General features: G+C 63.1%; 50 protein-coding genes and 1 tRNA gene (1 of these 51 running past the window's edge). 17 read left to right on the top strand and 34 right to left on the bottom strand.

Annotation, left to right across the window (positions count from 1 at the left end):
- A protein-coding gene (locus tag BG60_RS10965; RefSeq protein WP_034471465.1) for an MFS transporter crosses the window boundary here: on the top strand, positions 1-420 show its end. It extends 978 nt beyond the left edge of the window; only the last 420 of its 1,398 coding nucleotides appear in the window; the start codon falls outside the window, past its left edge; its stop codon occupies positions 418-420.
- A gap of 818 nt (positions 421-1,238) precedes the next feature.
- On the opposite strand, the gene BG60_RS10960 is transcribed toward BG60_RS10965, so the two are convergent.
- From BG60_RS10960 to BG60_RS10945, 4 genes are all read right to left on the bottom strand, one after another.
- Positions 1,239-4,241: a ribonucleoside-diphosphate reductase subunit alpha gene (locus BG60_RS10960; protein WP_008342928.1), complete on the bottom strand. Its 3,003-nt coding sequence runs from the start codon at positions 4,239-4,241 to the stop codon at positions 1,239-1,241.
- A gap of 574 nt (positions 4,242-4,815) precedes the next feature.
- A complete protein-coding gene (gene ampD / locus BG60_RS10955) occupies positions 4,816-5,418 on the bottom strand; it encodes a 1,6-anhydro-N-acetylmuramyl-L-alanine amidase AmpD (protein WP_051996471.1) in 603 nt (200 codons plus the stop codon).
- Complete coding sequence (locus tag BG60_RS10950) at positions 5,415-5,753, bottom strand: PP0621 family protein (RefSeq protein WP_034471463.1); 339 nt, start codon at positions 5,751-5,753, stop codon at positions 5,415-5,417. Before BG60_RS10950 ends, ampD begins: the two co-directional genes overlap by 4 nt.
- Positions 5,754-5,780: 27 nt before the next feature.
- The gene (locus tag BG60_RS10945; protein ID WP_008342934.1) at positions 5,781-6,689 is read right to left on the bottom strand and encodes a cytochrome C assembly family protein; all 909 of its coding nucleotides are present in this window, start codon (positions 6,687-6,689) and stop codon (positions 5,781-5,783) included.
- A 110-nt stretch (positions 6,690-6,799) separates the two neighbouring features.
- Here BG60_RS10945 and ffh point away from each other — a divergent pair, with 110 nt between their 5' ends.
- A complete protein-coding gene (gene ffh, locus BG60_RS10940) occupies positions 6,800-8,167 on the top strand; it encodes a signal recognition particle protein (protein ID WP_008342937.1) in 1,368 nt (455 codons plus the stop codon).
- A 124-nt stretch (positions 8,168-8,291) separates the two neighbouring features.
- Positions 8,292-8,843 (top strand): hypoxanthine-guanine phosphoribosyltransferase, encoded by a 552-nt coding sequence (locus BG60_RS10935; RefSeq protein ID WP_008342939.1) that lies wholly within the window; start codon positions 8,292-8,294, stop codon positions 8,841-8,843.
- Positions 8,844-8,888: 45 nt separating this feature from the next.
- Here the strand turns inward: BG60_RS10935 and BG60_RS10930 are convergent, their stop codons facing one another.
- Positions 8,889-9,488 carry a MarC family protein gene (locus BG60_RS10930; protein WP_008342940.1) on the bottom strand — a complete coding sequence of 200 codons (600 nt, stop codon included), beginning with the start codon at positions 9,486-9,488 and terminating at the stop codon, positions 8,889-8,891.
- Complete coding sequence (locus BG60_RS10925) at positions 9,488-11,224, bottom strand: proline--tRNA ligase (RefSeq protein WP_008342941.1); 1,737 nt, start codon at positions 11,222-11,224, stop codon at positions 9,488-9,490. The genes BG60_RS10930 and BG60_RS10925 overlap by 1 nt, the downstream gene beginning before the upstream one ends.
- A gap of 221 nt (positions 11,225-11,445) precedes the next feature.
- Between BG60_RS10925 and BG60_RS10920 the strand changes: the two genes are divergently transcribed.
- Both BG60_RS10920 and BG60_RS10915 read left to right on the top strand, forming a co-directional pair.
- On the top strand, positions 11,446-12,090 hold the full coding sequence (locus BG60_RS10920; protein ID WP_008342943.1) for an RNA pyrophosphohydrolase: 645 nt from the start codon (positions 11,446-11,448) through the stop codon (positions 12,088-12,090).
- A gap of 149 nt (positions 12,091-12,239) precedes the next feature.
- Entirely contained in the window at positions 12,240-12,803 is a 564-nt protein-coding gene (locus BG60_RS10915) for a CNP1-like family protein (RefSeq protein WP_033537265.1), read from the top strand.
- 61 nt (positions 12,804-12,864) lie between these two features.
- On the opposite strand, the gene proB is transcribed toward BG60_RS10915, so the two are convergent.
- The 4 genes from proB to rplU form a co-directional block, all read right to left on the bottom strand.
- On the bottom strand, positions 12,865-13,983 hold the full coding sequence (gene proB, locus BG60_RS10910) for a glutamate 5-kinase (RefSeq protein WP_008342948.1): 1,119 nt from the start codon (positions 13,981-13,983) through the stop codon (positions 12,865-12,867).
- A 25-nt stretch (positions 13,984-14,008) separates the two neighbouring features.
- Positions 14,009-15,094, bottom strand: a complete 1,086-nt coding sequence (gene cgtA, locus BG60_RS10905; protein WP_008342949.1) for an Obg family GTPase CgtA — start codon at positions 15,092-15,094, stop codon at positions 14,009-14,011.
- 146 nt (positions 15,095-15,240) lie between these two features.
- Positions 15,241-15,501 (bottom strand): 50S ribosomal protein L27, encoded by a 261-nt coding sequence (rpmA, locus tag BG60_RS10900; RefSeq protein ID WP_008342952.1) that lies wholly within the window; start codon positions 15,499-15,501, stop codon positions 15,241-15,243.
- Between the two features lie 25 nt (positions 15,502-15,526).
- Complete coding sequence (gene rplU / locus BG60_RS10895) at positions 15,527-15,838, bottom strand: 50S ribosomal protein L21 (RefSeq protein ID WP_008342953.1); 312 nt, start codon at positions 15,836-15,838, stop codon at positions 15,527-15,529.
- Positions 15,839-16,095: 257 nt separating this feature from the next.
- On the opposite strand from rplU, the gene BG60_RS10890 reads away from it, so the two are divergent.
- The 9 genes from BG60_RS10890 (at position 16,096) to yacG (ending at position 23,845) form a co-directional block, all read left to right on the top strand.
- Positions 16,096-17,088 (top strand): polyprenyl synthetase family protein, encoded by a 993-nt coding sequence (locus BG60_RS10890; protein WP_008342955.1) that lies wholly within the window; start codon positions 16,096-16,098, stop codon positions 17,086-17,088.
- A 40-nt stretch (positions 17,089-17,128) separates the two neighbouring features.
- Positions 17,129-17,205 (top strand) — tRNA-Pro (locus BG60_RS10885).
- A gap of 143 nt (positions 17,206-17,348) precedes the next feature.
- The gene (locus tag BG60_RS10880; protein ID WP_034471461.1) at positions 17,349-18,638 is read left to right on the top strand and encodes an HlyC/CorC family transporter; all 1,290 of its coding nucleotides are present in this window, start codon (positions 17,349-17,351) and stop codon (positions 18,636-18,638) included.
- Positions 18,639-18,709: 71 nt separating this feature from the next.
- Entirely contained in the window at positions 18,710-19,879 is a 1,170-nt protein-coding gene (locus BG60_RS10875) for a GspE/PulE family protein (protein WP_034471459.1), read from the top strand.
- Complete coding sequence (locus BG60_RS10870) at positions 19,876-21,081, top strand: type II secretion system F family protein (RefSeq protein WP_034471457.1); 1,206 nt, start codon at positions 19,876-19,878, stop codon at positions 21,079-21,081. Before BG60_RS10875 ends, BG60_RS10870 begins: the two co-directional genes overlap by 4 nt.
- 31 nt (positions 21,082-21,112) lie before the next feature.
- Positions 21,113-22,036 carry a prepilin peptidase gene (locus tag BG60_RS10865; protein ID WP_034471455.1) on the top strand — a complete coding sequence of 308 codons (924 nt, stop codon included), beginning with the start codon at positions 21,113-21,115 and terminating at the stop codon, positions 22,034-22,036.
- 21 nt (positions 22,037-22,057) lie between these two features.
- The gene (gene coaE / locus BG60_RS10860) at positions 22,058-22,663 is read left to right on the top strand and encodes a dephospho-CoA kinase (protein ID WP_034471453.1); all 606 of its coding nucleotides are present in this window, start codon (positions 22,058-22,060) and stop codon (positions 22,661-22,663) included.
- A gap of 171 nt (positions 22,664-22,834) precedes the next feature.
- Positions 22,835-23,590 (top strand): cell division protein ZapD, encoded by a 756-nt coding sequence (gene zapD, locus BG60_RS10855; protein WP_008342965.1) that lies wholly within the window; start codon positions 22,835-22,837, stop codon positions 23,588-23,590.
- Positions 23,591-23,653: 63 nt separating this feature from the next.
- The gene (gene yacG, locus BG60_RS10850) at positions 23,654-23,845 is read left to right on the top strand and encodes a DNA gyrase inhibitor YacG (protein ID WP_008342966.1); all 192 of its coding nucleotides are present in this window, start codon (positions 23,654-23,656) and stop codon (positions 23,843-23,845) included.
- A gap of 6 nt (positions 23,846-23,851) precedes the next feature.
- On the opposite strand, the gene BG60_RS10845 is transcribed toward yacG, so the two are convergent.
- The 4 genes from BG60_RS10845 to secA form a co-directional block, all read right to left on the bottom strand.
- Entirely contained in the window at positions 23,852-24,283 is a 432-nt protein-coding gene (locus BG60_RS10845) for an NUDIX domain-containing protein (RefSeq protein WP_008342968.1), read from the bottom strand.
- Positions 24,280-25,143, bottom strand: a complete 864-nt coding sequence (locus BG60_RS10840) for an ATP-binding protein (protein WP_008342970.1) — start codon at positions 25,141-25,143, stop codon at positions 24,280-24,282. The genes BG60_RS10845 and BG60_RS10840 overlap by 4 nt, the downstream gene beginning before the upstream one ends.
- Before the next feature lie 14 nt (positions 25,144-25,157).
- Positions 25,158-26,399 (bottom strand): bifunctional glutamate N-acetyltransferase/amino-acid acetyltransferase ArgJ, encoded by a 1,242-nt coding sequence (argJ, locus tag BG60_RS10835; RefSeq protein ID WP_034471451.1) that lies wholly within the window; start codon positions 26,397-26,399, stop codon positions 25,158-25,160.
- 160 nt (positions 26,400-26,559) lie between these two features.
- Positions 26,560-29,373 carry a preprotein translocase subunit SecA gene (gene secA, locus BG60_RS10830; protein ID WP_034471684.1) on the bottom strand — a complete coding sequence of 938 codons (2,814 nt, stop codon included), beginning with the start codon at positions 29,371-29,373 and terminating at the stop codon, positions 26,560-26,562.
- A gap of 276 nt (positions 29,374-29,649) precedes the next feature.
- Here secA and BG60_RS10825 point away from each other — a divergent pair, with 276 nt between their 5' ends.
- On the top strand, positions 29,650-30,135 hold the full coding sequence (locus BG60_RS10825; protein ID WP_034471449.1) for a DciA family protein: 486 nt from the start codon (positions 29,650-29,652) through the stop codon (positions 30,133-30,135).
- A 45-nt stretch (positions 30,136-30,180) separates the two neighbouring features.
- On the opposite strand, the gene lpxC is transcribed toward BG60_RS10825, so the two are convergent.
- The 18 genes from lpxC to coq7 form a co-directional block, all read right to left on the bottom strand.
- A complete protein-coding gene (gene lpxC, locus BG60_RS10820) occupies positions 30,181-31,098 on the bottom strand; it encodes a UDP-3-O-acyl-N-acetylglucosamine deacetylase (protein WP_008342975.1) in 918 nt (305 codons plus the stop codon).
- 264 nt (positions 31,099-31,362) lie between these two features.
- A complete protein-coding gene (locus BG60_RS10815; RefSeq protein ID WP_034471682.1) occupies positions 31,363-31,866 on the bottom strand; it encodes a peroxiredoxin in 504 nt (167 codons plus the stop codon).
- Positions 31,867-32,151: 285 nt separating this feature from the next.
- The gene (gene ftsZ / locus BG60_RS10810) at positions 32,152-33,363 is read right to left on the bottom strand and encodes a cell division protein FtsZ (RefSeq protein ID WP_008342979.1); all 1,212 of its coding nucleotides are present in this window, start codon (positions 33,361-33,363) and stop codon (positions 32,152-32,154) included.
- A gap of 117 nt (positions 33,364-33,480) precedes the next feature.
- Positions 33,481-34,713: a cell division protein FtsA gene (ftsA, locus tag BG60_RS10805; protein WP_008342980.1), complete on the bottom strand. Its 1,233-nt coding sequence runs from the start codon at positions 34,711-34,713 to the stop codon at positions 33,481-33,483.
- 26 nt (positions 34,714-34,739) lie between these two features.
- Positions 34,740-35,492: a cell division protein FtsQ/DivIB gene (locus BG60_RS10800; protein WP_008342982.1), complete on the bottom strand. Its 753-nt coding sequence runs from the start codon at positions 35,490-35,492 to the stop codon at positions 34,740-34,742.
- A 34-nt stretch (positions 35,493-35,526) separates the two neighbouring features.
- On the bottom strand, positions 35,527-36,468 hold the full coding sequence (locus BG60_RS10795) for a D-alanine--D-alanine ligase (RefSeq protein WP_008342984.1): 942 nt from the start codon (positions 36,466-36,468) through the stop codon (positions 35,527-35,529).
- Positions 36,469-36,490: 22 nt separating this feature from the next.
- Complete coding sequence (gene murC / locus BG60_RS10790; RefSeq protein WP_034471448.1) at positions 36,491-37,885, bottom strand: UDP-N-acetylmuramate--L-alanine ligase; 1,395 nt, start codon at positions 37,883-37,885, stop codon at positions 36,491-36,493.
- Complete coding sequence (murG, locus tag BG60_RS10785) at positions 37,886-39,004, bottom strand: undecaprenyldiphospho-muramoylpentapeptide beta-N-acetylglucosaminyltransferase (RefSeq protein WP_034471446.1); 1,119 nt, start codon at positions 39,002-39,004, stop codon at positions 37,886-37,888.
- Complete coding sequence (gene ftsW / locus BG60_RS10780; RefSeq protein ID WP_008342990.1) at positions 39,001-40,278, bottom strand: putative lipid II flippase FtsW; 1,278 nt, start codon at positions 40,276-40,278, stop codon at positions 39,001-39,003. Before ftsW ends, murG begins: the two co-directional genes overlap by 4 nt.
- On the bottom strand, positions 40,275-41,786 hold the full coding sequence (gene murD / locus BG60_RS10775; protein WP_034471444.1) for a UDP-N-acetylmuramoyl-L-alanine--D-glutamate ligase: 1,512 nt from the start codon (positions 41,784-41,786) through the stop codon (positions 40,275-40,277). The genes ftsW and murD overlap by 4 nt, the downstream gene beginning before the upstream one ends.
- Positions 41,787-41,816: 30 nt before the next feature.
- On the bottom strand, positions 41,817-42,986 hold the full coding sequence (mraY, locus tag BG60_RS10770) for a phospho-N-acetylmuramoyl-pentapeptide-transferase (protein WP_008342993.1): 1,170 nt from the start codon (positions 42,984-42,986) through the stop codon (positions 41,817-41,819).
- Positions 42,987-43,008: 22 nt separating this feature from the next.
- Complete coding sequence (locus BG60_RS10765) at positions 43,009-44,439, bottom strand: UDP-N-acetylmuramoyl-tripeptide--D-alanyl-D-alanine ligase (RefSeq protein ID WP_034471441.1); 1,431 nt, start codon at positions 44,437-44,439, stop codon at positions 43,009-43,011.
- Positions 44,436-45,980, bottom strand: coding sequence for a UDP-N-acetylmuramoyl-L-alanyl-D-glutamate--2,6-diaminopimelate ligase (locus BG60_RS10760; RefSeq protein ID WP_034471439.1), 1,545 nt, complete (start codon positions 45,978-45,980; stop codon positions 44,436-44,438). Before BG60_RS10760 ends, BG60_RS10765 begins: the two co-directional genes overlap by 4 nt.
- Positions 45,977-47,833, bottom strand: coding sequence for a peptidoglycan D,D-transpeptidase FtsI family protein (locus BG60_RS10755; RefSeq protein WP_034471437.1), 1,857 nt, complete (start codon positions 47,831-47,833; stop codon positions 45,977-45,979). Before BG60_RS10755 ends, BG60_RS10760 begins: the two co-directional genes overlap by 4 nt.
- Positions 47,830-48,174, bottom strand: coding sequence for a cell division protein FtsL (gene ftsL / locus BG60_RS10750; RefSeq protein WP_008342999.1), 345 nt, complete (start codon positions 48,172-48,174; stop codon positions 47,830-47,832). Before ftsL ends, BG60_RS10755 begins: the two co-directional genes overlap by 4 nt.
- A complete protein-coding gene (rsmH, locus tag BG60_RS10745) occupies positions 48,171-49,112 on the bottom strand; it encodes a 16S rRNA (cytosine(1402)-N(4))-methyltransferase RsmH (RefSeq protein ID WP_008343001.1) in 942 nt (313 codons plus the stop codon). Before rsmH ends, ftsL begins: the two co-directional genes overlap by 4 nt.
- A 28-nt stretch (positions 49,113-49,140) precedes the next feature.
- A complete protein-coding gene (mraZ, locus tag BG60_RS10740; protein WP_008343002.1) occupies positions 49,141-49,569 on the bottom strand; it encodes a division/cell wall cluster transcriptional repressor MraZ in 429 nt (142 codons plus the stop codon).
- A gap of 391 nt (positions 49,570-49,960) precedes the next feature.
- A complete protein-coding gene (coq7, locus tag BG60_RS10735; protein ID WP_034471434.1) occupies positions 49,961-50,617 on the bottom strand; it encodes a 2-polyprenyl-3-methyl-6-methoxy-1,4-benzoquinone monooxygenase in 657 nt (218 codons plus the stop codon).
- A 462-nt stretch (positions 50,618-51,079) separates the two neighbouring features.
- Between coq7 and BG60_RS10730 the strand changes: the two genes are divergently transcribed.
- Positions 51,080-52,255, top strand: a complete 1,176-nt coding sequence (locus BG60_RS10730; protein WP_008343007.1) for a porin — start codon at positions 51,080-51,082, stop codon at positions 52,253-52,255.
- 128 nt (positions 52,256-52,383) lie between these two features.
- Here BG60_RS10730 and BG60_RS10725 read toward each other — a convergent pair whose 3' ends face one another.
- Both BG60_RS10725 and BG60_RS10720 read right to left on the bottom strand, forming a co-directional pair.
- Positions 52,384-54,057, bottom strand: coding sequence for a long-chain fatty acid--CoA ligase (locus BG60_RS10725; RefSeq protein ID WP_034471432.1), 1,674 nt, complete (start codon positions 54,055-54,057; stop codon positions 52,384-52,386).
- Between the two features lie 128 nt (positions 54,058-54,185).
- A complete protein-coding gene (locus BG60_RS10720) occupies positions 54,186-56,267 on the bottom strand; it encodes a molybdopterin-containing oxidoreductase family protein (protein ID WP_034471430.1) in 2,082 nt (693 codons plus the stop codon).
- Between the two features lie 160 nt (positions 56,268-56,427).
- On the opposite strand from BG60_RS10720, the gene BG60_RS10715 reads away from it, so the two are divergent.
- Complete coding sequence (locus BG60_RS10715) at positions 56,428-57,618, top strand: M20 aminoacylase family protein (RefSeq protein WP_008343012.1); 1,191 nt, start codon at positions 56,428-56,430, stop codon at positions 57,616-57,618.
- Positions 57,619-57,671: the final 53 nt, after the last annotated feature.

Raw genomic sequence — 57,671 nt, 5'->3', positions numbered from 1 at the left:
CGTCAGACGCTGTTCTACAACGCGGCGTTGTCGGGTATCGCGATCGCGGCGTGCGGCGCGTTCTTTCCCGGCACGCCGGCCTGGGTGATCTGGGCCGTCGTGCTGCTCGGCGGCTTCTTCCCTGCGTTGCAGTTCACGAGCCTCAACTCGCTTGCTTACGCTGAGATCGAAACACGCGATGTGGGCCGCGCGACGAGCCTTGCTAGCTTCGTGCAGCAGGTTTCGCTCGGGCTTGGCGTGACGATCGCGGGGATCACGCTCGAGCTCTCGCAATATCTGAACGGTCATGCGAGTGTGCAATGGTCGGATTTCTGGCCGGCGTTTGTCGTCGTCGGGCTGTTCTCTTTTCTTTCGATGCCGATTACGGCGCGGCTTTCGCATGATGCGGGGACGGAGATTTCTCGCGGTACGCGGGGGTGAGTTCGCTGTTTTGCGTTTTTGTTTCGCCGGATCCCGTGATCGTGTCGGCTCGGTGTTTCGCCGGATCCCGTGATCGTGTCGGTCTATTAGCACTGCCCCTGTGCGGGGCGGCACTCACTTTCTTTGCTGCTGCAAAGAAAGTAAGCAAAGAAAGCAGCTACTGATACGCCCGCGGTCACACGCAATTTGGGTAGTCCTCTCGTCCATCGTGGGCTGCCTAAAGAGTGCCCTCATCGGTCCCATCGGGCTTGGCTCGCGCACGGTCCGTCTCATCGCACCACACACCAAACGGGTTCAGCACCAAATAGCTCCGGCCCGCTTCGCGGCCGAACGGTCAATCGGGGATGCATGTGCTTCTCCACTAGCGCCTCCATCTCACTGCAATCGTCGCCCGTTGGTTTCCCTTGCAGACCCAGCGGCAGCGCGTAGCGCTGTGCCGAAGCCATCTCGTGCTGAACCAATGTCCTCAACGTCTTCGGGCGGCGGACCGTGCGCGATCCAAGCCCGATTAGGTGTTTGAGGGCACTCTTTAGGCGAGTGCCGCCTGGGACGAGAGTACTACCCAACGTGCGTGTGACCGCGGGCCTGAAAAGCTGCTTTCTTTGCTTACTTTCTTTGCAGCAGCAAAGAAAGTGAGTGCCGCCCCGCACAGGGGCAACGCTAATAGACCGACACGAAAGCGGGATCCGGCGAAACCGAAACCAAAACGCAAAGCAAAATGCAAAAAGCAAAAAGCAAAAACGGACCGGCACCGACCGCTTCCATAAGCAGGAAGCACCCAGCACCGGTCCGCAGAGACCGACTCTCAGCTCAAAAACTTACTGACAAGCCTCACACTCATCGAAGCCCGGATCGCCGGGGCGCATCATACAGACGGGACCATCGGCTTCCTGAGCCGCCTCCACCGCCGGCGCGCTCGCGGCAGCAGCATTGAAGCCACCATTCCCGGCAGCCGACGCCGCACCGCCACCAAACCCGCCAGCCGCACCCGCCCCACCGTCACCGGAAGAAGAAGGCACCGCATTCAACGCACCGTGCGCCACGGTCGACTTCTCGACGTGCGTCGCCGCCATCGTGCGGAGGTAGTACGTCGTCTTGAGACCGCGAATCCAAGCGAGCTTGTAGACCTCGTCGAGCTTCTTGCCCGACGCGCCCGCCATGTAGATGTTCAGCGACTGCGCCTGATCAATCCACTTCTGACGGCGCGACGCCGCTTCCACGAGCCACTTCGGGTCGACTTCGAACGCGGTCGCGTAGATCGCGCGCAGATCGGCCGGAATGCGGTCGATGCGCGAAAGCGTGCCGTCGAAATACTTCAGATCGGACACCATCACTTCGTCCCACAGGCCGCGCGCCTTCAGATCACGCACGAGGTAGTCGTTGACCACCGTGAATTCGCCCGACAGATTCGACTTCACATACAGGTTCTGGAACGTCGGCTCGATACACGCCGACACGCCGATGATGTTCGAAATCGTCGCCGTCGGCGCGATCGCCACGCAGTTCGAGTTGCGCATGCCGTACGTCGAGATGCGCGAGCGCAGTTGCGCCCAGTCCATCGTCTCCGAGGTATCCACTTCGACATAACCGCCGCGCGCCTCGGCCAGGAGCTTCAGCGAATCCTGCGGAAGAATGCCGCGATCCCACAGCGAGCCGCGATACGTCGCGTAACGACCGCGCTCTTCCGCGAGTTCCGTCGACGCGTAGTACGCGTAGTAGCAGACGGCTTCCATCGAACGATCCGCGAACTCGACCGCCTCGCCCGACGCATAAGGCGTGCGCAGCAGATGCAGGCAGTCCTGGAAGCCCATGATGCCCATGCCGACCGGACGATGCTTCAGGTTCGAGTTGCGCGCCTTCGGCACCGCGTAGTAGTTGATGTCGATGACGTTGTCGAGCATGCGCATCGCGACGCTGATCGTGCGCTTGAGCTTCGCGTGATCCAGCGCGTAGCTGCCATCGGCCTGCTTCACCATGTGCGCGACGAGGTTCACCGAGCCCAGATTGCAGACGGCGATTTCCGTCTCGCTCGTGTTCAGCGTGATTTCGGTGCACAGGTTCGACGAGTGCACGACGCCGACGTGCTGCTGCGGCGAACGCACATTGCACGGATCCTTGAACGTGATCCACGGATGGCCCGTCTCGAACAGCATGCCAAGCATCTTGCGCCACAGTTGCGCCGCCGGCAGCTTCTTGAACAGCTTGATTTCGCCGCGCGCGGCTTTCTCTTCGTAAGCGACGTACGCCTTTTCGAAGTCGGCGCCGAACAGATCGTGCAGGTCCGGGCAGGTCGACGGCGAGAACAGCGTCCAGTCGCCGCCTTCGACGACGCGCTTCATGAACAGATCGGGAATCCAGTTCGCCGTGTTCATGTCGTGCGTGCGGCGACGGTCATCGCCGGTGTTCTTGCGCAGCTCGAGGAATTCCTCGATGTCGAGGTGCCACGATTCCAGGTACGCGCACACCGCGCCCTTGCGCTTGCCGCCCTGGTTCACCGCGACGGCCGTGTCGTTCACGACCTTCAGGAACGGCACGACGCCCTGCGACTTGCCGTTCGTGCCCTTGATGTGCGAGCCGAGCGCACGCACGCGCGTCCAGTCGTTGCCGAGGCCGCCCGCGAACTTCGAGAGCAGCGCGTTTTCCTTCAGCGCTTCGTAGATGCCGTCGAGATCGTCGGCGACCGTCGTCAGATAGCACGACGACAATTGCGAGCGATGCGTGCCCGAATTGAAGAGCGTCGGCGTCGACGACATGAAGTCGAACGACGACAGCACGTTGTAGAACTCGATCGCGCGCGCTTCACGGTCGATCTCGTTCAGCGACAGGCCCATCGCCACGCGCATGAAGAATGCCTGCGGCAACTCGATGCGCGTGCCGTCGACGTGCAGGAAGTAGCGGTCGTACAGCGTCTGCAGGCCGAGATAGCCGAACTGCAGATCGCGATTCTGATCGAGCGCGGCGCCGAGGCGCTTGAGGTCGAACTGTTGCAGCTTGTCATCCAGCAGGCCGGCTTCGACGCCGCGCTTGATGAACTGCGGGAAGTATTCGGCGTAACGCTCGCCCATTTCGGCTTGCGTCACTTCCTCTTCGAGAATTTCGCGGCGGATCGTGTGCAGCAGGATGCGCGCCGTGACCTGACTGTACGCCGGATCCTTCTCGATCATCGTGCGCGCGGCGAGAATGGCCGAATCGTAGACCTGCGACATCGGCACGCCGTCGTACAGGTTCTTCACCGTCTCCGCGACGATCGGCTCGGCGGACACCGCATCGCCCAGATTCGCGCACGCGGAGACGATCAGCGCCTTCAGCGCTTCGAGATCGAGCGGACGCGTGACGCCGTTGTCCGTCACGTTGATCGCGCCTTCGTGCGACTGCGCGTTTTGCGCGGCCGAGCGCTCTTGCGAACGCTGCTGCGTGCGCTTCTCGCGATACAGCACGTACGCGCGCGCGACGTTGTGCTCGCCGCCGCGCATCAGCGCGAGCTCGACCTGATCCTGAATGTCTTCGATGTGGAAAGTCCCGCCGTGCGGACGGCTGCGCACGAGCGCGCGCACGACGGCTTGCGTCAGTTGCTCGACTTGCTCGCGCACACGCGCCGAAGCTGCGCCCTGACCGCCGTTCACCGCGATGAATGCCTTCGTCACGGCGATCGCGATTTTCGTCGGCTCGAACGACACCACGCTTCCGTTGCGACGGATGACCTTGTAGTCGGCAAACGTCGTGTTCGGCGCGAGCGCCTGAGCGCCCACGCCCTGCGCACCGCTCATCGGCTGTGCGGATGCGCCTTCGAATGAAGTCGTGGCGTTTTCGGTGGTTTGCATGTGCAAAACTCCTGGTGTTCGATTGGTGCGGATGGTCCGCGGATTTATCACTTATGCCGCGCGCGTCACGAACTCGTCGTGAAAGTCGCGCGGTGTTTTGGCGGTCAAGCCGGGCTGTGAATGCAGCAGGCTGAAAACACGAATCGCGGCGCTTACGGCCCGCATTGTCATTGGCGTCTCATGCGGTGCCCGCGTTGGCGCGCGGTGTCGGTCGACGCAATTCGCGCTTGCTTGCATGCCTTCTTCACGGTGCTGCTCGCTGGCGCCCGACGCGCCCGACGCCTCTCTCCTCGCAAAGAGAAACCGTCTCGCGCATCGCCCCGGGCCAGCCAAACTTCTTCTACGCCGGAAAGCCGACGGCGCCGGCTCACTGGAGCGGGCGCCGCGTCAACAACACAAGATCTAGTGCAAAGTACGTCTGTCGGCACCAAGTATAGTGGACAACATTGCAGTCTCAAAAAGTTTTATTTGCCCTGAGTCTGCGGCAGCGGGGTTGACTTTTGCTATCGCAAAGCGCGACAAGGCCTCGCGCGCGACGCTGCTGCGCCGCAACGAGAAAGACCTTACGCAGCGCTCAGATGTTGGATTGAAACGGAAAGAACGACGGCGGCAGCGCGCTGCCGTGACGCAGACGCGACCACTCGAAATGCGGGCCCGGATCGGTCTTGCGGCCGGGCGCGATGTCCGAGTGACCCGCGACTGCATCGATCGGATAGCGCTTCACCACGACTCGCACGAGCGCGGCGAGCGCGTCGTACTGCGCGTCTTCGAAGGGCACGCGATCGCTGCCTTCGAGCTCAATGCCGATCGAAAAGTCGTTACAGCGCTCGCGCCCGCAGAACGACGAGACGCCCGCGTGCCACGCGCGTTCGTCGCAGGAGACGAACTGCTCGATCGCGCCGCCGCGACGGATCACGAAGTGCGCCGACACGCGCATGCCGCGCAGATGATCGAAGTACGGATGCGCGTCGTGATCGAGCTTGTTGAGGAAGAAATCGGCGATGGCGTTCGTCGTGAAATCGTCGGGCGGCAGGCTGATGTTGTGCACGACGATGAGCGTCGGCACCGCGTCGCCCGGACGCGCCTCGAAGTTCGGCGACGGCAGGCGCGTCGCGTGCGTGAACCAGCCTTGCGCGTCGATATGCGGATCGCGCTGTCTGACGACGTTGGTGTTCATCGTGCGTCGCGTCCGGTCGGACGGGCCGCGTAATGGCGCGCGTGATCGCTGCAGCAGAAGCGCTCGCCCGCGACGATGATCGATTCGCTGCGCGGCGTGTGCACGCCACACTGCGCGCAACGGATGAGCGGATCGGCGAGTTGCGGCGCGCTCGCGGCCGCGCCGTTGCCATGACCGTTGCCGCTGCGGGCGCGGCGTGCGTCATGCGCTCCGCCCGCGGTCGCGCCGCCGGCTGGCGCGTCGCCCTGCTGCGCGCGCTCGTTCGCGCGGCGCAGCTTCTTCAGAAGCCACTGGCACAGAAAAAAGAGGACGATCAGAAAGAAGAAATTTCGCATCGATTCAATGCCGATAGATTCAGACGCTCAGACGACCGCGCGATGCAGCAGCACTTCGAACACGAAGCGGCTGCCGACGTACGCGAGCAGCAGCGCGGCGAACGACGCCAGCACCCAGCGCAACGCGGCGCGTCCGCGCCATCCGGAGAGGCGGCGCGCGGTGAGCAATGCGCCGAACATCAGCCAGGAGACGAACGCGAACACGGTCTTGTGATCGAAGCGCAGCGCGCGATCGACCAGTTGCTCGTTGAACGCGATGCCCGACACGAGCGTGAGCGTGAGCAGCACGAAGCCCGCCGCGATCAGGCGGAACAGCAGCTTTTCAAGAGTCAGAAGCGGCGGCAGCGTGTCGAGCCAGCTCGCGAGCCAGCCATTGCCGGTATGACGCGTCGCGAGGCCGCGCATGCGCTGCAGGCGGCGTTCGAGCATCAGCATGAGCACGGCGTGCAGCGCGGCGATCGCGAAGAGTCCGTACGCGATGTTCGCGATCAGGAAATGCAGCTTGAACATCGGCGCGGCGGAATACGACAGCACGCGCACGCCGCCGAAGACGAGCGGCAACAGCGACGCGATGCACGCGAGCGGCAATACGAGCAGGCGCAGGCCGTCGAGCGGAAAGAAGAAGCTCTCGATCCAGTAGATGCCCGCGCCGAGCCAGAACATCGCGGAGAGCGCGAACGCGAAGCCGAAGATCATCGCGTTCTGGGGAAAGATGGTCGTGTGCAGCAGGAGGCCGTGCACGAGCAACGCTACTAATAATAGAGCGCGGCCCAATCCGCCCATGTCCGGCGATTTTTTGGCCGCCGCCGGCGATGCGATGCCCGGAGGCACGCCGGCCAGCGCCGGCTCCACGGCCGTGTGGCGATGCGCGCGCCAGCCCGCTACGGCGAGTCCGCCATAGAGAAGCGCAGTGAGGGCATACAGTACAATATCCATGTTCGAAGTTTACACTAGGCCCTTGAATCACGACGTTTTCTCCCTTGCGGCAACGCGGGGCGATTACGTCGTTTTGCGCTGAAAAAGGGCCGCATTCACTACCGTTTCCCATGCTCGATAACCTGACTCAACGGATGGCCCGCGTCGTCAAGACGCTGCGCGGCGAAGCCCGGCTCACCGAGGCCAACACGCAAGAGATGTTGCGGGAAGTGCGTCTCGCGCTGCTCGAGGCCGACGTCGCGCTGCCGGTCGTGCGCGAGTTCATCGCGAAGGTGAAGGAAAAGGCGCTCGGCGAGGAAGTGCTGTCGAGCCTGTCGCCGGGTCAGGCGCTCGTCGGCGTCGTCCAGAAGGAACTGACGGCCGTGATCGGCGGCGATTACGAAGGCAAGGCAGCCGAGCTGAATCTGGCGGTCGCGCCGCCCGCCGTGATCCTGATGGCCGGTCTGCAGGGTGCGGGCAAAACCACCACGACCGGCAAGCTCGCCAAGCTGCTGCGCGAAAAGAGCAAGAAGAAGGTCCTCACCGTTTCCGTCGACGTGTATCGCCCCGCCGCTATCCGTCAGTTGCAGACGGTGACGGAACAGGTCGGCGCCGACTTCTTCCCGTCGGAAGCGAATCAGAAGCCCGCGGATATCGCGCGCGCGGCGATCGACTGGGCGAAGCGGCACTATCACGACGTGGTGATCGTCGATACGGCCGGCCGTCTCGGTATCGACGAAGCGATGATGAAGGAAATCAGCGAGCTGCACGCGCTGCTCAAGCCCGCTGAAACGCTCTTCGTCGTCGACGCCATGTTGGGGCAGGACGCGGTCAACACCGCGAAGGCGTTCAACGACGCGCTGCCGCTCACCGGCGTCGTGCTCACCAAGCTCGACGGCGATTCGCGCGGCGGCGCGGCGCTTTCGGTGCGCAACGTCACCGGCAAGCCGATCAAGTTCGTCGGCGTCGCGGAAAAGCTCGACGGCCTCGAAGTCTTCCATCCGGATCGCATGGCGAACCGGATTCTCGGCATGGGCGACATTCTCGCGCTCGTCGAGGAAGCGCAACGCGGCGTCGACAGCCAGGCCGCGCAGAAGCTCGCCGACAAGGTCAAGAAAGGCGGCGACTTCGATCTGAACGACTTCAAGGCGCAGCTCTCGCAAATGAAGAAGATGGGCGGCCTTTCGTCACTCATGGACAAACTGCCCGCGCAGTTTCAGCAGGCCGCGCAAGGCGCGGACATGAACAACGCGGAAAAGCAGATGCGCCGCATGGAAGGCATCATCAATTCGATGACGCTGCAGGAACGCGCGAAGCCGGAGCTCATCAAGGCGGCGCGCAAACGCCGTATCGCCGCGGGCGCGGGCGTGCACGTTCAGGAGGTGAACCGCATGCTCAACCAGTACGAGCAGATGCGCGGCATGATGAAGAAGCTGAAAGGCGGCAACCTGCAAAAGATGATGCGCGGCATGAAGGGCATGCTGCCCGGCATGCGCTGACCCGCACTTTTATTGAACCCGCGTTCTCTTCGGGCGTCCGACTCGAAAGAAACGCGGGTTTATCATATGGCGCACGCCGCCGTTTTTTTCCACACTTAGAAGTCAGCCTTTCCCGCTTCCCCTTATGAATCGCGAAGAAGCCCTCCATATTTTCAGCCACTCAGAAGAGATCGTGACGGCTGACGAAGTCAACGCATCGATCGGCAAGATGGCCACGGCCATCAAGGCTGCGACGAAAGACGACTTCCCGCTCGTGCTCTCGGTCATGGGGGGCGCGGCCGTGTTCACCGGCATGCTGCTGCCGCATCTCGACTTCCCGCTCGAGTTCGATTACATCCACCTGACGCGCTATCGCAACGCCATCAAGGGCGGCAGCGAGATGCAGTGGCGCGTCGCACCGGCGGAATCGGTGAAGGATCGCGTGGTGCTCGTGCTCGACGATATTCTCGACGAAGGCGAAACGATGGCCGCGATCCGCGATCGCATCATGGCGATGGGCGCGAAGACGTTTCTGTCCGCGGTGCTGTGCGAGAAGATCATCCCGAAGGCGAAGCCGCTGCGTCCGGATTTTTGCGGATTCGAAGTGCCGGATCGTTACGTGTTCGGCTGCGGGATGGACGCGAAGGGTTACTGGCGTAATCTGCCGACGATCCGGGCGTTGACGGAAGGGGCGTGATCGCCGCCCGTATCCAAAAGAAAAGCGGCCCGCGGGCCGCTTTTTTCATAGCTGATGCACGAAAGTGCGTATGCCCGTGAGCATCATCTCGACGGAAATCGCGACAAGGACAAGCCCCATCAAACGCTCGAAAGCCGTCACCACGCGCTCGCCGAGCCATTGCTGAATCTTCTCGGCGAGAATCAGCACGATCGCGCAGACGATCATCGTCACCGTGAGCGCGCCGATCCATTCGAACATTTTGCCGGGCGCCTGCGACGTCAGCAGCATCACCGTCGCGAGCGCCGATGGCCCCGCCAGCGCCGGAATCGCGAGCGGCACGATCAGCGGCTCGCCGCCGCGCGAATCGCCGCCCATCGCGCCGTCCGGATGCGGAAAGATCATGCGCAGCGCGATCAGAAACAGCACGATGCCGCCCGCGATGCGCAACGAGACATCGGTGAGGTTCATCGCGCGCAGGAAGCGATCGCCCGCCAGCATGAACACCAGCAGAATGACGAACGCGATCGCCACTTCGCGCAGCACGACCACGCGGCGCCGCTCTTTGGCGACGCCGCGCAGCGCGTTGATGAAGATCGGGATATTGCCGAGCGGATCGGTGATCAGCAGCAGCAGGATCGTCGCCGACAGGAAGTTGTACTGCATTACTTCGCGAGCGCGGCCCGCACTTTCCCGACGACGACATCGGCGGCTTCATCGACCGGCAGCAGCGTGGCTTCCGCGTCGCGGCGGCCCTGATATTCCAGCTTGCCTTCCTTCAGCCCGCGATCGCCGATCACGATGCGATGCGGCACGCCGATCAATTCCCAGTCCGCGAACATCACACCCGGACGCTCGCCGCGATCGTCGAGAATCACGTCGATGCCGGCCTGCTGCAGCGTCGCGTACAGCTTGTCGGCCTGCTCGCGCACCGCGTCGCTGCGGTCGTAGCCCATCGGGCAGATCACGACTTCGAACGGCGCAATGGCTTCCGGCCAGATGATGCCCTTGTCGTCGAAATTCTGTTCGATTGCCGCGCCCAGCACGCGCGTCACGCCGATGCCGTAGCAGCCCATCTGCATCGGCGCGGGCTTGCCGTTTTCGTCGAGGAAGGTCGCGCCCATCGAATCGGAATACTTCGTGCCGAGCTGGAACACGTGACCCACTTCGATGCCGCGGCAGATTTCGAGCGTGCCCTTGCCGTCCGGCGACGGATCGCCCGCGACGACATTGCGAATGTCCGCGACTTCCGGCTCGGGCAGATCGCGGCCCCAGTTCACGCCGGTCGTGTGGTAATCGACCTCGTTCGTGCCGACGACGAAGTCGCTCATGTTCGCGACCGTGCGGTCCGCGATCACGCGCACCGGCTTCTTCGTGTTGAGCGGACCGAGGTAGCCCGGCGGCGTGCCGAACCATTCGACGATCTCGGCTTCCGTCGCGAAGCGATAACCCTTCAGGCCCGGCAGCTTGCCCGTCTTGATGTCGTTGAGCGAGTGATCGCCGCGCAGCATCAGCAACCAGATGGTCGGTTCGGCGCCTTCGTTGTCGGTCGCGAGAACGATCGACTTGATCGTGCGTTCCAGCGGAATGTTCAGAAGCTGCGCGACCGCCTCGCACTTCGCGGCGCCGGGCGTGGGCGTCTTCTTCAGTTCTTCGGTCGGCGCGGCGCGTTGCGCGATGAGCGGCAGCGCATCGGCGGCTTCGACGTTCGCCGCGAAGTCCGAGCTCGGGCAATACGCGATGTCATCCTCGCCCGTATCGGCGATCACGTGGAATTCATGCGAACCGCTGCCGCCGATCGAACCGTTGTCCGCCGCGACCGCGCGGAACTCCAGCCCGATGCGCGTGAAGATGCGCACGTAGGCTTCGTACATCTTGCGATACGACTCTGCGAGGCCGTCGAGGTCTTTATCGAAGGAATAGGCGTCCTTCATGATGAATTCGCGGCCGCGCATCACGCCGAAGCGCGGACGGATTTCGTCGCGGAACTTCGTTTGAATCTGATAGAAGTTCACCGGCAACTGGCGATAGCTCTTGATCTCGCGGCGCGCGATGTCCGTCACGACTTCCTCGTGCGTCGGGCCCATGACGAAATCGCGCTCGTGGCGATCCTTGAAACGCAACAGTTCCGGGCCGTATTGCTCCCAGCGGCCCGACTCCTGCCACAGTTCGGCGGGCTGCACGGCGGGCATCAGCAATTCGAGCGCGCCCGCGCGGTTCATCTCTTCACGCACGATGGCCTCGACCTTGCGCACCGAGCGCAGACCGATCGGCATGTAATCGTAGATGCCGCCCGCGACGCGGCGGATCATGCCTGCACGCATCATCAGCTTGTGGCTGACGATCTCGGCGTCGGCGGGAGCTTCCTTCAGGGTGCCGATGAAGAAACGGGATGCTTTCATTCAAATTTTCCAAATGCGGCGCGCTTCGGAGCGGATAGCGCCGAAGCAGGCGGATCAAGGTGAACGACGGAACGACCGGCGAGAAAAGAAGATTTTGCCGCCTGCCGGATGCTCTGGCAAAGACATTCACACGGATGCCCCGAATTGGGGTTCGTGCCAGTGCGTCGAGGCCAATAACTGTTTATAATCAAAGCAATTTTAAAGGATTTGAAGGTGGCTGTATGCTGGATCGTGAAGGCTTTCGCCCGAACGTCGGCATCATCCTCTTGAACGCGCGCAACGAAGTGTTTTGGGGCAAGCGGCTGCGTGAACATTCCTGGCAGTTTCCGCAAGGGGGCATCAAATACGGTGAGACCCCTGTGCAAGCGATGTATCGGGAGTTACACGAAGAAACCGGCCTGCTACCGGAGCATGTAAAAGTTGTCGGTCGCACGCGCGACTGGCTGCGTTATGAGGTGCCGGACAAGTTCATCAAGCGCGAGGTGCGCGGACATTATCGCGGTCAGAAACAGATCTGGTTTCTGCTGCGCATGGTGGGCCGCGATTGCGACATCTGCCTGCGCGCGACGGACCATCCGGAATTCGATGCCTGGCGCTGGAACGAGTATTGGGTACCGCTGGATGCGGTCATCGAGTTCAAGCGCGACGTTTATCAAATGGCTCTATCCGAGCTGTCCCGCTTTCTGCGGCGTACCAACTCCCGCGGTGAGCGCGGCGAGCGAGCCGCGCATCACGGACCGCGCTATCCACGCGTCGTCCAGACGATGACGATCGAAGCTCCTGCCGTTACTGCCTCCGGCGCGGCAGTTCAGGCAGAATGCACGGTCAGCGAAGAAGTGCATGTGATCGTGCAGCGCTCATCGTGAATCCGGGCACTGCAACGCTTCGAGCACTTTGACACTCAACGCGATTGCGATCGATGGCACGGCGAACTTCTCGCCGTGCCATCTCGCTTTGTTCCGCCGGGCGGGCGCATGAAGCCCGCGCGCATGTTTCCGGGAAGACCCAATTGAAAGTGAATGCCTCACTCGCGGTAATCGCGGCATCCGCGGCAGCGCTCGCCGTGCTCGCCGGCTGTTCCAGCAACAAGGCGCCGTCCACGCAGGACGACGGCGTGTTCACCTATCTGCTCGACCGCAAGCCGAACTGGACCGAAGAAAAAATCGACACGATGCCACCGCTGCCGCAGGCATCGAATCTGGTCGCGTTCAACGTGTCGCAGAACACGCCGCTCACGTTCGCCGTCGACAAGACCACGCTCACGGTCGGCAAGGATGGCGTCATTCGTTACGTGATCGTCGCGACGAGTCCGGCGGGCGCGCGCAACGTCAACTATGAAGGCATTCGTTGCGACACCTACGAATGGCGTCGCTACGCGAGCATCAACGACGATCAGAACGGCTGGGATCAAGGTTCCGCATTCGACTTCAAGCGCATCGAAAACGGCGAGCTGAACGCGTATCAGGCGGCGCTCTATCAGGATTATTTCTGCACGAGCAAGCTGCCCGTCGGCACCGCGAAACAGATCGTCAACAACATGGAATACAAGCGCACGCAAAGCGTGATCAATCTGCGCTGATTGCGCCGCGCGTCGGCGTGACGATGTGAAAACGCCCGCTGATTCAGCGGGCGTTTTCGTTTCAGACGAGCACGAGATTGTCGCGATGGATCAGTTCCGGCTCCAGCATGTAGCCGAGCACCGATTCGATCTCGCCGCTCGGCCGGCGATGAATCAGCCGCGCCTCCGAACTGCTGTAGTTCGTGATGCCGCGCGCGACTTCCTGCCCTTGATCGTCGACGCACGCGATTACTTCGCCGCGATCGAAGGCGCCTTTCACGTCGATAACGCCGATCGGCAAAAGGCTCTTGCCGTCGGCGGTGAGCTTGTTGACCGCGCCCTTGTCGATGACGACATGCCCGCGCACCTGCAAGTGATCCGCCATCCACTGCTTGCGCGCCGCCATGCGTGCGGTGCGCGCGATGAGTTGCGTGCCGATCATCTCGCCCGATGCGAGGCGCGTGAGCACATCGGCTTCGCGGCCGCTCGCGATGACCGTGTTCGCGCCGCTGTGCGCGGCACGCTTCGCCGCGAGAATCTTGGTCAGCATGCCGCCGCGTCCTAGGCTCGAACCCGCGCCGCCCGCCATCTGCTCGAGTTCGGGCGTGCCGGCGTCGGCTTGCTCGACGAGCGTCGCGTTCGGGTCCTTGCGCGGATCGGCGGTGAAGAGGCCACGCTGATCGGTGAGAATGACGAGCGCATCGCCTTCGATCAGATTCGCGACGAGCGCGCCGAGCGTGTCGTTGTCGCCGAACTTGATTTCGTCGGTGATGACGGTGTCGTTCTCGTTGATGATCGGCACGGCGCCCAGGCGCAGCAGCGTGAGCAGCGTCGAGCGCGCGTTCAGATAGCGTTCGCGATCGGCGAGATCGGCGTGCGTGAGCAGAATCTGCGCGGTGCGGATGCCGTGCGCGCCGAAGCTGCTTTCGTAGACTTGCGCGAGACCCATCTGGCCGACCGCGGCCGCCGCCTGCAATTCGTCGATTTCGCGCGGTCGCTTTGTCCAGCCGAGCCGGTGAATGCCTTCCGCGATCGCGCCCGAACTCACGAGCACGACTTCCTTGCCCTGTTCGCGCAGCGCCGCGATTTGCGACGCCCAGCGCGAGATTGCCGCATGATCGAGCCCGCGACCGTCATTGGTGACGAGGCTCGACCCTACTTTCACTACGATTCGCTTCGCAGCGGCGATGACCGAACGCATCGTGCGCTTTCTCCTCGTGGTTGCTTTATTCCTTCGTTTCGTCGTCGCGGAAGCGCACGTCGGCGGCGAGATCTTCCGCTTCAGCCGCGCGCGATGCGTCCGAATGCTGCGAGATGTAATCGTAGATCGCGTAGGTGAGCGCCTCGCAGCCCTGACCGGTCAACGCCGAAATCTCGTAGACCGGACCGTCCCATTCGAAGCGCTCGACGAAATCGGCGATGCGCGCCTCGCGTTCGTCTTCCGGCACCATGTCGAGCTTGTTCAGCACGAGCCAGCGCGGCTTTTCGTAAAGCTGCTCGTCGTACTTGCGCAGTTCGTTGACGATCGCCTTCGCTTCCGCGACCGGATCGACGTTTTCATCGAACGGGGCCATGTCGACGAGATGCAGCAGCACGCCCGTGCGCTGCAAGTGCCGCAGGAAACGATGCCCGAGGCCCGCGCCTTCCGCCGCGCCTTCGATGAGACCCGGAATGTCCGCGATCACGAAGCTCTTGCTCGGCCCGACGCGCACCACGCCGAGATTCGGCGCGAGCGTCGTGAACGGATAATCCGCGATCTTCGGCCGCGCGTTCGACACCGACGAGATGAAAGTGGACTTGCCCGCGTTCGGCATGCCGAGCAGACCGACATCCGCGAGCACTTTCAGCTCGAGTTTGAGCATGCGGCGCTCGCCCGGCTTGCCGTCGGTTTTCTGACGCGGCGCGCGGTTCGTGCTCGACTTGAAATGCAGGTTGCCGAGGCCGCCCGCACCGCCCTTCGCGATCAAGACCTGCTGATTGTGCTCGGTCAGATCGGCGATGATCTCGCCCGTTTCCTGATCCGAAATGATCGTGCCGACCGGCATGCGCAGCGTGATGTCGTCGCCGCCCTTGCCGTAGCAATCCGCGCCGCGGCCGTTTTCGCCGTTGCGCGCCTGATGCTTCTTGGAGAACCGGTAGTCGATCAGCGTGTTGATGTTGCGGTCGCCGACCGCGTAGACGCTGCCGCCGCGCCCGCCGTCGCCGCCGTCCGGTCCGCCGAACGGGACGAACTTTTCGCGGCGCATCGACGCGCTGCCATCTCCTCCGTCGCCGGCGATGACTTCGATCCTCGCTTCGTCAATGAACTTCATGCGTTGCTCCGTCCCGTGTATTCGCTCTATTTTGCCGTGACCGACCTGGCCGGTCACTCATAACCAATTTTTGACCGCACCAAATAAAAATGGCCCCGCGAACTTCGCGGGGCCATTTCTTCGGTCCTGAAGCCCGTGCGTAAAACTTACGCTGCCGGGACGACGACGACCGTGTGCTTCTTCGCAGCGCCCTTGGTCACGAACTTGACGTGACCGTCGGCCAGCGCGAACAGCGTGTGATCCTTGCCGATGCCGACATTCTCACCCGGGTGCATGCGCGTGCCGCGCTGGCGAACGATGATGCCGCCTGCGTTGATTGCCTGGCCGCCGTACACCTTCACGCCGAGGCGTTTGCTCTCGGAGTCGCGGCCGTTGCGGGAAGACCCGCCTGCTTTTTTGTGTGCCATTTGCTTAGCTCCTTAACCGATGCGCTTACGCGTTGATCGCGTCGATGCGCAGTTCGGTGTAGTTCTGGCGATGGCCAGCGTGCTTTTGGTAGTGCTTCCGGCGGCGCATCTTGAAGATGGTCACTTTCTTGTGACGACCTTGGGACACGACGGTAGCCTTGACGGAAGCCCCACTGACCAGCGGCGTACCGAACTGAATCGATTCGCCTTCGCCTACTGCGAGAACCTGGTCGAGCGTGATTTCAGCGTCAATGTCTGCCGGTATCTGTTCTACTTTAAGTTTTTCGCCAACGGCAACTTTGTACTGCTTGCCGCCGGTTTTTATGACCGCGTACATTGAGAACCTCACTCAGAATTCTTTTTCCACGCACCACGCGGGGAAAACACGCGATTATACATAGAGTTACGCTCGACGTCAAAGCGCCGTGACGATGCCCGCGCGGGCGGCGCAACGCGCGATCCGGCTCCGAACCTCGGCGAAAACGAAGCGAATCGCAGCCGAAATTCGCCGACATTGCGCGAGTCGGAACACCGGACCACCCGGCGTCTGTCGGATTCGCCTTATAATCCGCCGGATTACCCTTTTTGCCGATCATGTCGTCCACCGCCACTTCCTCTCCCAACGCCGCCGCGCTGCTCGCCCCGATCGCCGAGGACATGCAGCAGGTCAATCGCGTCATCCGGCAGCGCCTGGCATCAGAAGTGATGCTGATCAACCAGATTTCGGAGTACATCATCGGCGCGGGCGGCAAGCGGCTGCGGCCGGCGCTGCTGCTCCTCGTCTCGGGCGCGCTGGGCGACACGACCGGGCATCGTCACGAATTGGCGGCGGTGGTTGAGTTCATCCACACGGCGACGCTGCTGCACGACGACGTCGTCGACGAATCGGATTTGCGCCGCGGCCGCAAGACCGCGAACGCGCTGTTTGGCAATGCGGCAAGCGTGCTGGTCGGCGACTTCCTGTATTCGCGCTCGTTCGAGATGATGGTGAGCGTCGGCAAGATGCGCGTGATGGAAATCCTGTCCGTCGCGACCAACATCATTTCCGAAGGCGAAGTGCTGCAACTGCTCAACATGCACGATCCGGACGTGGACGAAGCACGCTACATGCAGGTGATCCGCTACAAGACGGCGAAGCTGTTCGAAGCGGCGGCGCAGCTCGGCGCGGTGCTTTCGGGTGCGGATGCGCGGACCGAAGCGGCGGCGGCGGAGTTCGGCCGGCGCATCGGCACGGCGTTCCAGATCATGGACGACTGGCTCGACTACACCGGCACGCCCGAATCGATGGGCAAGAACGCCGGCGACGACCTGCGCGAAGGCAAGCCCACCCTGCCGCTCATTTATTTGATGGAGCACGGCACGCCGGACCAGGCGGCCCTCGCACGCGAGGCGATCGAGCAAGGCGGCACGGATCGCTTCGACACGATCTTCCACGCAATCACGACGTCCGGCGCGCTCGATCACACGCTGGAATGCGCGCGCAAGGAAGCTCAGGCAGCGGCAAATGCGATTTCTTCATTTCCCTCTTCCATCTACAAAGATAGCCTGCTAGAATTATGTTCTTACTCGACGTCACGGCAGTCTTGAACGAGACTGAAGCAGCGTAAGAGTCCAAGTTGGTCAAATTCGGGGTGTAGCTTAGCCTGGTAGAGCGCTACGTTCGGGACGTAGAGGCCGGAGGTTCGAATCCTCTCACCCCGACCAGAATTGCAAAAACCCGCATGGTTCGCCATGCGGGTTTTTTATTTCCGGCGGCAAAACCGCGTACGCTGGCCGAAAGGCCGAGGGCGAGCTTGCCGGCCCGTCTGCTATATTGCCTCCCATCTCCGCCCCTACTCGATCGCCGCGTGGACAACCTTCCCTTATGGGCGCAAATTTGCGCCATTTTTCTGCTTCTCTTCCTTTCCGGCTTTTTCTCGATCTCCGAAACGTCGATGATGGCGCTCAATCGCCATCGCCTGAAATATCTGGCGAGCCAAGGATCGCTACGCGCCCGCACGACGCAAGGCCTGCTCGCGAAGACCGATCAGCTTCTCTCGGTCATCCTGATCGGCAACAACCTGATCAACACGATCATCCCGGTGCTCACGACATCCATCGCGCTGCGCACCTTCGGCCATAACAACCTCGTCCTGTCGATCACGACGGGCGTCATTGCATTCCTGATCATCGTGTTCGCGGAAATCGCGCCGAAGATCGTCGGCGCGACGTATCCCGAGAAAGTGGCGCTGCCGGCGAGCCTCGTGCTCGCGCCGCTCATGCGCGTCGCGCGGCCGCTCATCTGGTTCGTCAATCTGTTCGCCAACGCGATTCTCGCCGCACTGCACATCAACACGAAGGGCAAGCGCGATCAGCGGATCTCGCCCGAAGAGTTGCGCACCATCGTGCTGGAAACGGGCAGCTTCATGCCGACCAAGCACCGCAGCATCCTGCTCAATCTGTTCGATCTGGAGAACATCACCGTCGACGACGTGATGATCCCGCGCCGGCGCATCGAAGCGCTCGACTTCGACGCGCCCTTCGAACAGATCCTGCACCAGCTCGAGACGTGCTACCACAACAAGCTGGTCGTCTTTCAGGGCGACATCGATCGCGTGCTCGGCATTCTGCACGTGCGCAAGACGCTCTCGGCGCTGCACAACCAGGAACTCGAGCGCGACACGCTGCGCGAACTGCTCACCGAACCGTATTTCGTGCCCGCGGGCACGCCTGTCTTCCAGCAATTGCAGTACTTCCAGGAAAGCGGCCACCGTATCGCGATCGTGGTCGACGAGTACGGCGAATTGCAGGGCCTCGTCACGCCGGAGGACATCATCGAAGAGCTGATCGGCGAATTCACGACGACGATTCCGCGCGGCGCCGGCTCGCGCGGCGGCTGGGACGAGAGCGGCGAGTGCATCGTGGCGGGCAGCATGCCGTTGCGCGAACTGAACCGCTGGCTGCATCTGTCGCTGCCGACGGACGGCCCGAAAACGCTCAACGGCCTGATCCTCGAAACGCTCGAAGACATCCCCGACGGCGACGTTTCGGTGCAGATCGCGGGCGTGACCTTCGAAGTGATGCGCAGCGACGATCAGGCGATCCGAACCGTCAAGATTTTCCGCCCGCCCGAAGGCACGCGACACGCGCTGCGTTAGCCATTCGGACGACTGTGCGCCGGCGGCCGAGGACGGGATCATCGGATCATCTCGACTCGACCGCCGACGCCATGATTTCCCCTTCCTTCCGCGAAACGCCATCCGACCACGAGACGCCCGCCGTCTCGCTGCTCACCGACACCTTGCGCGAAGCCGCCGAGCGCGGCGCGTCCGATATCCATGTCGAACCGTCCGAGCACGCATGGCGCATCCGGCTGCGCGTCGATGGCGCGTTGCACGTATTGAAGCGCCCGCCGCCCCATTTGCGCGATGCGTTCGTCACGCGGATCAAGGTGCTGGCGCGAATGGACATCGCCGAGCGGCGCGTGCCGCAGGACGGCCGGCTGCGGCTGAATCTGCCGGGCGGGCGGATCGGCGACTATCGCGTCAATTCGCTGCCGACGCTCTTTGGCGAAAAACTCGTGCTGCGGCGGCTCGAAGCGCTGCCGCCCGACCTTTCGCTCGCCTCGCTCGGTCTCGACGACGCGCAAGGCCGCGCGGTCGAATCGGCGATTCGGGCACCCCACGGTCTCGTCCTCGTGACCGGTCCGACCGGCAGCGGCAAGACCGTATCGCTCTACTGCTTCCTCCAGATGCTCAACGCGGAAGCCCGCAACGTGTCCTCGGTCGAGGATCCTGTCGAAATTCAACTTGCGGGCATCAATCAGGTGAGCGTGCGCGAAAAGGCGGGACTGACCTTCGCCGTGGCGCTGCGCGCGTTCAAGCGTCAGGATCCGGATGTCATCATGGTCGGCGAAATACGCGACGCGGAAACGGCGGACGTCGCGGTGAAGGCTGCGCAAACGGGCCATCTCGTGCTCTCGACCTTGCACACGAACGATGCGCCCGCCGCGATCGCGCGTCTCATCGATATCGGCGTCGCGCCTTACAACCTCGCGTCGGCGCTCAAGCTCGTCACCGCGCAACGGCTCGTGCGCAAGCTGTGCGAGTTCTGCCGCGCGCCGTCGGCGTTGGCGCTCGCGGACGGGTTTCATCCGTTCGAGCCGCGCGGCTGTCCGGCGTGTCATGGCGTCGGTTATCGCGGGCGCGTCGGCGTGCACCAGGTGATGCCGGTATCGGATGAACTGCGCGAGTTGATCGTCTCGCGCGCCGCGACGCATGCGATCGCGCGCGCGGCGCAGGCGCAAGGCATGCCCGCGTTGCGCGATGCGGCGTTCGCGCGCGTGCGCGAAGGCGTAACGAGCGTCGCCGAAGCAGTCGACGCGACGGAGATCGAATGATGAACGACGCGCTCGAACTGCGCTTCGCGTGGCGCGGCATGGACAGCGAAGGCCAGCCGATGCGGGGAAAGATCATCGCCGCCGACGCACTCGCGGCCCGCGCGTCGCTGCGGCGCGAAGGCGTGATCGTCACCTTGCTCGAAACGCTCGGCGCCGCGCCGCCGCCCAAAGCGAGGACCGCCGACGTGACCGTCTTCACGCGACAGCTCGCCGGCCTGCTGCGCGCGGGACTGCCGCTCGTCGGCGCGCTCGAATTGCTCGCCGGCAGCGCGTCCGCCAGCGGAATGCCGCGCATCGTGCGCGCGCTGGCCCGCGATATCACGCGCGGCGTGCCATTCTCGGGCGCGCTGGCACGGCATCCGGCTGCGTTCGGCACGCTGTACTGCCAGCTGGTTTCGGTCGGTGAAGTCGCGGGTGCGTTGCCGACGGTGCTCGCCCGCCTCGCCGACGACCGCGAGCGGGCGGCGTCGCAACGGGCCAGATTGCGCGCCGCGCTCACCTATCCCGTGATGGTGCTGCTGCTTTCGCTCGCGATTACGGCGGGATTGCTGATCGGCGTCGTGCCGACCTTCAAGACGATCTTCGACGGCTTCGGCGCCGCGCTGCCCGCGCCGACGCGTTTCGTGCTCGCGCTTTCGGACGGCGTCGCGAATGTCGGCGTGCCGTTCGGGATTGCAGCCGCATCTGCGGTATTCATCGGATGGAATTGGATGAAGCGTTCGCCCGATGCACGCGCCGCCGCCGATCACGCCGCGCTGCGCCTGCCGCTTGCAGGCAAGCTGCTGCGCTCGCTCGCGGTCGCGCGATGGAGCCGCGCGCTCGGCACGCTGCTCTCGGCGGGCACGCCGCTGTCGGATGCGTTCAACTCACTCACGCATGCCACAGGAAACCGCGTGTTCGACCGCGCCACCGTCGACATCGCCGCGCGCCTGCACAACGGCGAGCGTCTCGCGGCCGCAATGCGCGCCGTCGGATGCTTTCCGCAGGACGTCGTGCAGCCGATCGCGGTCGCCGAAGAATCAGGCTCGCTCGATGCGATGCTTCTCGATCTAGCCACGCTCGCCGACCGTCAGGTGGACGAGCGCATCGGCGGCTTCGCGAGTCTTTGCGAGCCGATCGTCATCGCGGTGCTGGGCGCGCTCGTGGGCGGCCTTGTCATCGCGATGTATCTTCCTGTCATTCAGCTCGGCAACGTGGTGTAGCATCGCGGGCCAAAGCAACCGTTCGTCCATCATGCAGCCTTCGTTCGATCCGACCGCCGCGCATTTCGCGAGCCGCTATCTGGCGGCGTTCGCGGCGCTGCCCGTGGCCGTGCAGTACGGGTTCGCCATCGTGTTCGGCCTCGTGATCGGCAGTTTTCTTACTGTCGTCGTGCATCGTCTGCCCGTCATGCTCGAACGCGCGTGGCGCGCGGAAGTCGACGCAGCCATTCCCGAGGCGTCCGATGCCACCAAATTCGCCGCCGCCGATCCCTATCCCGAGCGCTTCAATCTCGCCGTGCCGCGCAGCGCGTGCCCGCATTGCAAGCACGTGCTGCGCGCGTGGGAAAACATTCCCGTCATCAGCTATCTGGCCCTGCGCGGACGTTGCTCGGCATGCGGCGCACGCGTGAGCCCGCGCTATCCGCTGACCGAACTCGCGACCGGCGCGCTGGCGGCGCTATCGCTTTACGCGTTCGGTCCCACGTGGCCCGCGCTGGCCGCGCTCGGTCTATGCGCGGCCTTGCTGACGGCAGGGCTCATCGACTACGACACACGCTATCTTCCCGATGTACTGACGCTGCCCTTGCTTTGGGCCGGGCTTCTCGTCAATTTCGGCGAAGGCGGATTCGCGACGCTGCACGACGCCGTGACGGGCGCAGTCGCAGGCTATCTGTTCCTGTGGTGCGTGTACTGGCTCTTCAAGCTCGTGCGCGGCGTGGAAGGCATGGGCTACGGCGACTTCAAGCTGCTCGCCGCGATCGGCGCGTGGCTCGGATGGTCGGCGCTCGCGCAAGTGCTTCTGATCGCGGCCGTCGCGGGCGCCGCGTTCGGCATCGTAGCGACGTGGCGCAAGCGCATGCGTTTCGAAGAGCCGTTACCGTTCGGACCGTTTCTCGCGGCGGGCGGCGCGATCACGCTTTTCATCGGCACGCCGCTTTATGCATTGTTAGGTTGATCGAACCGAACGGAGCAACGGATGTTCAGCATTGGTCTTACCGGCGGCATCGGCAGCGGCAAGAGCACGGTCGCTGATCTCTTCGCAGCGCGCGGCGTGCCGCTGATCGACACGGACCTGATCGCGCATCGAATCACGGCGCCGGGCGGCGTCGCGATGCCGCTCATCGCGAGCGAATTCGGCGACGGATTCATCGCGGCGGACGGCTCGCTCGATCGCGCGAAGATGCGCGCGCTCGTCTTCGCCGACGACACCGCGAAGGCGCGCCTCGAAGGCATCGTGCATCCGCTGATTCGCGCCGAGACGGAACGCCAGCGGTTCGCGGCGCAGGGCGCGTATCACATCGTCGTGGTGCCCTTGCTCGTCGAGTCCGGTAAATGGGCGAGCCGCGTGTCGCGCGTGCTCGTGGTGGATTGCCCCCTCGAGACGCAGATCGCTCGCGTCATGCGGCGCAACGGCTTCACGCGCGAACAGGTACTCGCGATCATCGCGAAGCAGGCGTCTCGCGAAGCGCGTCTCGCGGCTGCCGACGACATCGTGCTCAACGATGAAACCGCCACGCTCGACACGCTCGCGCAGCAAGTCGAAACACTGCACGGCCGTTATCTTTCGCTTGCGTCCGCATGACGCGACGGCGATCGCCTGAGTTAGCGAAATCGTCGAAAAGTTCCCCGTTTTCCGCCGAAACGAGCCATTCGGCGCCCGAATATGGCCCGATTTGCTAGGGTGAGGATGCGGCATTAGAATGTGCTCACTTCCGCTCATGGAAGCAACCGACCCACGCCGAGGCGAGCGCGCTTGATCCTTTACGAGTATCCCTTCAACGAGCGAATCCGGACGCTGCTGCGCCTCGAAGACCTGTTCGAGCGCTTCACGTTCTTTCTGACTCAGGAAGACGCGCGAGAACATCACGTTGCACTCACGACGCTCTTCGAGATCGCGGAAGTCGCTGGCCGCACGGACCTCAAAGCCGACCTCATGAAGGAACTGGAACGGCAGCGGCAAACGCTCGCGCCGTTTCGCGGCAATCCGGGCATCGAACAGGAAGCGCTCGAAGCCGTGCTCGGCGAAATAGAGCAGACGCTCGCCGGCCTCACCGAAATGCACGGCAAGACCGGCCAGCATCTCGCCGACAACGAATGGCTCGCGAGCATCCGTAGCCGCACGATCATTCCCGGCGGAACGTGCAAGTTCGATTTGCCGTCGTATTACGCCTGGCAGCAGTTGCCGGTCGAGGAGCGCCGCCAGGACATCGCGAAGTGGGTCATGCCCATGCTCGCGTTGCGCGACGCGGCGGCCATCGTATTGCGGCTCGCGCGTGAGTCGGGTCAGGCATCGAAAGTCATGGCGATGCAGGGCAGCTACCAGCAGATGTTGTCCGGCCGCACGTATCAGCTGATGCAAGTGCGCGTCTCACCGGACACGCGCGTGATTCCGGAAGCAAGCGCGAACAAGTACATGCTGTGGGTGCGCTTCACGGTGCAGGACGGCGATCTGAAACCGCGCGCCGTCGATGTCGACGTGCCGTTTCATCTGACGCTTTGCAGCCTTTGAATCGGAACGGTTTGGCCTCATGTGGTCAAATATCGTCCGTAACCGGCTCAATTCGTATTCGTCATGACCACTGTCGTCAAATGTCCGACCTGCGGCAAGGATGTCCGCTGGGTTCCCGAAAACCGCTTTCGCCCGTTCTGTTCCGAGCGCTGCAAGCAGATCGATCTCGGCGCGTGGGCGGCCGAGAAGTACAAGATCGCGGGTAATTCGCAGGAAACGCCGCCGGACGAAGACAATCGCGGCGGCCTCAACTGAGCGCCGTTATTCGCGCTCTTCCTCTTCGAGCCATTCCAGAATCGGAATGGCTGCCGGCAGGAGCGGCGCGACCTCGACGGGAAGCGTCTGCCAGGCGATCGCCTGACCTTCGCGGCCGACCGGCGAACCGTTCCACTCCGTCACCTTGCAGAAGAAAAGCCGCACGTACGCATGGGGATAATCATGCTCCAGCGTGCGCCAGAGCTGGCACGCGGTGACATCGATGCCCAGTTCCTCGTGCAGTTCGCGACCGAGCGCCGCCTCGATGCTCTCGCCCGGCTCCAGCTTGCCACCGGGAAACTCCCAGTAACCTTCATACGGTTTGCCCGCGGGCCGCTGCGCAAGCAGATAGCGCCCGTCGTGCTGCACCATCACGCCGACGGCCACTTCGGTCACCTTGCGGCCATCGGGCGCGATGTCCGGCTTCGCATCGGTCATTGCTTGCGTCCCGACCAGTCGCGCGCGAATTGCCACGCCACGCGGCCCGAGCGCGATCCGCGTTCGAGCGCCCACACGAGCGCATCGCCGCGTGCGCTTTCGACTTCGGCGTCGGCGCAGCCGAAGTGCTTCAGCCAGTGTCCGACGATCGACAGATAGTCGTCCTGCTTGAACGGATAGAAGCTGACCCAAAGGCCGAAGCGCTCGGAAAGCGAAATCTTTTCTTCGACCACTTCGCCGGGATGAATCTCGCCGTCGGACGTGTGCTTGTACGTCTCGTTGTCGCTCATGTATTCGGGCAACAGATGGCGGCGGTTCGACGTCGCGTAGATGAGCACGTTGTCCGATTGCGCGGCGACGGAGCCGTCGAGCGCGACCTTCAGCGCCTTGTAGCCCGACTCGCCTTCCTCGAACGAGAGATCGTCGCAGAAGACGATGAAACGCTCGGGCCGCGTGGAGATCAGATCGACGATATCGCCGAGATCATGCAGATCGTCCTTGTCGACTTCGATCAGGCGCAAGCCGTCCTTCGCATACGCGTTCAGACACGCCTTGATCAGCGACGACTTGCCCGTGCCGCGCGCGCCCGTCAGCAGAACGTTGTTCGCGGGCAGCTTGTTCACGAACTGTTGCGTGTTCTGCTGAATGAGCGATTTCTGACGATCGATGTTCTGAAGGTCGTCGAGCGAGATCTGCGAGATGGCGGAAACGGGTTGCAGGAAGCCGCGTCCCTGACGCTTGCGCCAGCGAAACGCCACCGCGGATTCCCAGTCGATATCGGGCGCGGCGGGCGGCAACATGCCTTCGATGCGCGCCAGCACCGCTTCGGCGCGCGTGAGAAATTGTTCGAGTTTATCCATCGAGTTGTCCGCGTTCAGGAGCGATAGTCGGCGTTGATGCTCACGTAATCATGCGAAAGGTCGCAGGTCCAGACGGTCGCTTGCGCGTCGCCGCGCCCGAGCACGACGCGAATCAGGATCTCGCTCTTCTTCATCACGCGCTGGCCGTCTTCTTCCTTGTACGCGGGATTGCGCCCGCCGGCTTTCGCGACCAGCACGTCATCGAGATAAAGATCGATCTTGCCGACATCGAGATCCGTTACGCCCGCATAACCGATCGCAGCGAGAATGCGGCCGAGGTTCGGATCGGACGCGTAGAACGCGGTCTTAACGAGCGGCGAATGGCCGATCGCGTAGGCAATCTGACGGCACTCCGCCGCGTCCTGGCCGCCCTCCACCGTGATCGTCATGAACTTGGTCGCGCCTTCGCCGTCGCGCACGATGAGTTGCGCGAGTTCCTGCGCCACTTCGGTCACGGCGTCGCGCAATGCGGCGTACGCGGGCGAATCCGTCGATGTGATCGGGGGCAGCGACGACTTCCCCGACGCGATCAGGATGAACGAATCGTTGGTGGACGTATCGCCGTCGATCGTGATGCAGTTGAACGAACGATCCGCGACGTGCTTCACGAGCTGATCGAGGACCGGCTGCGCGACGTTCGCATCGAATGCGAGGAAGCCGAGCATCGTCGCCATGTTCGGGCGGATCATGCCCGCGCCCTTGCTGATGCCCGACAGCGTGACGACGTGACCGTCGATCGTTACCTGGCGCGACGCCGCCTTCGGCAGCGTGTCGGTCGTCATGATCGCTTGCGCGGCGTCGAACCAGTGCGCGGCTTGTTGATTCGCGAGCGCGGCGGGCAGACCGGCCTTCAGGCGATCGATCGGCAGCGGCTCCAGAATCACGCCGGTCGAGAACGGCAGGATTTGCTGCGCATCGAGATTGGCGAGACGCGCGAGCTCCGCGCAGGTTTCGCGCGCGTGCGCCATGCCCGGCTCGCCGGTGCCCGCGTTCGCGTTGCCCGTATTCACGACGAGCGCACGAATGCCCTTGCCGCCTTGGCCCGCCGCCGCGAGATGCTCACGGCAGACCGTAACCGGCGCGGCGCAGAAGCGATTCTGCGTGAAAACGCCCGCGACGCTCGCGCCTTCATCGACGCGAATGACGAGCACGTCCTTGCGGTTGGGCTTGCGAATGTTCGCCTCCGCGTAACCGAGCGTGACGCCGGGGACGGGATGAAGCGCTGCGGGATCGATCGAGGGGAAGTTGACGGCCATGTTCGCGTCTCGCTGAAAGTGGCGAATGCCGGCTCATCGAACCGGCACATGATGAAAGACTGACGCCGGCCAGCGGATTCGAACCGGCGCCGTGAATGATGGATGCTGCAAAGACAAACGACGCATCGCTGCGTCGCTTGTTCGTCAGGTCACGAGCCGATTACACCAGCTTGCCGTGACAGTTCTTGTACTTCTTGCCGCTGCCGCACGGGCACGGATCGTTGCGGCCGACCTTCGGCACGTCGTCCGAAGGACGCGTCGCCACGCTGATGTCGTCGCCCGCGGCCATCGCCTGGCTGACCATCTGCGCGGTGGCGCTCGCCGCCGCTGCGGCGGGCGTCGGCTCGGCGGCCGGCGCGTTGAAATCCGCGTGCGTGAACGACACGTTTTCCAGATGGCTGCCTTTCTCTTCGTACTGCTCGGCGGCTTCTTCGAGCTGCTCCGGCGACTGGATCTGCACGTTCATCACGACGCGCGTGACTTCCTGCTTCACGGCGTCGAGCATCGCGGCGAACAGTTCGAACGCCTCGCGCTTGTATTCCTGCTTCGGGTTCTTCTGCGCATAGCCGCGCAGATGGATGCCCTGCCGCAAGTGATCGAGCGCGGCGAGATGCTCGCGCCAGCGGCTATCGAGCGTCTGCAGCATGATCGAGCGCTCGAACGCGCTGAACGATTCGCGGCCGACCATCGCGACCTTCGCTTCGTACGCTTCGTCGGCGGCGGCGAGCACGGCTTCGCAAATTTCTTCCGCGTCGATCGAATTCGACTCGTTGATCATCTCCTGAACCGCGAGATCGAGCGACCAGTCGTTGCGCAGCACTTCTTCCAGCTCCGGCGCTTCCCACTGCTCTTCGATGCTGCCCGCCGGCACGAAGGTTCGCACGACGTCGCCGATCACGCTTTGACGCATCGCCGCGATGGTTTCCTGCACGTCGTTCGCTTCGAGCAGTTCGTTACGCTGCTGATAGATGACCTTGCGCTGATCGTTCGCGACGTCGTCGTATTCGAGCAGTTGCTTGCGGATGTCGAAGTTGCGCGCTTCGACCTTGCGCTGCGCGCCTTCGATCGAACGCGTGACCATGCCTGCTTCGATCGGCTCGCCTTCCGGCATCTTCAGGCGATCCATGATCGCGCGCACGCGGTCGCCCGCGAAAATGCGCAGAAGCGGATCGTCCAGCGACAGATAGAAGCGCGACGAACCCGGATCGCCCTGACGGCCCGCGCGGCCGCGCAGCTGGTTGTCGATACGGCGCGACTCGTGACGCTCGGTGCCGATGATATGCAGACCGCCCGCCGCCTTCACGTGATCGTGCAGCGCCTGCCATTCGTCGTGCAGCTTCTGGATGCGCGCGGCTTTCTCGTTCTCGGGGATCGAGAGATCCGCTTCGATGAACGACGCCTGCTTCTCGACGTTGCCGCCAAGCACGATGTCCGTGCCGCGGCCGGCCATGTTCGTCGCGATCGTGACGGCGGCCGGACGGCCCGCTTCCGCGACGATCGCCGCTTCGCGCGCGTGCTGCTTGGCGTTGAGCACTTCGTGCTTCACGCCCGCCTGCGTGAGCAGATGCGACAGCAATTCGGACGCTTCGATCGACGTTGTGCCGACGAGCGTCGGCTGACCGCGCTCGACGCAATCGCGGATGTCGCGAATCACCGCGTCGTAACGCTCTTTCGACGTCTTGTAGATCTGATCCTGCTTGTCGACGCGCTTCGGCGGACGGTTGGTCGGAATCACGACCGTTTCGAGGCCGTAGATTTCGTTGAATTCGTAGGCTTCCGTGTCCGCCGTGCCGGTCATGCCGGACAGCTTCGAGTACATGCGGAAATAGTTCTGCAGCGTGATGGACGCGAGCGTCTGGTTCTCGGCCTGAATCTGGACGTGTTCCTTCGCTTCGACCGCCTGATGCAGACCGTCCGACCAGCGGCGGCCGGTCATCATGCGGCCGGTGAATTCGTCGACGATCACGACTTCGCCGTTCTGCACCACGTAGTGCTGATCGCGCAGGAAAAGCGTATGCGCGCGCAACGCGGCATAGATGTGGTGCATCAGCGTGATGTTCTGCGGCGCGTAGAGACTCTCGCCTTCGCCGATCAAACCCCACTCGGCGAGCAGGCGCTCGGCCTTCTCGTGGCCCGATTCGGTCAGGAACACCTGACGCGCTTTTTCATCGAGCGTGTAATCGCCCGGCTTTTCGACGCCGGTGCCGTCGGCCTTCTCTTCGCCGATCTGCTGCTCGAGCAGCGGCGGCAGCGCGTTCATGCGCACGTAGAGATCGGTGTGATCTTCAGCCTGACCGGAGATGATGAGCGGCGTGCGTGCCTCGTCGATGAGGATCGAGTCCACTTCGTCGACGATCGCGAAATTGAGCGGCCGCTGCACGCGCGCGTTGGTCTCGTAGACCATGTTGTCGCGCAGATAATCGAAACCGAACTCGTTGTTCGTGCCGTACGTGATGTCCGCCGCGTACGCTTCCTGCTTCTGCGAGTGTTCCATCTGCGACAGATTCACGCCGCACGACAGACCGAGGAAGTTGTAGAGGCGCGCCATCCATTCGGCATCGCGCTGGGCGAGGTAGTCGTTCACCGTCACGACGTGCACGCCGCGGCCCGACAGCGCATTCAAATACGCGGCGAGCGTCGCGACGAGCGTCTTGCCCTCGCCGGTACGCATTTCCGCAATCTTGCCGTAATGCAGGACCATGCCGCCGATGAGCTGCACGTCGAAGTGGCGCATCTTCAGGACGCGCTTGCTCGCCTCGCGGCAGACCGCGAACGCCTCGGGCAGGATCACGTCGAGCGATTCGCCGCCCGCGACGCGCTGGCGGAACTCATCGGTCTTGGCGCGCAGCTGGTCGTCCGAATACTTCTCGACGGTCGGCTCGAGGGCATTGATTGCCGCAACGGTCTTTTGATACTGCTTGACCAGCCGCTGATTGCGGCTGCCAAAAATCTTCTGAAGGAAACCGGTCGTCATCGGATCAGTGTCTGCGTCGCGGCTTCGGACGGCCACAGCACAAAGCTGCGTCCGGGCTCGGAGAACCTCGGCGACTTAAGTCCATAAGGTGAAATTCGAATCGGGAATTTTAGCATGTGAGTTTGGCAGACCTTGCGTCGGCGTGCCCGCGCGTGCGTAGACGGAACGCGACAGTCAACCCGCTGAAAGCTCGGGCGAAACTCGTTTCCCCGCCCGAAGCATCTGGCCGCCTCGCGTACAATCGAACCGTTCCGTCGGGCCTGCGCCTATACAAAAATGAGCCGCTTTTCTACGAATTCAAGATCGGGTTTCGATCCGCGGCGGCCGCAAGCCGTCGCCGACGTCCTCGATCGCACCGATGCGTTCCGCGCGTTGCGCGCGGGCGTCGAGCAAGTGGCGGCGCTGCAGCGCGATCTGAGCTCGCTTTTGCCGGATTATCTGGCGTCGAACGTGGAACCGGGTTTCATCAAGGACGGAGTCCTCGCGCTTTTCGCCGCGCACAACGCGCTGGCGGCGCGGCTGCGGCATATCGAGCCGCGTCTGCTTTCCGACCTGCAACAACGCGGCTGGGCCGTCAACGCGCTGAAAATCCGCGTCCGTCCGCAGCCGATGAAAGAATCCGCGCCGCCGAAGCAGGCGCGCATGTCGGCGGCGGGCGCAACGGCGCTGCATGATCTGGCGGCCTCGCTCGAGCCGTCGCCTCTACAGGAAGCGCTCGCGCGGATGGCGGAGCGGCATCAGGCGCGCGGACAAAAAAAATGAGCGGCGCCCGGCCGCTCATTCTTGTTCATCCGTTGAGGCTTTCAGTTAAGCAAACGCGGTCTGCGTGTCGAAACCGAAACCGCGCGGTGCGGTTTTCGTATCTTCAAATGTGACGATTTCATAAGCGTCTTCGTTCGCGAGCAACTCACGCAGCAGCATGTTGTTCATCGCGTGACCGCCCTTGTACGCCTTGTACGACGCCAGCAACGGACGGCCGACCACGTACAGGTCGCCGATCGCGTCGAGCATCTTGTGCTTCACGAATTCGTCGTCGTAACGCAGGCCGTCATTGTTGAGGATGCGGTACTCGTCGAGCACGATCGCGTTGTCCATGCTGCCGCCGCGCGCGAGCCCCAGTTCGCGCATCATCTCCACTTCATGCGCGAAGCCGAACGTGCGGGCGCGCGCGATTTCACGCACATACGACGTGGTCGCGAAATCCACTTCGAGCGCCTGACCGGTCTTGTCGACGGCCGGATGGCGGAAATCGATCGTGAAGCTCAGCTTGAAGCCGAAATACGGTTCCAGGCGCGCGAATTTGTCGCCGTCGCGTACTTCGATGGGCTTCGTCACCTTGATGAATTGCTTCGGCGCGTTCTGCTCTTCGATACCCGCCGATTGAATCAGAAACACGAACGATGCCGCGCTGCCGTCCATGATCGGGATTTCCTCGGCGGTCACATCGACATACAGATTGTCGATGCCGAGGCCCGCGCACGCCGACATCAAATGCTCGATGGTCGAGACGCGCGCGCCGTCCTTCTGCAGCACGGAAGCGAGACGCGTGTCGCCAATCGCCATCGCGGACGCGGGAATATCGACCGGCTCGGGCAGGTCGATACGCGAAAAGACGATGCCCGTCCCGATCGGCGCTGGGCGCAGGGTCAGGTCGACCTTGCGGCCGGAATGGAGCCCGATCCCCACGGTTTTGACGACGGTCTTGATTGTTCGCTGCTTCAACATGATGTTCTTTCCGATTCAAGATCCTATAAAGGAAATTAATCGTGCGTTAAATTCTAATAGGTCGAATTATACTCCATTCGCCGCATGCCGTCCTGATCCAGGTGGTATCAACTGTTTCCCTGTGTTACGCCAAGGCGAAGGATTTGTGAAGTAGAACGGGCCGATGGCCGGAATGGAGGCATTTCCGGTCATCGGCCCCAAATTGCAGCTCAATGCGAGGGCGCTTCAAGCGTTGCGCGCGGGCAACGCGGCGCGCCGCTGCACTCAGCGCAACGTCGCCAGGATACTGCGAGCGTCGCTGACTTCGAACTTGCCGGGCGCTTCGACATTCAGCGTCTTGACCACGCCGTCGTCGACCACCATCGCGTAGCGCTGGGAACGGATTCCCATGCCACGCTCGGACAAATCCTGATCCAGTCCGAGTGCCTGAGTGAAACGCGCACTGCCGTCCGCAATCATCTTCACCTTGCCCGCGGTTTGAAGATCGCGTCCCCACGCGTTCATGACGAACGCGTCGTTGACGGAAACGCACCAGACTTCGTCGATGCCTGCCGCGGACAAATCCGCCGCCGCTTCGACATAGCCGGGCACGTGTCTGGCGGAGCACGTCGGCGTGAACGCGCCCGGCAATCCGAAGATCACCACGCGCTTGCCTGCGCTCCGCTCGCGCACCGGGAACGCATTCGGTCCCACGGCACAGCCCTCGGTGGCCTCGTCGACGAACTCGAAGAGACGCACGTCGGGCAACGTTTCACCCACTTTGATCATGCTCGGTCCTTCCCTCATCAGTGCTCGCGGACATCCTCGCGATCGCATCGTCCCGCAACCGCGCCGAAAGTCTCCGCAGCGATTTCGGCTTCACTCTGCCTTCCTCGACGTCAGGGGCAGATTCGTGGAGGTCGGCTGGCCACGGCCCGGCGTCCGTTTTGCATCAGGACGCGGCCTTGGACAGTCGCCCCACGCGAAGCCTGCATCGTGCGCGCCGGACGTTCAGCGCGTGCACGCGGTGTGCCGCTTCGTCACGAACTCAGCAGCAAATAACGTGCGCTTCGCTCAGTCCGCCTGCTTGCGCAGGAACGCCGGAATGTCGTAAGTATCGACGCCTTTTTCCTGCAGCGCCTGCACGTGCGAAGCCGCCGTTTCACGCGTCGAGCGCCACACTGCCGGCGTGTCGAGCTGACCGTAATCCGTCGTGCTCTGACCGTGCTGCGTACCGTACGAATTGTGCGCGGCGGCGTGATGCGCGTGTGCGACCGGCTGATTGTCGGTGCCCGTGCGCAGGAGGGTCATCGGCGCTTGCTGCTGCTTCTTCGCCGCGCGGCCCAGGCCCGTCGCCACCACCGTCACGCGCAGCGCGTCGCCCATCGCGTCGTCGTACACGGCGCCGAAGATGACCGTTGCATCGTCGGCTGCGTAGGACTTGATGGTGTTCATCACTTCACGCGTTTCCGACAGACGCAGCGAACGGCTCGACGTGATATTCACCAGCACGCCGCGCGCACCCGACAGATCCACGCCTTCCAGCAGCGGACTCGCGACCGCCTGTTCCGCGGCGAGACGCGCGCGATCGACGCCGGCAACCGTCGCCGTGCCCATCATCGCCTTGCCCTGCTCGCCCATCACCGTCTTCACGTCTTCGAAGTCGACGTTCACGAGACCATCGACATTGATGATTTCAGCGATACCGGCGACAGCGTTGTTCAGCACGTCGTCCGCGCACTGGAAGCACTTGTCCATCTCGGCGTCATCGCCCATCACCTCGAACAGCTTGTCGTTCAGCACGACGATCAGCGAGTCGACGTGATCCTCCAGTTGCTGCGAGCCCGCTTCCGCGACGCGCATGCGGCGGCCGCCTTCGAACTCGAACGGCTTGCTCACGACGCCAACGGTGAGAATGCCCATTTCCTTGGCGATCTGCGCGACCACCGGCGCCGCGCCCGTGCCCGTGCCGCCGCCCATGCCCGCGGTGATGAACACCATGTGCGCGCCGCGCAGTGCGTCGGCGATACGCTCGCGCGCGTCTTCCGCCGCTTCCTTGCCCTTCTCCGGCTTCGCGCCAGCGCCGAGACCGGTCATGCCCAGTTGCAGAACCGCCGGCGCGCGCGAACGGGCGAGCGCTTGCGCGTCGGTGTTCATCACGATGAAGTCGACGCCCTGCACGCCGCGGTTGATCATGTGCTGAACCGCGTTGCCGCCAGCACCACCAACGCCCACGACCTTGATGATCGTTCCGTTGGTTTCCGTTTCCAGCATTTCGAAATCCATGTTGCCTCCGTCAAGAATGAAGATCGGCGTTATTCGACGAGAGATCGGGCAACCCCTTGTCGCGCACCAGCCGCCGGTACCGGCGCGAAATTCTTTTTGTTGCGTGTTGCGTATTGCTTAGAAATTCCCGAGGAACCAGTCTTTCATCCGCGAGAAGACTTGTCCCATCGAACCGTTCTGTACCGCGACCTTGCGGCCGCGCATGCGTTGCGAGCGTCCTTCGGCGAGCAGGCCCATTGCCGTCGAATAGCGCGGATTGCGCACGACATCGGCAAGGCCGCCCGCGTATTCCGGCACGCCGATGCGCACCGGTTTCAGGAAGATGTCTTCGCCGAGCTCGACCATGCCGGGCATCATCGCCGCGCCGCCGGTCAGCACGACGCCGCTCGACAGCAGTTCTTCATAGCCCGACTCGCGCACGACCTGCTGCACCAGCGAGAACAGCTCTTCGACGCGCGGCTCCACGACCGCCGCCAGCGCCTGCCGCGACAGCGTGCGCGGACCGCGCTCGCCCAGCCCCGGCACTTCGATCATTTCGTCCGGATCAGCGAGCGCCTGCTTCGCGATGCCGTAGCTCACCTTGATGTCTTCCGCATCCGGCGTCGGCGTGCGCAGCGCCATCGCGACGTCGCTCGTGATCTGATCGCCCGCGATGGGAATCACCGCCGTATGTCGGATCGCGCCTTCGCTGAAGATGGCGATGTCCGTCGTGCCGCCGCCGATATCGACGAGCACCACGCCCAGTTCCTTCTCGTCCTCGGTCAGCACCGCAAGCGACGACGCGAGCGGCTGCAGAATGAGGTCGTTCACTTCGAGGCCGCAGCGGCGCACGCACTTCACGATGTTCTGCGCCGCGCTCACCGCGCCCGTCACGATGTGCACCTTCACTTCGAGGCGGATGCCGCTCATGCCGATCGGCTCGCGCACATCCTCTTGCCCGTCGATGATGAATTCCTGGGTGAGGATATGCAGCACCTGCTGATCGGTCGGGATGTTGATCGCCTTGGCCGTTTCGATCACGCGCGCGACATCCGCCTGCGTGACCTCCTTGTCCTTGATCGCGACCATCCCGCTCGAATTGAAGCTGCGGATATGGCTGCCCGCGATCCCGGTGAATACGTTTGTGATCTTGCAATCCGCCATCAGTTCGGCTTCTTCGAGCGCGCGCTGGATGGATTGCACCGTGGCCTCGATATTGACCACGACGCCCTTCTTCAACCCCTTCGAGTCGCTCTGACCGAGTCCGATTACCTCGTAGTGGCCTTCGCCCTTCAATTCGGCGACGATCGCGACCACCTTCGACGTTCCGATGTCGAGGGAAACCAGCAGGTCTTTGTAGTCTTTGCTCATAGCGTGCTCATGCCTGTGATGTCTGCTTACTTCTTGGCCTTGTCGGTGTCGTTGATGAAGCGCATGTTCGCGGCTCGTATGGCAAAGCCGTTCGGGTACCGCAAATCCGCATATTCGATGTCCTTCCCCCAGCGTCCCGTGACGGACGGCCACGACGCGACGAAACGCTTGCAACGGTCGTTCAGCGTGTCCTGATTACGCTCGCGTCCGAGTTCGACCTGCGTGCCGTTCGACAGCTTGACCGTCCACGCGAAGCGCGGCGACAGCGTGACTTCTTCCGGCTTCGCGTCGAGCGGCGCGAACCACTTCTCGAAATCGTGATACCGCGCGACCACTTCCTTCGCCGTGCCCTCGGGGCCGTCGAACGCTGGCAGATCGTCGTCGAGTTCGCCCTGATTCGCGGTGAAGAGATCGCCGTCCACGCTCACCAGTTGATCGTTCCCCCACGTGCCGAGCGGCTTGTATTCCTCGAGCGTCACCGCGAGCGCGTTCGGCCATACGCGGCGCACGCTCGCGTGGCGCACCCACGGCACCTGCTCGAACGCGGCGCGCGCCGCATCGAGATCGACCGTGAAGTAGTTGCCCTTCAGATGACCGATCACGCTTGCCCGCACGACCGGCGAGCTGATGTGCGCCGTATCCCCGTCGATCTGAATCTCGCGCAGGCGAAACTCGGGACGCTGGATCGCCCAGTACCCCGCGGCGCCGAGAAGCAGCAGCACGAGCACGACGTGCAGCCCGTTGGCGGCGAGGTTGAGTTGGCGAACGTTGTTCCACATGGTTTCGCTTGTTCGTGTCCTGTGTGTGATCGACCTAGTTCTTCAGCGTGAGCGACAGCACTTTCACGACGAGATCCTTGTAGCTGATGCCGACCGCGCGCGCGGCTTTCGGCGGCAGCGAGTGATCGGTCATGCCGGGCGCCGTGTTCACCTCGAGGAAATACGGGTTGCCGTCCGAGTCGAGCATGAAGTCCGCGCGACCCCAGTCGGTGCAGCCGAGAATCTCGAAGGCGCGCTTCGTCAGCTGCTTCATGCGCGTCTCTTCTGCTTCGGTCAGGCCGCACGGAATCAGGTACTGCGTGTCGTCCGCGACGTACTTCGCGTGATAGTCGTAGAACTCGCCCGCCGGCACGATCTTGATGACCGGCAAGTCGAGATCGCCCGCGATGCAGCACGTAAATTCGCCGCCGCCCTCGATGCTCTTCTCGACGATCACGATCTTGTCGTAATTCACCGCTTCTTCGAGCGCGGGCACGAGCGTCTCCGCGCTCTTCACCTTGATGACCGCGACGCTCGATCCTTCGCTCGCCGGCTTGACGAAGAGCGGCAGCCCGAGCTTCGCGATGATGTCCTGCGCGCGCGCCGCGTAGTCTTCGCCGCGAAAGACGGTTTCGAACGGCGGCGTGGGAATGCCGGTCTGCTGCCACACGAGCTTCGTGCGCAGCTTGTCCATGCCGAGCGCCGAGCCGAGCACGCCGCTGCCCGTATAGCGGATGCCGTAGAAATCGAGCGCGCCCTGCAGTTGCCCGTTCTCGCCGTAACCGCCATGCAGCGCGATGAACGCGCGCACGAAGCCTTGCGCCTTCAGATCCGAAAGCGGATGCCGCGCCGGATCGAACGCGTGCGCGTCGATGCCCGCCTCGCGCAAGCCTTCGAGCACGAGGCGCCCGGAATTGAGCGAGACCTCGCGTTCGGCGGAATTGCCACCGAGCAGCACCGCGACTTTGCCGAAGACTTTCGGATCGATTTGATTCACTTGATTGCTCATGGTCTTGCTCTTACTGAGGCTGGGGGTTAGCCAGCTTGCCGCACACTCCGCCGATGGAACCCGCGCCCATGGCGATCACCACGTCGCCGTTGCGCGCGATGGTCGTCACCGCGTCGGGCACTTCGTCGATCGTCTCGACGAACACCGGCTCCACCTTGCCCGCGACGCGGATCGCACGCGCGAGCGCCCGGCCGTCGGCGGCCACGATGGGCGCTTCGCCGGCGGCATAGACATCGGTGAGCACGAGGGCGTCGACCGTCGACAGCACTTTCACGAAATCCTCGAAACAGTCGCGCGTGCGCGTATAGCGATGCGGCTGGAACGCGAGCACGAGACGCCGCCCCGGAAACGCGCCGCGCGCCGCCGCGATCGTCGCGGCCATTTCGACCGGGTGATGACCGTAGTCGTCGATGAGCGTGTACGCGCCTTCGCCGCTCGCCGCGCTCACTTCGCCGTAACGCTGGAAGCGACGGCCCACGCCGTTGAATTCAGCGAGCGCACGCTGGATATCGGCATCCGCGACTTCGAGTTCAGTCGCGATCGCGATTGCCGCGAGCGCGTTCTGCACGTTATGCGTGCCCGGAAGATTCAGCACGATGTCGAGCGACGGCGCGTCTTCACGCAGCGTCGTGAAATGCATGCGGCCGTCGCGCGCCTCGACGTTCACCGCGCGCACTTGCGCTTCCGCGCCGAGACCGTAGCGGATGATCGGCTTCGACACGAACGGCAGGATTTCGCGGACGTTCGGATCGTCGACGCATAGCACGGCAATGCCGTAGAACGGCAGCCGATGCGTGAACTCGATGAACGCCTGCTTGAGCCGCGCGAAGTCGTGGCCGTAGGTGTCCATGTGATCGGCGTCGATGTTCGTGATGACTTCGATCACCGGGAAAAGATTCAGGAACGAAGCGTCCGACTCATCGGCTTCAGCGACGATGAAATCGCCCGTGCCGAGACGCGCGTTCGCGCCCGCGCTGTTCAGCCGCCCGCCGATGACGAAGGTCGGATCGAGCCCGCCCGCCGCCAGCACGCTCGCGACGAGCGAAGTCGTCGTCGTTTTGCCGTGCGTGCCGGCGATGGCGATGCCCTGCTTCAGGCGCATGAGTTCCGCGAGCATCACGGCCCGCGGCACGATCGGCACGCGGCGATGCCGCGCCGCGAGCACTTCTGGATTGTCGGGACGCACGGCCGTCGAAACGACCACCGCATTCGCGCCTTCGATGTTCTGCTCGTGATGACCGATCTCGACGCGCGCGCCAAGCGCACGCAGACGCTCGGTGACCGCGCCGTTCGAAAGATCGGATCCGCTCACGTGATAGCCGAGATTGAGCAGCACTTCGGCGATCCCGCTCATGCCCGCGCCGCCGATCCCGACGAAATGTATATGTTTGACGATGTGCTTCATTTAGTGTGCCTCCCGAGCTTGCGCGTCGAAACGCGCGCCGGCCACGTCGGCGCAAATGCTCGCGACTTTTTCGGTCGCGTCCGGTTTCGCCAGCGCGCGCGAGCGCTCGGCCATAGCCGCGAGCGTGTCGCGCGTCTGTACGCGTAACCAGTCGGCGAGCTTTTGCGCCGACAGATCGCGTTGTTGTATCAGTCCAGCCGCGCCGTTCTTCGCGAGGAACGCGCCGTTGGTCGTCTGGTGATCGTCGACGGCGAACGGGAACGGCACGAAGAGCGCCGCCACGCCGACCGCGGCGATTTCCGAGACGGTCATCGCGCCCGACCGGCAGATGACGAGATCCGCCGATGCATACGCGCTCGCCATGTCTTCGATGAACGGCACGAGTTGCAGGTCTTCACCGCGCGTGAGACCCGCAGCCGCGTAGTTCGCTTCCAGTGCTTCGATATGCTTCGCGCCCGCCTGATGCACGATGCGCGGGCGCTCTTCCGATGCGAGCATCGCGAGCGCCTTGGGCACGGTTTCGTTGAGCGCGGCAGCGCCGAGACTGCCTCCGACGACGAGCACGTTCAGGCGCCCCGAACGCGCGGCGTAGCGTTCTTTGGGTGGCAATGCGCTCGTTAGTTCCGCACGGATCGGATTACCGGTCCATTCTGCATTCGGCAGAGCATTGGGAAACGCGACGAGCACGCGCTTTGCGAGATGCGCGAGCACCTTGTTCGCGAGCCCCGCGATGGAGTTCTGTTCGTGCAGCACGAGCGGGCAGCCCGCGAGCTTCGTCATGATGCCCGCCGGAAACGTGATATAGCCGCCCATGCCGAGCACGACGTCCGGCTTCACGCGGCGCAGCGCGGCGAGGCTTTGCGAACATGCGCGCAGCAGATTCACCGGCAACATCAGCTTGGTCTTGACGCCCTTGCCGCGCACGCCGCCGAAGCGCACGTATTCCATCGGAATGCCGTGCTTCGGCACGAGCGTCGCTTCCATGCCGCTCGCATTGCCGAGCCACACGACGCGCCAACCGTGCGCCTGCATCCAGTGCGCGACCGCGAGCCCCGGGAACACGTGGCCCCCGGTGCCGCCCGCCATCACCATCAAGGTGCGGTCGCGTTGCGCGGTCATACTTTTCCTCCGCGCATCAAGACGCGATTTTCGTAATCGACGCGCAGCAACACCGCCAGCGCGACGCAGTTCAGCAAAATGCCCGAGCCGCCGTAGGAGACGAGCGGCAGCGTGAGACCCTTGGTCGGCAGAAGACCGAGATTCACGCCCATGTTGATGAACGTCTGCGCGCCGAACCAGATGCCGACGCCCTTCGCCATTAGACCGGCGAACGTGCGATCGAGCGCAAGCGCCTGACGGCCGATCTCGAACGCGCGGCGCACGATCCAGTAGAACAGCAGGATCACGCAGATCACGCCGACGAAACCGAGCTCCTCGCCGATCACCGCGAGAATGAAGTCGGTATGCGCTTCCGGCAGATAGTTCAGCTTCTCGACGCTGCCGCCCAAGCCGACGCCGAACCACTCGCCGCGCCCGAACGCAATCAGCGAGTGCGTCAATTGATACGCCTTGCCTTGCGCGTAACGGTCGTCCCACGGATCGAGGTACGCGAAGATCCGCTCGCGACGCCACGGCGACAGCCACACGAGCATCGTGAACGTGCCCACCGCCGTCAGCACGAGGCCGCCGAACAGCTTGCCGTTGACGCCGCCGAGAAACAGCACGCCCATCGCGATCGCGGCGATCACCATGAACGCGCCCATGTCGGGCTCGAGCAGCAAGAGCGCACCGACCGCGCCGACCGCGACCGCCATCGGCAGAAAGCCCTTGCCGAAGCTGTGCATGAATTCCTGCTTGCGCACGGTGTAGTTCGCGGCGTAGATCGTCACCGCGAGCTTCATGATCTCCGACGGCTGCATGTTCGTGATGCCGAGCGGAATCCAGCGGCGCGCGCCGTTCACGCCTTTGCCGACGTGCGGAATCAGCACGATGATGAGCATCGCCAGCGCGACGAGAAAAAGCTTCGGCGCGTACTTTTCCCACGTCTTGATTGGAATCTTGAACGCGATGGTCGCGCCGACGAGCGCCGTCGTGATCGAAACGAGGTGACGCACGAGGAAGTGATAGTCGCGATAGCTCGCGTACTTGGGCGAATCCGGCATCGCGATCGACGCCGAGTACACCATCACGATGCCCAGGCCGAGCAGCGAGATCATCACCCACAACAGCGAATAGTCGTAGTCGAGCATGCGCGAGCGCGCCGGGCGCACGCCGTTGACCGCGCTCGAAATGCCGCCGCGCGTGCCCGAATTCGAGCGGCCCGCGAGCGAGTCGCCGGGCATGGCGTTGCGCTGTCCGGTGAGTTTCGATCCGAAGCGTTCCGACCAGCTCATAGCATCACTCCCCGCGCGGCGGCGATATCTTCGACCGCGCCGCGAAACACGTCGGCGCGATGTGCGTAGTTCTTGAACATGTCGAGGCTCGCGCACGCGGGCGAAAGCAGCACGGCGTCGCCGGCTTCCGCGATTTTCGCGGCGGCGTTCGTCGCTTCCTCGAGCGTCGCGTGATCCTGCAATTCGACATTCGTCGATGCCAGCGTTTCGCGGATGCGTGCCGCGTCGCGGCCGATCAGCATCACGGCGCGCGCCCAGCGTGCGACCGGCGCTTCGAGCGGCGAAAAGTCCTGGCCCTTGCCGTCGCCGCCGGCGATCAGCACGACGCGTTGCGCGAGGCCGTCGAGCGCGGCGACCGTCGCGCCGACGTTCGTGCCTTTGCTGTCATCGACATAATCGACGCCGTCGATCTGCGCGATCACTTCGACGCGATGCGGCTCGCCGCGATACTCGCGCAAGCCGTGCAAAAGCGCCGCCAGCGGCAGATCGATCGCGCGAGCCAGCGCCAGCGCTGCGAGCGCGTTCGCCGCGTTGTGCAGACCGCGGATGCGCAGCGCGTCGACGGGCATCAGACGCTTGGAAACGAGGTTCGGCTCGGCCTCGTCCTTCTTGCGGCGACGCGAAGTCGCAGTCTCTTCCGACGCGTCCTGATCGATGCCAACGACGAGCCACTGCATGCCGTTATCGCGCAGCAAACCGTAGTCGCCGACATTCAGCGGCTCGTTCAGTCCGAACGTCACGACGCGATGTTGCGCGACGTTCGCCGCGAGCTTCATGACGCGGCTGTCGTCGCGGTTCAGCACGCGCGTCGTGGCCGGGCCGAAGATGCGCCCTTTCGCGGCGGCATAGGCGTCGAGGCCGCCGTGCCAGTCGAGATGATCCTGCGTGATGTTCAGCACCGCGGCGGCATCCGGTGCGAACGTATGCGCGGTTTCGAGCTGAAAACTCGACAGTTCGAGCACCCAGACATCGGGCAGCGCGGTCTGGTCGATGGCTTCGGTCAGCTTGTCGAGCATCGCCGGGCTGATGTTGCCCGCGACCGCGACCGACTTGCCCGCGCGCTCGCACAAGAGGCCGGTGAGCGCGGTCGTGGTGGTCTTGCCGTTCGTGCCCGTGATCGCGATGACTTTAGGCGCATAGCCGTTCGCGCCGAGTCCGGCGAGCGCCTGCGCGAACAGTTCGAGTTCGCCCCAGACAGAAATGCCGCGTTCTTTCGCTGCAGCGATCAGCGGCGCGAGGTCATCCGCGAGCGGCGACAGCCCCGGGCTGATCGCGACGAGTTCGATGCCGCCATCGAGCAACGCGGGCGTGAACGCGCCGCCGACGAAATCCGCATCGATCTTGTGGATCGCGAGTTCGGAGAGATTCGGCGGCGCTTCGCGCGTGTCGGCGATCCGCAGGCGGCAACCGTGCCTGGCGCACCAGCGCGCCATCGCCAGACCGGATTCACCCAGCCCAAGCACGAGCACCATCGGACTTTGCCGACCGATAAACTTCTCGCCAAACATCGCTTTACCTTTTACCGAAACTTGAATGAATCAACGCAACTTCAACGTCGACAGACCGAACAGGCACAACATCAACGTGATGATCCAGAAGCGCACCACGACTTGCGTCTCGGTCCAGCCGGACAGCTCGTAATGGTGATGCAGCGGCGCCATCTTGAAGAAACGGCGGCCTTCGCCATAACGGCGCTTCGTGAACTTGAACCAGAAGACCTGCAGCATCACGGAAAGCGTTTCCGCGACGAACACGCCGCCCATGATGAACAGCACGACTTCCTGACGAACGATCACCGCGATCGTGCCGAGCGCGCCGCCGAGCGCGAGCGCGCCGACATCGCCCATGAAGACCTGCGCGGGGTGCGTGTTGTACCAGAGAAACGCGAGACCGGCGCCGCCCATTGCGGAACAGAAGATCAAAAGCTCGCCCGCTCCGGGAATGTGCGGGAACAGCAGGTACTTCGAATAGACCGACGAGCCCATCACATACGCGAACGCGCCGAGCGACGCGCCGACCAGCACGACCGGCATGATGACGAGGCCGTCGAGGCCGTCGGTGAGATTCACGGCGTTGCTCGACCCGACGATGACGAAGTAGGTCATCGCGATGAAGCCCCACACGCCGAGCGGATACGTGATCGATTTGAGGAACGGCAGCATCAGGTCGGCGCGCGCGGGCAGGCCCATCGAGAGGCCGCTGCGCACCCACGCCATGAAGAGATCGAACACGCGCGCGTTGTTCGCTTCGGACACGGAAAACGCGAGATACACCGCCGCGAACAGGCCGATCACCGATTGCCAGAAATACTTCTCGCGCGACGACATGCCGCGCGGATCCTTGTGCACGACCTTCCGATAGTCGTCCACCCAGCCGATCACGCCATAGCCGAACGTGACGAGCATCACGATCCACACAAAACGGTTCGTGAGATCGGCCCACAGCAACGTGGAAATGGCAATGCCGATGAGGATCAGCACGCCGCCCATCGTCGGCGTGCCGGACTTCACGAGATGCGTCTGCGGGCCGTCCTTGCGCACGGCCTGGCCGACCTTGAGCAAGGTCAGCTTGCGGATGACCCACGGGCCGCAGACGAGACCGATCAGAAGCGCCGTTGCCGTGGCGCCCACCGCGCGGAACGTGATGTAGGTGAACACGCGCATGAAGCTGGCGTCATTCTGAAGCCATTGCGCGAGTGCGAGTAGCATGCTGGTCCTTCTCTTCAGTGAATCAATGTGCAGCGGGCGCATGGCCCGCTGCGGGTTGTTGTGGACTCGTCAAGGCATCCACCACGCGCTCCATCTTCATGAAGCGCGAGCCTTTCGCGAGATACGTGGCCTTGTTGCCGTAGCCTGCCTGTTCGAGCGCGGTGAGCAGTTCGCGGACATCGGCGAAATGCTGCGCGGTTTGCTTCGATGCGGCCGCGTTGAATGCGTTCACCGAATCGACGCTCGCGGCGCCGAGCGCGAAGAGCGCATCGATGCCGCGCTCCGCCGCATACGCGCCGACTTCGCGATGAAACGCCGGACCTTCCTCGCCGACTTCGCCCATGTCGCCCATCACGAGCACGCGGGGCGTTGCCTGCGATGCGAGCACGTCGATCGCGGCGCGCATCGAATCAGGATTCGAGTTGTACGTGTCGTCGATGACGGTCGCGCCGGCGAGCGCGCCGAGCATCGCGCGCTTCACCTGCAAGCGGCCTTTAACCGGCTCGAACGCTTCGAGACCGCGCTTGATGACATCGAGCGAAACGCCTGTGGCAAGCGCTGCCGCGGTTGCCGCCATTGCGTTGCGCGCGTTGTGTTCGCCGAGCACGTTCAGCGCGATGTCGACCGCGCCCTGCGGCGTTTGCATGTGGACCGTCGTGCCTTCGAGCGTACCGGTGACGGCGGCCTGCGATGCATCGGCGGTCAGCGCGAAACCGATGATCGCGTTGCCGGTCGCGGCCGTGCGCCAGAAGACGGCGTACTGGTCGTCGGCGGGAAACACGGCCGTGCCCGTATCGCCCAGCGCATGAATGACCGATGCGTGCTCGAGCGCGACCGCTTCGACCGTCGCCATGAATTCCTGATGCTCGCGCTGCGCGTTGTTGACGACGGCGACATCCGGCGCGGCGATCTTGCCGAGCACTTCGGTTTCGCCCGGATGATTCATGCCCAGCTCGACGACCGCGAGCTTGTGCGACGCCTTCAGGCGAAACAGCGTGAGCGGCAAGCCGATGTCGTTATTGAAGTTGCCCGCGGTCGCGAGGCGCGCTTCCTCGCCGACCGCAGCCGCGAAGATCGACGCGATCATCTCCTTGACCGTCGTCTTGCCGTTGCTGCCCGTGACCGCGACGAGCGGCATCGTGAAGCGCTTGCGCCAGCCGTGCGCCAACGCACCGAGCGCCGCGCGCGTGTCCTTTACCTTGATGACCGGAAGTGGCCAGGCACCGGAGTTGCTCGGGTCGCGTGACACGAGCGCAGCAGCCGCGCCGCTCTTCGCCACCTGATCGAGGAAATCATGCGCATCGAAGCGATCGCCCTTCACCGCGACGAACAGATCGCCGGCCTGCACGCCGCGACTGTCCGTGACGACGCGCGCGATGGCGATACCCGCATCGCCCTTAAGGACGGCGCCGGGAATCATCGCGGCGGCTTCGCGCAAAGTGAACATCGTCATTCGCCGCCTCCGCGTTGTTGTGTGGCGCGTGCGGCCAGCGCGAGACGCGCGTGATCCTGATCCGAGAACGCGCGCTTCTTGCCCATGATTTCCTGCGTGGCTTCGTGCCCTTTTCCGGCGAGCACGACGACGTCCTCGCGCGCCGCACTTCGTATTGCTTGCAGAATCGCGCTCGCGCGGTCTTCGACGCGGCGCGCCTTCGCGGCTTCGCTCATGCCGGCGGCGATTTGATCGATGATCGCGACGGGATCTTCGCTGCGCGGGTTGTCGCTCGTGATGACGACCTGATCCGCGAGGCGTTCGGCGATCTCGCCCATCAGCGGACGCTTGGTGGCGTCGCGGTCGCCGCCGCAGCCGAACATGCAGACGAGCTCGCCGCCGCGCGCCTCGGCGATCGGGCGCAGCGCGGTGAGGGTCTTGTCGAGCGCGTCGGGCGTGTGCGCGTAGTCGATCACGACGAGCGGCTCGTCGCTCTGAATGCGTCCGCCGAGACGCTCCATGCGGCCGTTGACCGATTCGAGCTTTTCGATGCGCGCGATGGCGGCATCGAACGGCACGCCCACTTCGAGCAGCACGCCGAGCACGGAAAGCAGATTGCTCACGTTGAACGTGCCGAGCGTGCCGACTTCGACATCGGCTTCGCCCCAGTCCGACGACAGATGAAACGCAGTGCCGGTCGCAGTCGCGCGGACTTGCGTTGCGAGCAGGAACGCGTCGGCGCTCGGCGCGGCATCGGTGGGCATCTCGACGCCGTAGGCAATCGTCCGCACCTTGCCGCGCAGCGATTCGATCAGACGCTGACCGGCCGCATCGTCGCGATTGACGATTGCCGTCTTCAGCGACGGCCACGCGAAAAGACGCGCCTTTGCCGCTTCGTACGCCTCGAACGTGCCGTGGTAGTCGAGATGATCCTGCGTGAGATTCGTGAAGATAGCGATATCGAAATCGACGCCGTTCACGCGCCCCTGATGCAGCGCATGCGACGACACTTCCATCGCGACGCCTTCCGCGCCCTGAGCTTTCAATTGCGCAAGATTGCGCTGAAGCTGCGGCGCGTCGGGCGTGGTGAAGCCGCTATGCACCAGTTTGCCCGGCATGCCGATGCCGAGCGTGCCGACGATCGCGCACGGACGGCCGAGCGCGGAGAGCGCAGTCGCGATCCATTGGCTGCACGAAGTCTTGCCGTTCGTGCCCGTCACGCCGACGGTAAGCATCGACGCGGTCGGCTCGCCGTACCACGCGGATGCGATCGGGCCCGCGAGTTCGTTCAGCGCCTTCACGGCGAGCGTCTTCGACGCGTCCGGCTTGCCCGCGAAATTCTCCGGCTGATAGAGCGCCGCAGCCGCGCCTGCGGCGAGCGCGGCGTCGAGATACGGACGGTTGTCCGCGCCGTCGACCGCATAGGCTAGAAACACGTCGCCGCTTTTGAGCGAGCGCGTGTCGGCGTGCAATTGCGCCTCGGGCTGCGCGTGGGCGCGCAGCCATTGAACGGCTTGTGATACGTCCTTTTGCATCTTGCTCTGTCGGGTTTGCGCGCTCATCGCACGACTCCCGGGTGCGTCTTCGTATTGCTCGACACCGCGAATTTCTTCGCGGTATTCGCGTTGTTCGTATTCGCCGGCTGCTTGGCGGCCGCTTGCGTGGCGGAGTTCGGATCGTCCGTCACGACCATTTGCTTCACTGGCATATCGGGCGGCACGTTCAGCGCGCGCAAGGTATCGCCGACGATGCCCGAGAACACCGGACCCGACACCTGACCGCCGAAGTGGCTGCCGACCGTCGGTTCATCCACCGATACGGCCACGACGATGCGCGGATTCGGCATCGGCGCCATGCCGACGAACGATGCCCGGTACTTCGAATGGTCGTAGCCGTGGCCCGCATGCTTGTACGCCGTGCCCGATTTGCCGCCGACGCGATAGCCGGCCACCGCCGCATCCGGCGACGTGCCGCCCTTCGACACGACGGTTTCGAGCATCGCACGCACTTCGCGCGCGGTAGTCGGCGAAAACACTTGCTGACCGAGCGGCGGCTGATCGCCCGCCGTGCGGAAAATCGAGACCGGCAGGATCTTGCCGTCGTTCGCGATGGCCGTGTATGCGCGCCCGAGCTGGAACAGCGACACCGACAGGCCGTAGCCGTACGACATCGTCGCCTGCTCGATGCGTCGCCAGCTCTTCCACGGGCGCAGACGCCCGGTCACGGCGCCCGGAAAACCGACTTTCGGCGCCTGACCGAGCCCGATGCTCGTGTACATGTTCCACATTTCCTCGGGACGCAATTGCATCGCAATTTTGGTCGCGCCGATATTGCTCGACTTCTGAATCACGCCGCCGACGGTGAGCGTGCCGAAGCCAGAATCGTCCGTAATGCGGGCGCCGTCGAGCACGAACACGCCGCCGCCCGTTTCGACGAGCGTATTCGGCGTCACCCGATGCAGATCGAGCGCGAGCGAAACGGTGAACGGCTTCATGATCGAGCCCGGCTCGAAGGTGTCCGTGAGAATGCGGTTGCGCAACTGCTCGCCGGTCATCCGCGAACGATCGTTCGGGTTGTACGTGGGATAGTTGACGAGCGCGAGCACTTCGCCCGTCTTCACGTCGATGACCATTGCCGCGCCGGCCTTCGCCTTCGTCTTCTCGACGGCGGCCTTCAGGTTCGTGTACGCGATGTACTGAATCTTGCTGTCGATCGAAAGTTCGACGTCCGCGCCGTTGTGCGGCACGACTTGCTCGTCGACGTCCTCGACGATATGGCCCATGCGGTCCTTGATGACGCGGCGCATGCCCGGCGTGCCGGCGAGGACGTTCTGGTCGCCGAGTTCGACGCCTTCCTGTCCCTTGTCTTCAATGTTAGTAAAGCCGATCAGGTGCGCGGTGATTTCGCCTTCCGGATAGAAGCGCTTGTATTCGCCACGCGAATAGATGCCGGGAATGTCGAGCGCGGCGACCTTCTGCGCGACTTCGAGCGGCACCTGGCGCTTCACATAGACGAAGGTCTTGTCCATCGAGAGCTTCGCGCGAAGCTCTTTTTCCGGCATTTCGAGAAGTTTGGACAATTGCGCGAATTTGTCCGCGCCGAGATCGTTCGGCACGGCTTCGGGAATCGCCCAGATGGCCTTCACCGGCAAACTCGTTGCGAGCACGAGGCCGTTACGGTCGCGAATCTGCCCGCGCGTCGCAGGCATTTCGAGCGTGCGCTGATAGCGGCTTTCGCCCTGTTTCTTGAAGAACGCGTTGCCCGGGCCCTGAATCCAGAACGCGCGCCCGGCCAGCGCGACGAACGCCATGAATAGCAGGAACACGACGAGCTTCGAGCGCCACATGGGCAGGCGCACGGCGAGAAGCGGATTCGGCGTGTGAGCGATGTCTTTCTGCTTCGCGGACTTTTTCATCGCTTGGCTCCGCGTGCAGGCGGCGCCGACGCCGGCAGCGGCGGCGGCATGGGTGCGTCGGCGGCCTTGTTGGCGGCCGTGTCGTAGGTGAGATATTGCGTTCGGCCGGTCGTCACGGGCTGCATTTTCAGTGAGTTGGTGGCCAACTGCTCGATGCGCGATGTCTTCGACAACGCGCTCTGCTGGTACTGCAACTGCGCGTAATCCTGTTGCAGTTGACGCTCTTGCGATTGCGCCCTTTGCAAGTCGATGAAAATCTCCCGCTGCTGATTGGTGGAGCTGACGACCGACAGCGCGCACCCGAGCACGATGATGAGCAGGAAGATATTGAGGCGATTCATGGCGCGATCCGCTCGGCGATACGCATCACCGCGGAACGGGCGCGCGGGTTATCGGCGACTTCGGCATCACTCGGAAACACGCGGCCGACCACGCGCAGCGGCGGGCTGGGAAGATCGACCGCGCGGATCGGCAAACGACGGTCCACCGCCGGCGCGCTCGCGTGCGCCTGCATGAACCGCTTGACGATCCGGTCTTCGAGTGAATGAAAGCTGATCACGACCAGCCGCCCCCCTTGCTCCAACAATGCCAATGCCGATTCGAGTACTACCTGCAGCTCCGCAAGCTCTTGATTGACGTGAATCCGTATAGCCTGAAAGGTGCGAGTTGCCGGGTCCTTGCCCTTTTCACGGGTTTTGACGACGTGACCCACGATTTCGGCAAGCTCGCGCGTGCTGTCGAGAGGCCCAAGACGGTCGGACTCTGCCCGGCGAGCAACAAGCGCCTTTGCAATCTGAAAAGCAAACCGTTCTTCCCCATAATCTCTGATGACCTCCGTGATTTCCTGCACCGTGGCACGCGCGAGCCACTCTGCCGCCGACTCGCCCCGAGTCGGGTCCATCCTCATGTCGAGCGGACCTTCTGCGCGGAAGCTGAAGCCGCGCTCCGGGTCGTCCACCTGCGGCGACGACACGCCAAGGTCCAGCAACACGCCCGACACCCGCCCTACTCCGCGCTCGCTCGCCGCGTCGCGCAACGCCGCGAAGCTGTCGTGCACGATCGAAAAGCGCGAATCCTGAATCTGTTGCGCCGTGGCGATCGCGAGAGGATCCTTGTCGAAGGCGATCAGCCGCCCCGCGTCACCCAGTCGCTGCAAAATCGCCCGGCTATGACCGCCGCGCCCGAAAGTGCCATCTATATAGATGCCGTCCGCGCGCGTGAGCAGCCCGTCTACCGCTTCCTTCAGCAGCACCGTGCGATGCTGCAGTTCATTTCCCATCGCAGGAGCCATGTTGTTCAGCGCCGCGTCAGAAAGTGAAGTTTTTCAGCGCGTCGGGCATGCCCTGCGCCATGGCCGCGGCTTCCTTCGCCGCGTAAGTCTGCGAGTCCCACAACTCGAAGTGCGCGCCCATGCCGAGCAGCGTCACTTCTTTTTCCAGCGACGCGGCAGCGCGCAGCTCGGGCGAGACCAGCACGCGCCCGTTGCCGTCGAGTTCGACATCCATTGCATTACCGAGAAAGATGCGCCGCCACCACATGGCTTCCATCGGAAGCGCGGCGACCTTGGCGCGGAAGACTTCCCACTCCGGGCGGGGAAAGAGCAACAGGCATCCATCCGGGCTCTTCGTGAGCGTCACCCGGCCTTCTGCCTGCCCTTGCAGCGCTTCCCGATAGCGCGACGGAACCGACATCCGCCCTTTCGCATCGAGCGTCAGCGCCGACGCCCCTTGGAACACTCGCCCTTCTCCCCGTTTTCGGACGCCCACCACGACGCCCGTCCCTCTCCAGTTTTGCTCGAAAATGGGTTGTGAATCACACAAAAGACCACTTTCTCACACTGTCTCCCACTTTAGAGGAACGCATTTCCTCGGTCAAGACGCGTACCTTTTTTTCGAGTGCTTTTTATTTGCTAGAACAAGGACTTAGCGCAGGAGCTTGAAGTAACGGCAAAAGAGAAAACCGTTATGAATTAGAGAGCTAGTGCGGGATGTGAAGGTAGTACGTGAAAAGAGCAGGCGAAATGAGGGAAATGTAACGGTTCTTACAGCCGTTTTTTGATTCGATGATGAGTTTCGGCGGCGAATGCCTCGCTCGACCCGGCAAGCGAGCGAACGAGGCTTTGTCACACTATATGTAATAGGCCGTGCGCGTCATGACTTTGGAAGCTGCGCGCATCAACGCGCGCACCGGAAACGGAACCTCGCTCCCACCAGCGCCGATGGCTGCTGCGGCGTGCGCGCTTTCATCGAGACGCATTTGCTCGACGATCGCGCGGGATGCGTGATCGTTGACGGGCAAGGTCTTCATGTGGCCATCGAGATGCTGCTCGACCTGACGCTCGGTTTCGGCCATGAAGCCGAGACTCGCGCGATCGCCGAAGCGCCCCGCGACGAAACCGATCGCCAGCGCACCCGCGTACCACAACGGGTTCAGCAGGCTCGGCCGCGATTCCAGATCTTTGAGCCGCGTCGAAGTCCACGCGAGATGGTCTTCCTCTTCACGCGCCGCTCGCTCGAAACTGGCCTTGAGCTCGGGCGAGCTTGTGGCGAGCTTCTGCGCCTGATAAAGCGCTTGCGCGCAGACTTCGCCAACGTGATTCACGCGCATCAGTCCGGCCGAATGGGCGCGTTCTTCTTCGGTGAGTTGCGATTGTTCCGAGAGGACATCGCCGGTCGCGTCCAGAGGCGACATCGTCGATTCAGGAATCGGACGCGACATGCGGCTCACGCCCGTCATGGACCGCAAGCCTCGATCGAATTCGCTGATGACTTCATCGAGCGTCATGGTGTCACCTCTCTCTTCATGGTCCGCAGACGGAGCGGACGCTCGCGGAAAACGCGAATTTTAGCGCACATCGACTGGCGCCGAAGGGGCGCGGGCTTGCCGGATACCGCGTTCAGCGGCCACGGAGCATGTGCGATTTCTCCGGATTACAGGCTCGAAGTCTGATCGCGAATATGGCGCCAACCTGACACCGTCGACCGCCCGATCGCCCCTTATGAAGCACCTGTTTTGGTAATTAGGGCAAACACGGGTCGCAAATATCCTGCAAAACCAACATTTTAGCGCCTGTTGCGTAAACGTCACATGAGTCCGGCGGACCAGCCCCTTTTCCTTTGTCCGTTAAAGCCTCTTTGTTACATTACGTGTCACCTTCGTTAAGAAGCAGGCAGGGACCGTCAACACACTGGCGCTAAGAACAGTGACCTTGCCAAAAGTCGCAAACACTCCTTGGAGATTCAATCAATGAAAAAGTCGCTTCTCGCTCTCGCCGCACTGGGCGCATTCGCAGGCGCCGCACATGCGCAGAGCAGTGTGACGCTGTACGGCATCATCGACGCTGGCTTCGCGTACAACAACAACAGCAACGGCCAAAAGCTGTACTCCATGAACAGCGGCAACCTGCAAGGTAGCCGTTGGGGCCTGCGCGGCACGGAAGACCTCGGTGGCGGTCTGAAGGCCATCTTCGTGTTGGAAGGCGGCTTCAACGTGTTCAACGGCCAGCTGGGCCAAGGCGGCGACCTGTTCGGCCGCCAGGCTTATGTCGGTCTGGGCTCGACGCAATTCGGTACGGTCACGCTGGGTCGCCAGTACGACTCCGTGGTTGACTACACCGGGGCATTCGAAGTCGGTAGCCAGTGGGCGTCGTACTTCGGCGCGCACCCGGGCGACCTGGACAACATGAACAACTCGAATCGCGTGAACAACGCGATCAAGTACACGAGCGCGAACTACGCCGGCTTCACGTTCGGCGGCCTGTACAGCCTCGGCGGCCAAGCTGGCCAGTTCAACCGCAACCAGATCTGGTCGGTTGGTCTCGGCTACTCGCAGGGTCCGCTGCAATTGGGCGCGGGCTACTTGAACGTCAAGGACCCGAACTACTCGTTCTTCGGCAACAACGCCACGAGCCGCAACGCTGCCACGACGCCTACGGCTTCGAACATGTCGAGCCGCGTGTACTCGGGCTTCGCATCCGCCAAGACGCAGCAAGTCATCTCGGCTGGCGGTGCTTACACGTTCGGCGCAGCGACCATCGGCGCGACGTATAGCAACACGCAGTTCAAGGACGTCAACAACGAAGCAGGCGCTGGCCTGAACCCGGCTGGCTACACGGGCGGCTCGGGCAAGTTCCATAACGCCGAAATCAACTTCAAGTATCAGCTGACCCCGGCCCTGCTGCTGGGCGTGGCATATGACTACACGAAGGGTTACGGCCTGGCCGATGCCAAGTACCACCAAGGCATGCTCGGCGCGGACTACTTCCTGTCGAAGCGCACGGACGTGTACATCGACGGTATCTACCAGCACGCAAGCGGCACGGATTCGTTGAACCGCCCTGCGGTTGCGAACATCAACGGCCTGTCGGCGTCGTCGACGTCGAACCAGGTTGCCGCTGTTGTCGGTATCCGCCACAAGTTCTAATAAGGTCGTAACAAAGCAGTACGCACTGAAAGGCGCCTTCGGGCGCCTTTTTTTCGTTCCGCTGCGGGCAACAAAAAAGCCTTCGCATCTCGCGACACGAAGGCTTTTCGCTTTGGACGATGCAGCCGCTACGCGCGGCCGTCGCGCAATTCCCGCCGCAAGATCTTGCCGACATTGCTCTTCGGCAACTCGTTGCGGAACTCGATCATGCGCGGACGCTTGTAGCCGGTCAGCCGTTCCCTGCAGTACGCGATGACATCCGCTTCCGTCAGGCTCGCATCCTTGCGCACGATGAAGAGCTTCACCGCTTCGCCCGACGCCTGATCCTTCACGCCCACCGCGGCAACTTCGAACACGCCGGGCAGCATCGCGACAACATCTTCAATCTCGTTCGGATACACGTTGAAGCCGGAGACGAGAATCATGTCCTTCTTGCGATCGACGATCTTCACGTAGCCGCGCTCATCGAGCACGCCGACGTCGCCTGAGCGGAAGAAGCCGTCGGGGGTCATCACCTTCGCGGTTTCGTCGGGACGATTCCAGTAGCCCGCCATCACCTGCGGGCCGCGAATGCAGATCTCGCCGGGCTGGCCGAGCGGCACTTCGTTGTTGTCGTCGTCGCGGATGGAGATTTCCGTGGACGGAAGCGGCAAGCCGATCGTGCCCGTGTATTCGGTCGCCGTCACCGGATTGCAGGTCACGCACGGCGAGGTTTCGGACAAGCCGTAACCCTCGACGATCGGCACGCCGGTCGCCGCGAACCAGCGCTTCGCGACGGCTTCCTGCACGGCCATCCCGCCGCCGTTCGCAGCGATGAGCTTCGAGAAATCGAGCTTGTTGAAGTCTGGATGATTCAACAACGCGTTGTAGAGCGTGTTGACGGCCGGGAATGTGTTGATGGGAACGCCCTTCAGTTCCTTGATGGTTCCGGCGATATCTCGCGGGTTCGGTATCAGCACGCCAAGGCCGCCGGTACGGATCGTGAGCATGCCGCAGACCGTCAGCGCGAAGATGTGATAAAGCGGCAGCGCGACCACGCAAACGAACTGATCGATGTCGCGACGGCGCTTGCGGGCCGGGTCGAGCCACACTTCTGACTGCAGCGTGTTCGCGATCAGATTGCGATGCGTCAGCGTCGCGCCTTTCGCGACGCCCGTCGTGCCGCCGGTGTACTGCAGGAACGCGACGTCATCGGGACTTTGGGTGACCGGCTGGAGCGTGCCGCGGCCGCCTTCGCTCAGCGCTTCGTTGAATCGGACGCTGCCAGGCAGTTTCCACTCTGGCACCATCTTCTTCACGCTGCGCACGACGAAGTTGACGAGCACCCCTTTCAAACCCATGAGATCGCCCATCGCCGCGACGACGATATGTTTGATCGCCGTGTTCTTGACGACCGCCTGCAACGTGCCGGCGAAATTCTCCAAAATGACGATTGCTTCCGCGCCGCTGTCCTTGAGCTGATGCTCGAGTTCGCGCGGCGTGTAAAGCGGATTCACGTTGACGACGATGTAACCCGCGCGCAATACCGCCGCGATCGCGATCGGATACTGCAGCACGTTCGGCATCATCAGCGCGACGCGCGCGCCCGGCTTCATTCCTCGCTTCTGGAACCACGCGGCCAGCTTTCTCGACATCGCGTCGAGTTCGGCGTACGTGATCGCCTGGCCCATGCAGACGAACGCGCGGCGATCGCGATTCGCGCGAAAGCTGTCCTCGAGCAGCTCCGAAACGGACCGATAAGCGGATGGATCGATCTCCGCAGGCACGCCGGCCGGGTAAGACTTCAGCCAGGGTTTCTCCATACGGCGTCTCCTTTATATGATTTTAGAATGATCGTGCGGAAACGAGATCCTAGCTTTTCGGCCGGTCTCCGACAATCGGGTTAGACGCCTTCCACCAAACCCGTCCGAGTCCGCCGCTCCGAAGCTTGTCAATGCATTGGCTCCACTTCCACCAGGCAGTCGTAAAACGTCGCCGAGCCCCCGAGGTCGGTCAGCGCCTGACTCGTCACCTGATTGGCGTTGCGGCCATCGGGAGACAACTTCTTCCACCAGATCGACAAGCCGACGACGACGCCTTCGCGCGCGCGTTCCGTCACGCGCGCGCGGGCATGCATCGAACCGCGATCGTTGAAGATGCGCACGACTGCGCCATCGGCGATGGCGCGCGCTTGCGCGTCGGCGGGGTGAATATCGAGATGCGGTTCGCGCTCCGCCGCCCGCAGACTTTCGATGTTCACGAAACTGCTGTTCAGGAAGTTGCGCGCGGGCGGCGAAATCATCGCGAGCGGATAGCGGGCCGCCAGATCCGGCGATCCGTCCGCAGATTCGTACGGCGGCAGGTAATCGGGCAACGGATCGAGACCTTCGCGTTTCAGGCGCTCGCTGTAGAACTCGCATTTTCCCGACGGGGTGCGGAACCCGCCTTCGGCCAGCGGCGCTTCCGCGATTCCGAGCTTCAGCCAGCCGGACGCCTTCAACGTGTCCCAGCTCTGACCTTCGAGCGTCGGGTCGTTCCAGCGGAATGCCTTCGATGCGATCTGCTCGTCGGTCTCGAAAAGCGCCGGCTCGGTAAGGCCCAGGGCGCGTGCGAGTCCGCGGAATATTTCAGTGTTCGGGCGCGCTTCGCCGACGGGTGGAATCGCCGGCAGATTCGCCATTACGTGCGTGTGCCCGTAGGACTTGTGGACGTCGAGATGCTCGAGCTGCGTCGTCGCGGGAAAGACGAGGTCCGCGTAATCGGCGGTATCTGTCTGGAAGTGTTCGAGCACGATCGTGAACAGATCCTCGCGCGCGAAGCCCGCCTCGACTTTCGCCGAATCGGGCGCGACCGCAACGGGATTCGAGTTGTAGACGATCAGCGCTTCGATCTTCGGCCCGAATGCTTCGTCGCCCGGATGCAGCAACGCGTCGCCGATCGCGTTCATGTTGATCGCGCGCGGAAGCTTCGAGGGCCAGCCCGGCAGCAAATCGGGACGCTCGAGCGCGCTGCCGTCGATCGGCGCCCAGCCGGACGACGAAAGCAGCAGGCCTCCGGCGCGCTCGCGCCACGCGCCAGTCAACGACGGCAAGCAAGCGATCGCCCGCACGGCATTGCCGCCACCGCGCACGCGCTGCATGCCGTAATTGAGGCGAATTGCGGCCTTCTTCGTCGATCCGAAAGCACGGGCGAGTTCGATAACGACCTTTTCGTCGATGCCGCAGATCTGCGCCACGCGCGAAGCCGGATACTGCGCCGCGCGCGCCGCAAGTTCATCGAAGCCGACGGTATGCGCGCTCACATACTCGTGATCGATGAAATTCTCGCGGATCAACACGTCGATCATGCCGAGCGCCAGCGCGGCGTCGGTGCCCGGGCGCAACGCGATGTGCTGATGGCACTTTTCCGCCGTGAGCGACTTGTACGGATCGATCGCGATCAGCTTCGCGCCACGACGCTTTGCCTCCTGCGCGCGCGTCCAGAAGTGCAGGCTCGACGCGATCGGATTCGCGCCCCAGATCAGAATCAGCTCGCTCTCTTCGTAATACTCCGAATGCATTCCGAGGCTCGCGCCGTACGTGTAGCGCAGGCCGGCGGCGCCAGCAGCCGCACAAATCGTGCGTTCGAGTCGCGATGCGCCAAGCACGTTGAAGAATCGGGCAGCGACGCTTTCGCCTTGCACCAGGCCCATCGTGCCCGCGTAACTGTACGGAACGATGGCTTCAGGCGTGCGCCGGGCGATAGGCTGCAGGCGTTCGGCGGCGAGTTGCAACGCTTCGTCCCAGCCGATCGGCTCAAATCTGCCCTCGCCCTTTTTGCCGATTCGACGCAACGGAGTCAGAAGACGATCCTTGTGATGCGTACGCTCGGCATAGCGCGTGACCTTTGTGCACAACACACCTTGCGTCGGTGGATGATCAGGTTCGCCGCTGACTTTGACCGCTTTTCCATCCTTGACCGTTACGCGCATCGCGCAAGTATCGGGGCAATCGTGCGGGCACACGGCTCGGGCAAACTCGGCTGGAGCGTTCATCGGAAAGTCCGTAAATCGAAGTAAAAGCGGCAGATGACGGAATTCTATTACGGCCGCTATGCGATCGACCGTCCGATGGCGCAAATAGCGGCGGCGTAGAATGGAACGACCAGGCGCGGTCAATACGCGCAATCCGAATTCAAACGTGAGAGCAGTTAAAATGAATCTGATCCCAGAAATCGAAGCATCGCACGACGAGATCAAGACGCTCCGACGAACGATCCATGCCCATCCCGAATTGCGCTATGAAGAGGTTGGCACCGCAAAACTGGTTGCCGAGAGCCTCGAAAGTTGGGGAATCCAAGTGCATCGGGGATTGGGCAAGACGGGCGTCGTCGGCGTGCTGAAGCGCGGCGCCGGCAGCGCCTCGATCGGGCTGCGCGCGGATATGGACGCGCTGCCCATTCAGGAATTGAATACATTCGGCCATCGATCGACGAACGACGGCCGTATGCATGCCTGCGGCCACGATGGTCATACGGCGATGCTGCTCGGCGCGGCGAAATATCTGGCCAGGCACGGCAAATTCGATGGGACGGTCGTCTTCATCTTCCAACCGGCTGAGGAAGGCGGCGCGGGCGCGAAGGCCATGATCGAAGATGGTCTTTTCAAGCGGTTTCCGGTCGATGCGGTGTTCGGCATTCACAACTGGCCTGGCATTCCGGCGGGGCATTTCGGTGTCGTCGAAGGGCCGATCATGGCTTCGAGCAACGAGTTTCGCATCGCCATTCGAGGAACCGGTTCGCACGCGGCCTTGCCACATAACGGGCGCGATCCCGTTTTTACGGCGGTTCAGATCGCGAACGGGCTTCAGAGCATCATCACGCGAAGCAAGAAGCCGATCGATACGGCCGTGCTTTCGATTACCCAGATTCACGCTGGCCAGGCTGCCAATGTGGTGCCCGATCAGGCTTGGCTCGGAGGAACTGTGCGTACTTTTACGGTGGAGACGCTCGATCTGATCGAGGCGCGCATGCGCAAAATCGCCGATGCAACCGCAGCGGCCTACGACTGCGAGGTGGAAATTCATTTCCACAGAAACTATCCGCCGACGATCAATTCGCCTGAAGAGGCAAGATTCGCGGCGGAAGTTATGGCAGAAGTGGTGGGCAAGGATAAGGTCGATAGCGCCGTCGAGCCGACGATGGGCGCCGAGGACTTTTCGTTCATGCTTCTCGAAAAGCCCGGATGTTATGCGTTTCTAGGTAACGGCGACGGCGGGCACCGGGAGCAAGGACACGGCGCGGGGCCGTGCATGTTGCACAACGCCAGCTACGACTTTAATGATGATTTGTTATCGATCGGATCGTCGTACTGGGTAAGACTGGCGGAGAAATTCCTCGCCCGTTGATGGTCGCCGTTACGCCTCTGCTGGCTTAATTGCGATTTAGATTTTCACGCCCC

The sequence above is a fragment of the Caballeronia zhejiangensis genome, from assembly GCF_000698575.1.
Classification (GTDB): Bacteria; Pseudomonadota; Gammaproteobacteria; order Burkholderiales; family Burkholderiaceae; genus Caballeronia; species Caballeronia zhejiangensis.
Note: the sequence above shows the minus strand (reverse complement) of the source record. Positions and strands in the feature narration are given on the sequence as shown.

What these genes read in the sequence shown, in the direction of transcription:
- BG60_RS10960 (WP_008342928.1), bottom strand. Translation starts at nt 4,241, where the DNA reads ATGCAAACCACCGAAAACGCCACGACTTCATTCGAAGGCGCATCCGCA.
- ampD (WP_051996471.1), bottom strand. Translation starts at nt 5,418, where the DNA reads ATGAACACCAACGTCGTCAGACAGCGCGATCCGCATATCGACGCGCAA.
- BG60_RS10950 (WP_034471463.1), bottom strand. Translation starts at nt 5,753, where the DNA reads ATGCGAAATTTCTTCTTTCTGATCGTCCTCTTTTTTCTGTGCCAGTGG.
- BG60_RS10945 (WP_008342934.1), bottom strand. Translation starts at nt 6,689, where the DNA reads ATGGATATTGTACTGTATGCCCTCACTGCGCTTCTCTATGGCGGACTC.
- ffh (WP_008342937.1), top strand. Translation starts at nt 6,800, where the DNA reads ATGCTCGATAACCTGACTCAACGGATGGCCCGCGTCGTCAAGACGCTG.
- BG60_RS10935 (WP_008342939.1), top strand. Translation starts at nt 8,292, where the DNA reads ATGAATCGCGAAGAAGCCCTCCATATTTTCAGCCACTCAGAAGAGATC.
- BG60_RS10930 (WP_008342940.1), bottom strand. Translation starts at nt 9,488, where the DNA reads ATGCAGTACAACTTCCTGTCGGCGACGATCCTGCTGCTGCTGATCACC.
- BG60_RS10925 (WP_008342941.1), bottom strand. Translation starts at nt 11,224, where the DNA reads ATGAAAGCATCCCGTTTCTTCATCGGCACCCTGAAGGAAGCTCCCGCC.
- BG60_RS10920 (WP_008342943.1), top strand. Translation starts at nt 11,446, where the DNA reads ATGCTGGATCGTGAAGGCTTTCGCCCGAACGTCGGCATCATCCTCTTG.
- proB (WP_008342948.1), bottom strand. Translation starts at nt 13,983, where the DNA reads ATGCGTTCGGTCATCGCCGCTGCGAAGCGAATCGTAGTGAAAGTAGGG.
- cgtA (WP_008342949.1), bottom strand. Translation starts at nt 15,094, where the DNA reads ATGAAGTTCATTGACGAAGCGAGGATCGAAGTCATCGCCGGCGACGGA.
- rpmA (WP_008342952.1), bottom strand. Translation starts at nt 15,501, where the DNA reads ATGGCACACAAAAAAGCAGGCGGGTCTTCCCGCAACGGCCGCGACTCC.
- rplU (WP_008342953.1), bottom strand. Translation starts at nt 15,838, where the DNA reads ATGTACGCGGTCATAAAAACCGGCGGCAAGCAGTACAAAGTTGCCGTT.
- BG60_RS10890 (WP_008342955.1), top strand. Translation starts at nt 16,096, where the DNA reads ATGTCGTCCACCGCCACTTCCTCTCCCAACGCCGCCGCGCTGCTCGCC.
- BG60_RS10875 (WP_034471459.1), top strand. Translation starts at nt 18,710, where the DNA reads ATGATTTCCCCTTCCTTCCGCGAAACGCCATCCGACCACGAGACGCCC.
- BG60_RS10870 (WP_034471457.1), top strand. Translation starts at nt 19,876, where the DNA reads ATGATGAACGACGCGCTCGAACTGCGCTTCGCGTGGCGCGGCATGGAC.
- BG60_RS10865 (WP_034471455.1), top strand. Translation starts at nt 21,113, where the DNA reads ATGCAGCCTTCGTTCGATCCGACCGCCGCGCATTTCGCGAGCCGCTAT.
- coaE (WP_034471453.1), top strand. Translation starts at nt 22,058, where the DNA reads ATGTTCAGCATTGGTCTTACCGGCGGCATCGGCAGCGGCAAGAGCACG.
- yacG (WP_008342966.1), top strand. Translation starts at nt 23,654, where the DNA reads ATGACCACTGTCGTCAAATGTCCGACCTGCGGCAAGGATGTCCGCTGG.
- BG60_RS10845 (WP_008342968.1), bottom strand. Translation starts at nt 24,283, where the DNA reads ATGACCGATGCGAAGCCGGACATCGCGCCCGATGGCCGCAAGGTGACC.
- BG60_RS10840 (WP_008342970.1), bottom strand. Translation starts at nt 25,143, where the DNA reads ATGGATAAACTCGAACAATTTCTCACGCGCGCCGAAGCGGTGCTGGCG.
- argJ (WP_034471451.1), bottom strand. Translation starts at nt 26,399, where the DNA reads ATGGCCGTCAACTTCCCCTCGATCGATCCCGCAGCGCTTCATCCCGTC.
- secA (WP_034471684.1), bottom strand. Translation starts at nt 29,373, where the DNA reads ATGACGACCGGTTTCCTTCAGAAGATTTTTGGCAGCCGCAATCAGCGG.
- BG60_RS10825 (WP_034471449.1), top strand. Translation starts at nt 29,650, where the DNA reads ATGAGCCGCTTTTCTACGAATTCAAGATCGGGTTTCGATCCGCGGCGG.
- lpxC (WP_008342975.1), bottom strand. Translation starts at nt 31,098, where the DNA reads ATGTTGAAGCAGCGAACAATCAAGACCGTCGTCAAAACCGTGGGGATC.
- BG60_RS10815 (WP_034471682.1), bottom strand. Translation starts at nt 31,866, where the DNA reads ATGATCAAAGTGGGTGAAACGTTGCCCGACGTGCGTCTCTTCGAGTTC.
- ftsZ (WP_008342979.1), bottom strand. Translation starts at nt 33,363, where the DNA reads ATGGATTTCGAAATGCTGGAAACGGAAACCAACGGAACGATCATCAAG.
- ftsA (WP_008342980.1), bottom strand. Translation starts at nt 34,713, where the DNA reads ATGAGCAAAGACTACAAAGACCTGCTGGTTTCCCTCGACATCGGAACG.
- BG60_RS10800 (WP_008342982.1), bottom strand. Translation starts at nt 35,492, where the DNA reads ATGTGGAACAACGTTCGCCAACTCAACCTCGCCGCCAACGGGCTGCAC.
- murC (WP_034471448.1), bottom strand. Translation starts at nt 37,885, where the DNA reads ATGAAGCACATCGTCAAACATATACATTTCGTCGGGATCGGCGGCGCG.
- murG (WP_034471446.1), bottom strand. Translation starts at nt 39,004, where the DNA reads ATGACCGCGCAACGCGACCGCACCTTGATGGTGATGGCGGGCGGCACC.
- ftsW (WP_008342990.1), bottom strand. Translation starts at nt 40,278, where the DNA reads ATGAGCTGGTCGGAACGCTTCGGATCGAAACTCACCGGACAGCGCAAC.
- murD (WP_034471444.1), bottom strand. Translation starts at nt 41,786, where the DNA reads ATGTTTGGCGAGAAGTTTATCGGTCGGCAAAGTCCGATGGTGCTCGTG.
- mraY (WP_008342993.1), bottom strand. Translation starts at nt 42,986, where the DNA reads ATGCTACTCGCACTCGCGCAATGGCTTCAGAATGACGCCAGCTTCATG.
- BG60_RS10765 (WP_034471441.1), bottom strand. Translation starts at nt 44,439, where the DNA reads ATGACGATGTTCACTTTGCGCGAAGCCGCCGCGATGATTCCCGGCGCC.
- BG60_RS10760 (WP_034471439.1), bottom strand. Translation starts at nt 45,980, where the DNA reads ATGAGCGCGCAAACCCGACAGAGCAAGATGCAAAAGGACGTATCACAA.
- BG60_RS10755 (WP_034471437.1), bottom strand. Translation starts at nt 47,833, where the DNA reads ATGAAAAAGTCCGCGAAGCAGAAAGACATCGCTCACACGCCGAATCCG.
- ftsL (WP_008342999.1), bottom strand. Translation starts at nt 48,174, where the DNA reads ATGAATCGCCTCAATATCTTCCTGCTCATCATCGTGCTCGGGTGCGCG.
- rsmH (WP_008343001.1), bottom strand. Translation starts at nt 49,112, where the DNA reads ATGGGAAATGAACTGCAGCATCGCACGGTGCTGCTGAAGGAAGCGGTA.
- coq7 (WP_034471434.1), bottom strand. Translation starts at nt 50,617, where the DNA reads ATGACGCTCGATGAAGTCATCAGCGAATTCGATCGAGGCTTGCGGTCC.
- BG60_RS10730 (WP_008343007.1), top strand. Translation starts at nt 51,080, where the DNA reads ATGAAAAAGTCGCTTCTCGCTCTCGCCGCACTGGGCGCATTCGCAGGC.
- BG60_RS10725 (WP_034471432.1), bottom strand. Translation starts at nt 54,057, where the DNA reads ATGGAGAAACCCTGGCTGAAGTCTTACCCGGCCGGCGTGCCTGCGGAG.
- BG60_RS10720 (WP_034471430.1), bottom strand. Translation starts at nt 56,267, where the DNA reads ATGAACGCTCCAGCCGAGTTTGCCCGAGCCGTGTGCCCGCACGATTGC.
- BG60_RS10715 (WP_008343012.1), top strand. Translation starts at nt 56,428, where the DNA reads ATGAATCTGATCCCAGAAATCGAAGCATCGCACGACGAGATCAAGACG.